This window comes from Prauserella aidingensis, assembly GCF_024171865.1.
GTDB lineage: Bacteria > Actinomycetota > Actinomycetes > Mycobacteriales > Pseudonocardiaceae > Prauserella > Prauserella aidingensis.
On the sequence record NZ_JAMTCN010000019.1, the window covers coordinates 1 to 57,671 of the forward strand.

Annotated in this window: 46 protein-coding genes and 1 pseudogene (1 of these 47 running past the window's edge); 24 read left to right on the top strand and 23 right to left on the bottom strand. The window is 70.8% G+C overall.

Features of this window, described 5'->3' with window-relative positions; translation table 11 throughout:
- A partial coding sequence (locus LY13_RS17875) for a hypothetical protein (RefSeq protein WP_253829691.1) occupies window positions 1-191 on the bottom strand: 191 nt, incomplete at its 3' end.
- A gap of 279 nt (window positions 192-470) precedes the next feature.
- Between LY13_RS17875 and LY13_RS17880 the strand changes: the two genes are divergently transcribed.
- Window positions 471-1,115, top strand: a complete 645-nt coding sequence (locus LY13_RS17880; protein WP_253829693.1) for a M15 family metallopeptidase — start codon at window positions 471-473, stop codon at window positions 1,113-1,115.
- Here LY13_RS17880 and LY13_RS17885 read toward each other — a convergent pair.
- Window positions 1,100-1,531, bottom strand: a complete 432-nt coding sequence (locus LY13_RS17885) for a hypothetical protein (RefSeq protein WP_253829696.1) — start codon at window positions 1,529-1,531, stop codon at window positions 1,100-1,102. The genes LY13_RS17880 and LY13_RS17885 overlap by 16 nt on opposite strands.
- Complete coding sequence (locus LY13_RS17890) at window positions 1,528-2,331, bottom strand: SDR family oxidoreductase (RefSeq protein ID WP_301299289.1); 804 nt, start codon at window positions 2,329-2,331, stop codon at window positions 1,528-1,530. Before LY13_RS17890 ends, LY13_RS17885 begins: the two co-directional genes overlap by 4 nt.
- Before the next feature lie 231 nt (window positions 2,332-2,562).
- Between LY13_RS17890 and LY13_RS17895 the strand changes: the two genes are divergently transcribed.
- On the top strand, window positions 2,563-3,330 hold the full coding sequence (locus LY13_RS17895) for a dioxygenase family protein (RefSeq protein ID WP_253829699.1): 768 nt from the start codon (window positions 2,563-2,565) through the stop codon (window positions 3,328-3,330).
- A gap of 100 nt (window positions 3,331-3,430) precedes the next feature.
- Here the strand turns inward: LY13_RS17895 and LY13_RS17900 are convergent, their stop codons facing one another.
- Together LY13_RS17900 and LY13_RS17905 are read right to left on the bottom strand one after the other, a co-directional pair.
- Entirely contained in the window at window positions 3,431-6,781 is a 3,351-nt protein-coding gene (locus tag LY13_RS17900) for a hypothetical protein (RefSeq protein ID WP_253829700.1), read from the bottom strand.
- Window positions 6,782-6,982: 201 nt separating this feature from the next.
- Window positions 6,983-8,263 carry a hypothetical protein gene (locus LY13_RS17905; protein WP_253829701.1) on the bottom strand — a complete coding sequence of 427 codons (1,281 nt, stop codon included), beginning with the start codon at window positions 8,261-8,263 and terminating at the stop codon, window positions 6,983-6,985.
- Window positions 8,264-8,639: 376 nt separating this feature from the next.
- Here LY13_RS17905 and LY13_RS17910 point away from each other — a divergent pair, with 376 nt between their 5' ends.
- The 4 genes from LY13_RS17910 (at window position 8,640) to LY13_RS17925 (ending at window position 12,479) form a co-directional block, all read left to right on the top strand.
- A complete protein-coding gene (locus LY13_RS17910) occupies window positions 8,640-9,860 on the top strand; it encodes an AI-2E family transporter (protein ID WP_253829809.1) in 1,221 nt (406 codons plus the stop codon).
- Between the two features lie 13 nt (window positions 9,861-9,873).
- Entirely contained in the window at window positions 9,874-11,028 is a 1,155-nt protein-coding gene (gene macS / locus LY13_RS17915) for a MacS family sensor histidine kinase (RefSeq protein ID WP_253829702.1), read from the top strand.
- On the top strand, window positions 11,025-11,678 hold the full coding sequence (locus LY13_RS17920) for a response regulator (protein ID WP_253829703.1): 654 nt from the start codon (window positions 11,025-11,027) through the stop codon (window positions 11,676-11,678). The genes macS and LY13_RS17920 overlap by 4 nt, the downstream gene beginning before the upstream one ends.
- A gap of 168 nt (window positions 11,679-11,846) precedes the next feature.
- Complete coding sequence (locus LY13_RS17925; RefSeq protein ID WP_253829811.1) at window positions 11,847-12,479, top strand: DUF1707 SHOCT-like domain-containing protein; 633 nt, start codon at window positions 11,847-11,849, stop codon at window positions 12,477-12,479.
- 27 nt (window positions 12,480-12,506) lie between these two features.
- On the opposite strand, the gene ptsP is transcribed toward LY13_RS17925, so the two are convergent.
- Together ptsP and LY13_RS17935 are read right to left on the bottom strand one after the other, a co-directional pair.
- The gene (ptsP, locus tag LY13_RS17930; RefSeq protein WP_253829704.1) at window positions 12,507-14,135 is read right to left on the bottom strand and encodes a phosphoenolpyruvate--protein phosphotransferase; all 1,629 of its coding nucleotides are present in this window, start codon (window positions 14,133-14,135) and stop codon (window positions 12,507-12,509) included.
- A 31-nt stretch (window positions 14,136-14,166) separates the two neighbouring features.
- Window positions 14,167-15,126, bottom strand: coding sequence for a ribokinase (locus LY13_RS17935; RefSeq protein WP_253829706.1), 960 nt, complete (start codon window positions 15,124-15,126; stop codon window positions 14,167-14,169).
- 384 nt (window positions 15,127-15,510) lie between these two features.
- Here LY13_RS17935 and LY13_RS17940 point away from each other — a divergent pair, with 384 nt between their 5' ends.
- Window positions 15,511-16,329 carry a TetR/AcrR family transcriptional regulator gene (locus LY13_RS17940; protein ID WP_253829708.1) on the top strand — a complete coding sequence of 273 codons (819 nt, stop codon included), beginning with the start codon at window positions 15,511-15,513 and terminating at the stop codon, window positions 16,327-16,329.
- A 7-nt stretch (window positions 16,330-16,336) separates the two neighbouring features.
- Here the strand turns inward: LY13_RS17940 and leuS are convergent, their stop codons facing one another.
- Window positions 16,337-19,189 carry a leucine--tRNA ligase gene (gene leuS, locus LY13_RS17945; protein ID WP_253829709.1) on the bottom strand — a complete coding sequence of 951 codons (2,853 nt, stop codon included), beginning with the start codon at window positions 19,187-19,189 and terminating at the stop codon, window positions 16,337-16,339.
- A gap of 375 nt (window positions 19,190-19,564) precedes the next feature.
- Here leuS and LY13_RS17950 point away from each other — a divergent pair, with 375 nt between their 5' ends.
- A complete protein-coding gene (locus tag LY13_RS17950) occupies window positions 19,565-19,990 on the top strand; it encodes an SdpI family protein (protein ID WP_253829812.1) in 426 nt (141 codons plus the stop codon).
- 83 nt (window positions 19,991-20,073) lie between these two features.
- Here the strand turns inward: LY13_RS17950 and LY13_RS17955 are convergent, their stop codons facing one another.
- The 4 genes from LY13_RS17955 to LY13_RS17970 all read right to left on the bottom strand — a co-directional run bounded on the left by LY13_RS17955 (window position 20,074) and on the right by LY13_RS17970 (window position 22,949).
- Window positions 20,074-21,297 (bottom strand): MFS transporter, encoded by a 1,224-nt coding sequence (locus LY13_RS17955; RefSeq protein WP_253829711.1) that lies wholly within the window; start codon window positions 21,295-21,297, stop codon window positions 20,074-20,076.
- On the bottom strand, window positions 21,294-21,788 hold the full coding sequence (locus LY13_RS17960) for a MarR family winged helix-turn-helix transcriptional regulator (RefSeq protein ID WP_372493849.1): 495 nt from the start codon (window positions 21,786-21,788) through the stop codon (window positions 21,294-21,296). Before LY13_RS17960 ends, LY13_RS17955 begins: the two co-directional genes overlap by 4 nt.
- A 50-nt stretch (window positions 21,789-21,838) precedes the next feature.
- Window positions 21,839-22,312: a PNPOx family protein gene (locus LY13_RS17965; protein ID WP_253829712.1), complete on the bottom strand. Its 474-nt coding sequence runs from the start codon at window positions 22,310-22,312 to the stop codon at window positions 21,839-21,841.
- 178 nt (window positions 22,313-22,490) lie between these two features.
- Complete coding sequence (locus LY13_RS17970; RefSeq protein ID WP_253829713.1) at window positions 22,491-22,949, bottom strand: DUF6194 family protein; 459 nt, start codon at window positions 22,947-22,949, stop codon at window positions 22,491-22,493.
- A gap of 26 nt (window positions 22,950-22,975) precedes the next feature.
- Between LY13_RS17970 and LY13_RS17975 the strand changes: the two genes are divergently transcribed.
- Window positions 22,976-23,749, top strand: a complete 774-nt coding sequence (locus LY13_RS17975; protein ID WP_253829714.1) for a MerR family transcriptional regulator — start codon at window positions 22,976-22,978, stop codon at window positions 23,747-23,749.
- Between the two features lie 48 nt (window positions 23,750-23,797).
- Here the strand turns inward: LY13_RS17975 and LY13_RS17980 are convergent, their stop codons facing one another.
- Window positions 23,798-24,379 (bottom strand): YqgE/AlgH family protein, encoded by a 582-nt coding sequence (locus LY13_RS17980; RefSeq protein ID WP_183647503.1) that lies wholly within the window; start codon window positions 24,377-24,379, stop codon window positions 23,798-23,800.
- A gap of 341 nt (window positions 24,380-24,720) precedes the next feature.
- On the opposite strand from LY13_RS17980, the gene LY13_RS17985 reads away from it, so the two are divergent.
- Complete coding sequence (locus LY13_RS17985) at window positions 24,721-26,628, top strand: TNT domain-containing protein (RefSeq protein ID WP_253829715.1); 1,908 nt, start codon at window positions 24,721-24,723, stop codon at window positions 26,626-26,628.
- A 116-nt stretch (window positions 26,629-26,744) separates the two neighbouring features.
- Here LY13_RS17985 and LY13_RS17990 read toward each other — a convergent pair whose 3' ends face one another.
- Entirely contained in the window at window positions 26,745-28,184 is a 1,440-nt protein-coding gene (locus LY13_RS17990; protein WP_253829815.1) for a CCA tRNA nucleotidyltransferase, read from the bottom strand.
- A gap of 158 nt (window positions 28,185-28,342) precedes the next feature.
- Between LY13_RS17990 and LY13_RS17995 the strand changes: the two genes are divergently transcribed.
- The 9 genes and pseudogenes from LY13_RS17995 to LY13_RS18035 all read left to right on the top strand — a co-directional run bounded on the left by LY13_RS17995 (window position 28,343) and on the right by LY13_RS18035 (window position 40,309).
- Complete coding sequence (locus LY13_RS17995; RefSeq protein ID WP_253829716.1) at window positions 28,343-28,834, top strand: NUDIX hydrolase; 492 nt, start codon at window positions 28,343-28,345, stop codon at window positions 28,832-28,834.
- Window positions 28,835-28,881: 47 nt separating this feature from the next.
- On the top strand, window positions 28,882-31,080 hold the full coding sequence (locus tag LY13_RS18000) for a DUF6049 family protein (protein WP_253829717.1): 2,199 nt from the start codon (window positions 28,882-28,884) through the stop codon (window positions 31,078-31,080).
- Between the two features lie 1,181 nt (window positions 31,081-32,261).
- On the top strand, window positions 32,262-34,037 hold the full coding sequence (gene murJ / locus LY13_RS18005; RefSeq protein WP_443678910.1) for a murein biosynthesis integral membrane protein MurJ: 1,776 nt from the start codon (window positions 32,262-32,264) through the stop codon (window positions 34,035-34,037).
- Window positions 34,038-34,128: 91 nt separating this feature from the next.
- Window positions 34,129-35,682, top strand: coding sequence for a protein kinase family protein (locus LY13_RS18010; protein ID WP_253829718.1), 1,554 nt, complete (start codon window positions 34,129-34,131; stop codon window positions 35,680-35,682).
- Between the two features lie 126 nt (window positions 35,683-35,808).
- On the top strand, window positions 35,809-36,420 hold the full coding sequence (gene sigM, locus LY13_RS18015; RefSeq protein ID WP_183647489.1) for an RNA polymerase sigma factor SigM: 612 nt from the start codon (window positions 35,809-35,811) through the stop codon (window positions 36,418-36,420).
- Window positions 36,417-37,229 (top strand): RsmA family anti-sigma factor, encoded by an 813-nt coding sequence (locus tag LY13_RS18020; RefSeq protein WP_253829719.1) that lies wholly within the window; start codon window positions 36,417-36,419, stop codon window positions 37,227-37,229. Before sigM ends, LY13_RS18020 begins: the two co-directional genes overlap by 4 nt.
- Window positions 37,230-37,442: 213 nt before the next feature.
- Window positions 37,443-38,444 carry a thioredoxin-disulfide reductase gene (gene trxB, locus LY13_RS18025; protein ID WP_253829720.1) on the top strand — a complete coding sequence of 334 codons (1,002 nt, stop codon included), beginning with the start codon at window positions 37,443-37,445 and terminating at the stop codon, window positions 38,442-38,444.
- Between the two features lie 51 nt (window positions 38,445-38,495).
- Window positions 38,496-38,828: pseudogene (gene trxA / locus LY13_RS18030) on the top strand (thioredoxin); the annotation flags it as partial.
- A 284-nt stretch (window positions 38,829-39,112) separates the two neighbouring features.
- On the top strand, window positions 39,113-40,309 hold the full coding sequence (locus LY13_RS18035) for an N-acetylmuramoyl-L-alanine amidase (RefSeq protein WP_253829722.1): 1,197 nt from the start codon (window positions 39,113-39,115) through the stop codon (window positions 40,307-40,309).
- 277 nt (window positions 40,310-40,586) lie between these two features.
- Here the strand turns inward: LY13_RS18035 and LY13_RS18040 are convergent, their stop codons facing one another.
- A complete protein-coding gene (locus LY13_RS18040) occupies window positions 40,587-41,306 on the bottom strand; it encodes a GNAT family N-acetyltransferase (RefSeq protein ID WP_253829723.1) in 720 nt (239 codons plus the stop codon).
- A 384-nt stretch (window positions 41,307-41,690) separates the two neighbouring features.
- Between LY13_RS18040 and LY13_RS18045 the strand changes: the two genes are divergently transcribed.
- Window positions 41,691-42,923 (top strand): aminotransferase-like domain-containing protein, encoded by a 1,233-nt coding sequence (locus tag LY13_RS18045; RefSeq protein WP_308216365.1) that lies wholly within the window; start codon window positions 41,691-41,693, stop codon window positions 42,921-42,923.
- Between the two features lie 36 nt (window positions 42,924-42,959).
- Window positions 42,960-43,913, top strand: coding sequence for a D-alanine--D-alanine ligase family protein (locus tag LY13_RS18050; protein ID WP_253829725.1), 954 nt, complete (start codon window positions 42,960-42,962; stop codon window positions 43,911-43,913).
- A gap of 139 nt (window positions 43,914-44,052) precedes the next feature.
- Here the strand turns inward: LY13_RS18050 and LY13_RS18055 are convergent, their stop codons facing one another.
- The 8 genes from LY13_RS18055 to rpmH form a co-directional block, all read right to left on the bottom strand.
- Entirely contained in the window at window positions 44,053-45,078 is a 1,026-nt protein-coding gene (locus LY13_RS18055; protein WP_253829726.1) for a ParB/RepB/Spo0J family partition protein, read from the bottom strand.
- Window positions 45,075-45,941: a ParA family protein gene (locus LY13_RS18060; RefSeq protein WP_253829819.1), complete on the bottom strand. Its 867-nt coding sequence runs from the start codon at window positions 45,939-45,941 to the stop codon at window positions 45,075-45,077. Before LY13_RS18060 ends, LY13_RS18055 begins: the two co-directional genes overlap by 4 nt.
- A 115-nt stretch (window positions 45,942-46,056) precedes the next feature.
- Window positions 46,057-46,764 (bottom strand): 16S rRNA (guanine(527)-N(7))-methyltransferase RsmG, encoded by a 708-nt coding sequence (gene rsmG / locus LY13_RS18065; protein ID WP_253829727.1) that lies wholly within the window; start codon window positions 46,762-46,764, stop codon window positions 46,057-46,059.
- A 1,964-nt stretch (window positions 46,765-48,728) separates the two neighbouring features.
- On the bottom strand, window positions 48,729-49,334 hold the full coding sequence (locus tag LY13_RS18070) for a Jag family protein (protein ID WP_253829728.1): 606 nt from the start codon (window positions 49,332-49,334) through the stop codon (window positions 48,729-48,731).
- 62 nt (window positions 49,335-49,396) lie between these two features.
- Window positions 49,397-50,533: a membrane protein insertase YidC gene (yidC, locus tag LY13_RS18075; protein ID WP_253829729.1), complete on the bottom strand. Its 1,137-nt coding sequence runs from the start codon at window positions 50,531-50,533 to the stop codon at window positions 49,397-49,399.
- A gap of 4 nt (window positions 50,534-50,537) precedes the next feature.
- Complete coding sequence (yidD, locus tag LY13_RS18080; protein WP_372493851.1) at window positions 50,538-50,882, bottom strand: membrane protein insertion efficiency factor YidD; 345 nt, start codon at window positions 50,880-50,882, stop codon at window positions 50,538-50,540.
- A complete protein-coding gene (rnpA, locus tag LY13_RS18085) occupies window positions 50,879-51,268 on the bottom strand; it encodes a ribonuclease P protein component (protein ID WP_253829730.1) in 390 nt (129 codons plus the stop codon). Before rnpA ends, yidD begins: the two co-directional genes overlap by 4 nt.
- A 27-nt stretch (window positions 51,269-51,295) precedes the next feature.
- The gene (rpmH, locus tag LY13_RS18090) at window positions 51,296-51,433 is read right to left on the bottom strand and encodes a 50S ribosomal protein L34 (RefSeq protein ID WP_183647447.1); all 138 of its coding nucleotides are present in this window, start codon (window positions 51,431-51,433) and stop codon (window positions 51,296-51,298) included.
- Between the two features lie 582 nt (window positions 51,434-52,015).
- Here rpmH and dnaA point away from each other — a divergent pair.
- The 3 genes from dnaA to gnd all read left to right on the top strand — a co-directional run.
- Window positions 52,016-54,331, top strand: coding sequence for a chromosomal replication initiator protein DnaA (gene dnaA, locus LY13_RS18095; RefSeq protein WP_253829731.1), 2,316 nt, complete (start codon window positions 52,016-52,018; stop codon window positions 54,329-54,331).
- Between the two features lie 1,508 nt (window positions 54,332-55,839).
- A complete protein-coding gene (gene dnaN, locus LY13_RS18100) occupies window positions 55,840-56,973 on the top strand; it encodes a DNA polymerase III subunit beta (protein WP_253829732.1) in 1,134 nt (377 codons plus the stop codon).
- A protein-coding gene (gnd, locus tag LY13_RS18105; protein WP_301299314.1) for a phosphogluconate dehydrogenase (NAD(+)-dependent, decarboxylating) crosses the window boundary here: on the top strand, window positions 56,970-57,671 show its 5' portion. The gene runs 246 nt beyond the window's last position; only the first 702 of its 948 coding nucleotides appear in the window; the start codon lies at window positions 56,970-56,972; its stop codon lies beyond the right edge, outside the window. The genes dnaN and gnd overlap by 4 nt, the downstream gene beginning before the upstream one ends.

A 57,671-nucleotide genomic window follows, 5' to 3' on the forward strand; every position in this document is an offset into this window, starting at 1 on the left:
TCACGGGTCGAGACCCGCAACACCGGCGTCAACTCCTCCGCCACACCCCGGTCATCACCCACCACCGCCGCAATCTCGGCCAACAGCGCCAACTCCTCGGCATCGAGCCGCGCCCGCCGAGCACGCAGCTCCCGCAGGCGCTCGACCTTGACTCCAACGGTCCTCGACGGTGCCGTCGACTGTGTCTCCAACGTCGCCCCCTCAAGTCGCCAATCCGCATAGTATCGAACGCATGGTCGAACTAGCCACCACACGATAGCGTGAACTTGCTCCGGAAGCGCATTGAAAATTCGAACAGGGGACCACCGTGGCGGCCCAGCCCAATGGCCGCCACGTACCATCGCGGCACGGTTCGACCCACACATCGGCGCGGGCGACGCGAAGCGGAAACCTGCCCGCCGCTTTGACACTGGAGCCACGGGTCGCTGTGGTGATGGTGCTCGGGTCGGGCGTCGGGGCATGATCAGGTAATGAGCGACGTCATCCTGATGTCCGACCCCCGGGTCGCGGCGATACCTGTCGACGAATGCGGCGAGCCGCTTGTCGACGTGGGAAGCAACGACGCGATTCTCGTGGACGACCGCAGGCGCGATCCGGCAGGCGAGTTCCGCATGGTTCGCCGCGGCGTACAGGAACGTATCCGCTACGCGGAACGCCTGCTGCCCGACGGAATACGCTTCCTGTTCGTCGAGGGCTACCGCCCGCCCTCGTTACAACGTCGCTACTTCGAGGACTACGCCGCGACTCTCGCCACAGCCCGGTCCGACCTGTCGGGCGATCAGCTCCGAGCCGCAGCCAGCCGTTACGTGTCGCCGCCGGAGATCGCTCCGCACAGCGCGGGCGCGGCGGTCGACCTCACCCTCGCCGATGCCGAAGGACACGAGTTGGACCTCGGCAGCCGCGTGAACGCCAACCCGGAGGAAAGCTCCGGAGCCTGCTACACGGCTGCCTCGAACATCGGCGACGGCTGCCGCGCCCGTCGCGAGGTGCTGGCGACAGCGCTGACCGACGCGGGAATGGTCAACTACGCGACCGAATGGTGGCACTGGTCGTACGGTGACCGCTACTGGGCTCTCATGACCGGAGCCCCGGCTGCCGTCTACGGCTCGGTCTGAGCTCGGGCGCCTGTCTCGTCCGCCAACCGCGGGGTCAGGACCAACAGGACGGTGGGGATGACGACGGCCGTGGCCAGGGCGATCATCAGGCCCGTGCCCTCCACCGGCGTGAGGTGGTGCAACAGCCGGGCGTGGATGACGAGGTGAGCCACCGCGAACACCAGGTAGCTGCCGAGCGCGATCCGGACCAGGAAGCGCGTGGTCACGACGACCGCCGCGACGAGCACCACCGACAGGGCCAGGCTCTGCGCGCCGTAGTCGAGCATCAGGTGCTCGTTGTAGTCCATCCGCATGCCGACCCACGGGATCGCGAAGAACGCCCGCGGGAACAGCAGTGCCCAGCAACCGATGACGAGCTGGGTGGCCAGCAGGAAGACCACCCCGCCGCGCAATACCGCCCTGACGTTCACGCTCACCGCCCCGATCCGGCCGTCTCGACCAGGAAGTCGTCGAAGGTCCGGCGCCCGGCGGCGCCCTCGGGGACGAGGTGCCGCCCGTCGCGGTAACCGCGCAACGTCGCGCCCGGCAAGGCGAGCGGCACCACCGGTCGTCGGCTGCCCGTGGCCCGCAGATAGGTCCGCGCGAGGTCGCCGATGGTGCGGATCTGCGGACCACCGAGGGCGGCCACCCGCCCCGCCGCGGGCCCGGCCACCAGCTCGGCCAGCCGTTCGGCCACGTCACGCACGTCGATCGGCTGAAAGTCGACGCCCGCGGGCACCGCGACGACCGGCAGCCACCGCTGCACCGCGAAGAACTTCGCGACCAGGTCGTGGAACTGCGTGGTGCGCAGGATCGTCCACGGCAGCCCGGAGCGTTCGACGAGCCGTTCGCACTCCTGCTTGGCGCGGTAGTAGGCGAGCGGTATCCGATCACTGCCCGCGATGGACACGTAGACGACGTGCGCACCGCCCGCGCGCCGGGCCGCGTCGAGCAGGTTCCGCGTGACAGGGACGTCGCCGCGCCCGTTGGTCCTCGTGCAGTGGACCACGACGTCCACGCCTGCGACTGCGGCGGCGGGCCCGGCGCCCGTCCGCAGGTCGCCCCGGACGCGCTCGCACCGCACGAGACCGTCCTGCGTCCGCCCACTCCGCGTCCGTCCACTCCGCCGGCCGTCCGCGGACGCGCGGCTCAACACCCGTACGTCGTGACTCTCGGCGAGGCTGTCCACAACGGCCCTGCCCAACGTGCCCGTACCGCCCGTGACCAGGATCGACATCCCCACGACTCCTCCCGCCTCGGATCCGGCCCGACACCGGCGTCGCGCGCTTCCGGCACTCCCCCTGTGGACGTCCCGACCACGCGAAACGTGACAGCCGAGCGGCCGGCGCCGCCCGACCTGCGGTGACGGCCGCCCGGTGCAGAAATCGCTGTCCCGGCGTATGCTTGTCGTTGAAAGTTCAACATCATGCGAAGGGGTGTCGTACACCCAGCGCACGGAGGAGGCGTCATGACCGACCGCATGCCGGTGCTGTACCTGAGCCACGGCGCGCCGCCGCTCGCCGACGACGCGACCTGGACCCGTCAGCTCGCCGACTGGTCGGCCGACCTGCCGACGCCGACATCGATCCTCGTCGTCTCCGCCCACTGGGAAGAGGCGCCCGCCACCATCGGCGCCACGACGACCCAGCCGCTCGTGTACGACTTCTGGGGCTTTCCCGACCGCTACTACGACGTCACCTATCCCGCACCCGGCGCTCCCGGCCTCGCCGCCGACGTACGGAAACTGCTCGGCGGCCACATCCAGGACGACCCCGCGCGCGGCCTCGACCACGGCGCCTACGTGCCGCTCGTCGAGATGTACCCGAGCGCCGACATCCCCGTCCTCCAGGTCTCGCTGCCGACCCTCGAACCGCACGCGCTCTACGACTTCGGCCGCCGCCTCGCACCGCTGCGCGACCGCGGAGTGCTGATCGTCGGCAGCGGCTTCTTCACCCACAACCTCATCGCGATGCGCCAGACCGACGGCTCCGCGGGCGCACCTCCCGCGTGGTCGGTCGAGTTCGACGACTGGGGCTCCGGCGCACTCGCCACCGGCGACGTCGACGCGCTCCTCGACTTCCAGCACAAGGCACCCGCCGCCGACATCGCCCACCCGAGGACCGAACACTTCGCGCCACTGTTCGTCTCCCTCGGCGCGGGCGACGGACTGCAGCCCGACACCGTCATCGACGGCTACTGGCACGGCCTCGCGAAACGCTCCGTGCAGCTCGGCTGAACCGCCCCCGACACAAGCGCGGGCCCCGGAAGCGACAGTGCTTCCGGGGCCCGCGAATCGTTCAGCCGACCTCACGGGGCCGGCAGCGGCGACGTTCGGCTCAGACGAACGCACCCAGGCCGTAGCCGTTGAGCGACACCTGCTCGGCGGCGCCCTTCACCATGTCGGCGTCGACCGGCAGCTCGCCCGCGGTGGGCAGCTCACCGGCGGTCGGCAGCTCGCCCGCGGCCGGCAGGGACGGCGTGGCGGGCACGTCCGCGGCACGCATGTCCGTGCCGTCCAGCGCGACACCGTCGAGGGCCACGCCCTCCAGCGCGCCCGCGAACTCACCCTGCGTCGGGTCGACCGGCAGCTGCGGCACGTCCGCGCCCGGCAGGGACGGCGTGGCCGGAACGTCGGCACGCTGGGCCGGCATCGCGGGCAGCTCCGGGGCGCCTACACCCGACGCCTCCGGCAGCAGACCGCTCACCGGCAGCTCGCCGGCACCGGGCAGGCCGCCCGCACCCGGCAGACCCGGCACCGCGGGCACCGCCGGGGCCGACGGCATGGCGGTCGGCATCGCCGAACGCTGCATCGGCGACGCGGATCCCAGCTCCGACGCCCGGTTGGCCAGCGCGTCGAAGTACGGCGTGTTCGGCAGGCCCGTCGCAGGCAGCTCCGAACCGCTGATCTCCTTACCGATGATCGGGTCGATCGGCGCGTCGGCGACCGTCAGGTCGGTGTCGTTGCTGGCCATGGTGGTCGCCTGGCCGAGCAGCGCGAGCGGCACGTCGTAGACCTGCGCGACCACACCGATCGGACGCTGCATGTCCACACCGGACAGTGCCTGCGGGTCACCGGCCGTGGTGGTGGTGCCGCTGGACTCTCCCACCGTCGTGTTGTCACCGATGGCGTTCGCGACACCGCCCACCGTGGCGGCGTTGCCGAACAGCTGCGCCACCGCGGTCAGCGGCACGTCGATGATCGAGCCGGAGATCGCGCCGCCCATGCCGGACGTCTCCTTGTCGCCACCAGAAGTGACGTCCACGAAGTTCGCGCCGGCACCGTTCGCGACGCCGGTAAGGCTGGCCGCGTTGCCGAAGGCCGACACGATCGGCATCGCGTCGGCGCTGACGATGTTGCCCGCGATCGAACCGCCGTCGCCGACGGTCTCCGAGTCGCCACCCGCCTCGGACACGACGTCGTTCACTCCGGTGCCCGACGCCGTGCCGATCCAGTTCGCGCCGTTGCCGAACACCGACGCCGCGCCACCGGCCGGAACCTCGACCAGATTGCCCGCGATGGTGCCCTGCTCGCCCGACGTCGTGGCGTCGCCACCCGCCATCGAGTCGGTCAGGTTGCCGCTGGTGCCGTGACCGTTGCCGATCCAGCTGCCGCCGATCCCGTGCACCTGCGCCGGCAGCGACACCGGAACGAAGCCGATGTTGCCCGCGACCGTGCCCTTGTCGCCCGCAGCAGTCGCGTCGCCGCCTGCCTCGGTGATCGTGTCGGTCTCGCCCTCGCCGATGCCGTTGCCGATCCAGCTGCCGCCCACACCGAAGACCTGCGCGGGCAGTGCCACCGGAGCCTGAACCAGGTTGGCGTTCGCGAAGCCGTAGTCGTCGATGGTGCTGCCGCCACCGCCGGCCGTGACCTCCTTGGTCTCCTCGCCGTCGCCGACACCCTGGCCGATCCAGCTGCCGCCGATGCCGAAGACCTCGACCGGCGTGGCCAGCGGCACCTGCACCAGGTTGCCCGAACCGGAGGACTCGTTGGCGAGCGTGCCGTTGTAGCCACCCGCGTCGACGAGCTTGTCGGACTCGGCGCTGCCCGAGGCGTTGCCGATCCACGAGCCGCCCACGCCGAACACCTCGGCGGCCGACGCGATCGCCGGCGACGCGGTGTTGGAGGACAGGACGGACTCGTCACCCGGGGTCAGCGTGTCGCCGCCTGCCGTGGCCTCGGTGCTGTTGACGTGGTCGTCGGCGTGCGCGTTGCCGATCCACGTGCCGCCGACACCGAAGACCTCCACCGGCAGTGCCACCGGGGCGTCGGCGATGTTGCCCGAGCCCGCTGCCTCGTTGCCGTTCGTGTTGGAGGCGCCGCCCGCGGTCATCGTCGCGTCGGACGCCGTGCCGGCGGGCTGGCGGTCGCCCGAAGCGCCCGTGGCGGCGTTGCCGATCCACGAACCCGCGACACCCGTGACCGACGCCAGCGACGCGACCTGCGGCTGGGCGATCGTGCCGGATGCGAAGCCGTTCTCGCCCTCCGTCTGGATGAAGCTCTCGATGTCGTGCATGCCCGGCGACGTGTCGTCACCGGCGGCGGCGTCGACCATCGACGAACCGTTGGCGTCGGCGTCACCGCCCCACGTGGCGGCGTTGTTGGCGACCCGAACCGGCAGCGCGACCGGCGCGCCCACCACGTTGCCCGCGATGGAGCCCCCCTCGCCGTTGGTGGCGAGGTAGCCGCCGCTCTCGGCGGAGCTGCTGGGATCGAAGTCGGTCTCCGAGTGGCCGAGGAACCACGCGATGGCGTTGCCCGACACCTGCACCGGGGTGGCGAACTGCGGCGAGACGATGTTGCCCGCGCCTGCGCCGTTGGTGCCGTCGGTGTCGACGTCGCCCGTGGTGGTGGCGTCCTGCGACGCGCTGCCCGTGGCCTTGCCGGAACCGAACAGGCTGCCCGCGTTACCGGAGATCTGCACCGGCAGTGCCCAGTCGAGCGCCACGACGTTGCCCGCAAGACCGCCGGAGGCGCCGTCGGTGCTGACGTCGGAGTTGTGCTCGTAGGACTGCTCGGCGTCCGAGTGCACCTCGGCGTCGCCGAGGATGCCCACCGCGTTGCCCGTGATCTGGATCGGCAGCGCGAGGTTGGCGTCGATCTTGTTGCCCATGAACGGGTCGTCGGTCGGCTCGAGCGACGGCGCCGACGTCTGCCGCGCGTCGGTGCGGCCCGCCTGCTCGGTGAGCTTGTCGGTGACCTGCTCGGCCTGCGGCACGGCCTCGGTGACCTTGTCGGTGACCCGGCCAGCGCCCGCGTCGGTGGCGCTGGTGACCGGCGATTCGGCGGTCGGGGCGGCCTTCTGGGTGTGCGGGCCCGTCTGGGTCAGGGCCTCGCTGCCGCGGTCGGCCGCGGACTCGACGCGGTCGGTGACGGGCGCCGCGGCCTCGCTCGCGCGCTCCGCGACGGGCTGGGCCTTCTCCTCGGCCTTGGAGAGGACCGCGTTGGCCTTGTCCGTGACCGGCTTGGTGCTGATCTCCTTGTCGACGCCCGGCAGGTTGGCCTGCCCCATCGGGGTGCCGACCGCGTTGTCCTCGATCTGAACGGGAACGCTGACGCCTGCGTCGAGCGGACCGGCGGGGGAGTCCGGGTCGACGTTCTCGTCAGCGGAAGCGATGCCGGTACCCAGCATCATCATGCCACCGGTGACCAGCGCGGTCTGCAAGCCACGCTTCGCCCAGGTCTGCATTATGTGGTGTTCTCCTTTTCCTAGGTTCCCTGTTGAGGGGGCATCAGTGCGCTCCGCCGGACGCGCGGGGACATGAGGCGGATGGCGAACACGCCGAACGGCGCGTCGCGGGAAATGCGGGGAAAGGAAAAGCCGGCGCGGAGAAATGCGAATTGCGGAAACGAAAACCGCAGGGGCGCGCCGGCTACCCCGCGGAAGTGATCAGTCGGGCGTCACACCGGGCTGTGAACCCGGCGACATCGACTTGTTCAGCGAGCCGGAGCGCGTCACGGCGCCCACGGCGGCCACGGCGAACGGGTCGGCCGTGGTGACGACCGCACCGGACGGTGCGTCTGCGTGCGCACCACCGGCGATCGTGGAGTGCGACGGCACGGAGGCCGGCACGTACTGCGGGGCGAACTCCGGCAGCGACGGCATCGTCGGTTCGCCGGAGTCCGGGCCGACGGCGGCACCGTCGGTGCCCGCGCCGTCGAAGCCGGTGTCGAGGACACCGGACGTCTCGGTGACGCCGTAGTCCGACGTGGACTTATCGGCGGGCTGCCGCCGGTCGCCGGCCTCACGGGCGTCGGCGTTGTGCGGCGGGGTCTCGGGGGCGTGCGCGTGCACGTCGGGGCCCATCGGCACGTCGTACGGCGACGGCAGGTCGTCGGCGTCGGGCGTCAATCCCGTCCACGGCAGGTCGAAACCGGACCAGGAGGGTGACCCGCCGGACCAGCCGTCGAAACTCGTCACGGCGCGCACCGTGTCGCCGACACGGTGGATCGCCTCACGCGTCGGCTCCGCAACGTGCCGCTGCCAGGCCTGTTCGACGCGCTTCCGGGTGTCGCCGGAGCCGCCGGCCACGACCGACGTGGCGTCGTGTTCGGTGACTCCGTGCTCGTCGGCCTGCTCGTCGGTCCCGTCCGGACGCTCGGCCTCGTTCGGGCACGTCTCCGAGTCGGCCGGGTCCCGGTCGGACGTGTGGAACCGGCCGAGGTCGAAGCGCGTGCCGTGTGCACGGTCGAACAGGCCGCGCACATCCGTCGGACCGTCGGCGGACTCACCGCACGTCTCGGCGCCCGAACCGTGCTCACCGTCCGTCGGCCACTCGGCGGCGGAACCGCCGGACGAGGTTGCACCGTCGGACGACGTCGACTCCTGCACCGTGCCGCCGTGCTGGTCTGCACCACCGGTCGACTGCGACCGACCGGCCTGCCGATCGCCGGCCTGCCAGGCGTCGGACTGCGGGATGTCGAGGTGGGACTCGTCGGATTCGGACGATTCGGCGTTCGAGAATTGCGACGCGGAGCCGGAAGCGACCGGGACGGACGCCGCGGGGTTGTCGGCGCCGACGTCGAGGGGGTTCTCCGTCGCGGAGGCGGACGTCGTGCCGACGGCCCACGCGATCGCGGTGGCGGCCGCCGCGCCTCCCGACACGGCGAGCGCGCGCGACAGCCACCGACGGACGCGCCGAGCGTCCGGTGTCGGGGTCGTCGCTGCCACGCACACTCCTCGTGAATGTCGAACTCGCGCACCTCGCCGTCGAGGACCGCGTAGCAAGTGCCTTGCCGTCTCCGTTCCGCGGACGCCCGATCTCGCGGGCACCGCAAAACGTGGAGAAGAATCGGAATGTGAATTCCGGCGGTTTTCCACCGCGTGCAGACGAGAGTGGCAAACCCACACCCCGAAAATCACGTCCCACGCGGCTTGATGGCACGAAGGTGTGAAAATCACGCGGCGTATCGAGGTGTGACTCGGCGAAGTGCCCACAGCCTGTAGATCGACTCACCGCACACGGCGACGCCGATCTCGATACGGTTACCCCGTGGACGACGAGACGGCCCGGACGACCGGGAGCAGCACCACCGACACCGCGCCGCTGGGCGGCTCCCTCGACGCCGACGTCGCACGTTCGGTACCGAAGGGGTTCCGGGTCACCGCCGCGCTGGCGTGGCGATTCCTCGTGATCGTGGCCGCGCTGTACGTCGTCGGAGAGGTCATCGGCTTCCTCCCCGTCGTCGTGATCCCGCTGTCGGTGGCGCTGCTGCTCGCCGCGCTACTGATCCCGGCTGTGCACCGGCTGACCCGGATCGGCCTGCCGCAACCGGTGGCCGCGGTGATCGTGTTGATCGGCGGACTCGGCGTCGTCGGCGGACTGCTGACGTTCGTCATCATCCAGTTCACCGACGGACTGCCCGCGCTGCAGCAACAGGTGTCGCAGAGCCTCGAGCAGATCGAGGACTGGCTCATCAACGGGCCACTGCACCTGCAGCAGACCCAGATCCAGGACGCCATCAACAACGGCATCCAGTTCATCCAGGAGAACCAGGCCGCGGTCACGTCGAGCGCACTGACCACGGCGGGCACGATCGGCACGTTCCTGACCGGCTTCCTGCTGACGCTCTTCATCCTGATCTTCTTCCTGACCAGCGGAAACCAGATCTGGACGTACCTGACCCGGGGCGTGCCCCGCAACGTGCGCGCGCGGGTCGACCTCGCGGGCAGGCGGGCGTTCACATCACTGATCAACTACGTGCGCGCGACCGCTGCCGTGGCCGTCGTGGACGCCGTGCTCATCGGCATCGGCCTGTGGATCATGGGCGTTCCCCTGGTGGTGCCGCTGTCCACGCTGATCTTCCTGGGCGCGTTCGTCCCGATCATCGGTGCCGTCGTCACCGGCGCCGTGGCCGTGCTCGTCGCACTCGTGACGAACGGCTTCCTCGCCTCCGTCATCGTGCTGGCGATCGTCGTCGGCGTCATGCAGGTGGAGGGCAACGTGCTGCAGCCGCTGATGCTCGGCCGGTCGGTGCAGCTCCATCCGCTGGCGGTCGTCCTGGCGATCACGGTCGGACTCACCGTGGCCGGCATCCCCGGCGCGCTGCTCGCCGTCCCACTGCTGGCGGTGCTGAACGCAGGCATCCAGTCCCTCGTCCACGACGAGGCCCCGGAGAGTGACGGTGATCCCGGCTCGGGAACCGGGAACGGCGACGCCGAGTCCGACCCCGGTGGTACGGACCAGGACGACCCGAACGCCGCCTCCCGCGGCGCGGATTCCGGCACTACGGTGACGACCGGCGAATCAGACAGATCCGAGGAGTAGCCAGGCGGCCCCGATGACGAGCGCGCCCAAACCGAACCTGCTCGACCCGATCACCCCGCTGTGGTGGGGAACGATCGTGTTGCGGTGGATGACTCTCGCGTTCGCTCTGGGTGCCGTCATCGTCCACTTCGACGAGTACCGCAACCTGGCCCTGGCATGGGCCGCGTGGGCGGCGATGCTCGTGTGGTCGGTCGTGACGACGGCGGCGTTCGTGCGCGTGCGCACCCGCTACGCGGGCCTCGTCGTGGCGGACGTGGTGGTGACGTGCGGCATCATGCTGCTCTCGCCGCTGGCGCTCTCGGACTACCAGTTCGCCATCACCGCACCGCTTCTGACGACCGTGTGGGCGTCGGTGGCGCCGCTGACGGCCGGCGCGCGCTTCGGCGCGATCGGCGGTGCGGTCGGCGGGCTGATCGTCGCCGTGTCCACCGGCGTGGCCCGCTGGAAGTTCGACCTCGACGTCGCCCGCGACGGGCTGCTGTTGTTCGCCAGCGGAACGATCATCGGCATGGCCGCGACGACCGCGCGACGGTCCCAGGCCGTCGTCTCCCGCGCGTTGCGCGCCGAGGCCGCCACCGCCGAACGTGAACGCCTCGCGCGCTCCATCCACGACAGCGTGCTCCAGGTGCTCGCGCGGGTGCGCAGGCGTGGCGCGGAGCTCGGTGGTGAGGCCGCGGAACTCGCCAAGCAGGCGGGGGAGCAGGAGATCGCGCTGCGGGCACTCGTGACGACGGAACCGCTGGCCTCCAGCGACGGCGACGCCGACCTGCGCGCCTCACTCGGCGTACTGGCGACCTCGCGCGTGCAGGTCTCGGGGCCGGCCTCCGAGGTACGGCTGCCCGCGGACACCGTCGACGAACTGCTGACCGCCGTGAAGGAAGCCCTGTCCAACGTGGACAAGCACGCGGGCGAGGGCGCGAAGGCGTGGGTGTTGCTCGAGGAGCTCTCCGACGAGATCGTGCTGACCGTCCGGGACGACGGCCCCGGCATCCCCGAGGGCCGGCTCGAAGCGGCCGCCGAGGAAGGACACATCGGCGTCGCCCAGTCCATCAGGGGCCGCCTCGCCGAACTGGGCGGAACGGCCCGGCTCGAAACCGCACCCGGTGCGGGAACGGAGTGGGAAATGCACCTGCCACGACCGGCCGACCGGAGGAGGGACACCCGATGACGGTGTCGGTGATGATCGTCGACGACCACCCGATGTGGCGGGACGGCGTCGCACGGGACCTGGGTGAACACGGCTTCGACGTGCGCGCCACGGCGGCTGATGTCGACTCGGCCGTGCGGGTGGCGACCACGGTCACCCCCGACGTCGTGCTGATGGACCTCAACCTCGGCGAACAGTCGGGGGTGGACGCGATCAGGTCGATCACCGGGCAGTTGGACGGCACGAGAGTGCTCGTGCTGTCGGCCAGCGGGGAGCACGCCGACGTGCTCGAGGCCGTCAAGGCAGGCGCGTCGGGGTACCTCGTCAAGTCCGCGTCCGTGACCGAGCTGGTCGACGCCGTGCGACGCACCGCCGACGGCGACCCGGTGTTCACGGCCGGTCTCGCCGGGATGGTGCTTGGCGAGTACCGGCGCATGGCCGAGACGCCGAGCGGCGGGGACCCGCCCCCGCAGTTGACCCAGCGTGAACAGGACGTGCTGCGGTTCGTGGCCAAGGGCCTGACCGCGCGGCAGATCGCCGACCGGCTCGTCATCTCGCACCGCACCGTGGAGAACCACGTGCAGTCGACGTTGCGGAAGCTTCAGCTGCACAACCGGGTCGAGCTCGCCCGGTACGCCATCGAGCACGGCCTCGACCAGGAGCAGGAGTGATGCTCCGGGAAGTCCGGGCTGTTCTCAGGGGTTTCCCGGATCCGCCGCGGCGGCCACGGTCGTACCGTTTCCGGTGTGACTGAGAACCCCAGCGACGGCACCGGCGACGCGACCGGCGGCGCGGTCGGCGACGGCACCGGCGGCGCGACCGATACCGCGCCCGGTGCGATCGAGCGCGAGCGCCAGCGGAATCTGCGGGTGTCCGACGCCGAACGCGAGCACGTCGTGGAGCTGCTCCAGCGCGCGATCGGGCACGGCATGCTGGACCTCGACGAATTCACCGAGCGCACCGACACGGCGCTCGGGGCGCGCACGCGGGGTGAGCTGAACGCGGTGCTGGTCGACCTGCCGGGGCTGCGGCACGAGGACGCGGTTCCCGCCGGGGCGGCCAGCCCGGGCGCCGACCGGGCGTTCGACACGTGGGCGGACCGGCCGGCAGCGGGCAGGCGCGTCGAGCTCAAGGGCGTCGGCAGCACGCTGGTCCGGCGCGGCCGTTGGCAGGTGCCGCCCGAGATCCTGGTCCGCAACAAGTACGGCGAGACGAAGCTCGACTTCTCGTCGGCGGAGTTCACGAGCGGTGCCGTGCACGTCGAGCTGGACACCAAGTGGGGCTCGGTGAACCTGATCGTGCCCGAGCAGGCGTCCGTCGATCTGAACGGTCTCGACGAGCTGAAGTGGTCCACCCTCACCGACAAGACCGATTCGAGCCGTGCCACGGGCACGCCGCGCATCGTGGTGACGGGCCGCGTCGTCGGCGGTTCGATGACGGTGCGCTACCCGCGCCGCAACTGGTTCGCCTGAGGCTGCCCGGTTCGCCTGCCCGGCCGCCTACTTCGTGGCGGTGCGGGCCGCCTGCGCGTTCGGGGCCGCCAATGCCTGCTGCGCGGCGCGTTCGCACTCGGCCAGCGTCACACCTGCCAGCCGGGCACCGACGGCGCGCACCGACGCGGCGTTCATCGACAGGCTCGTCACGCCGAGTCCGACCAGTACCCGGGCCAGTCCCGGGTCGGCGGCCGCCTCGCCGCACACGCCCGCGGGCTTGCCCGTCGCCTTGGCCGCGTCGCCCACCATGCCGATGAGCCGCAGCAACGCGGGTTGCCACGGGTCGTTGAGCGTCGCCACGGCACCGAGCTGCCGGTCGGCGGCGAACGTGTACTGAGCGAGGTCGTTGGTGCCGACGGACACGAAGTCGACCGCGTCCAGCACCTCACGGGCGCTCAGCGCGGCGGCGGGAACCTCGATCATCACGCCTGCCCGCGCGATGCCGGCCGCGCGAGCCCGCTCGGCGAACCAGGCGGCCTCGTCGGCGGTCGCGACCATCGGAGCCATGACCGCGACGTCGGCGCCCGAGTCGGCGGTCGCCCCGGCGATGGCCTCGAGCTGGCGGTCCAGCACACCCGGCCGGTCGAACGCCACGCGCACGCCACGGACACCGAGCGCCGGGTTGGGCTCCGCCTCGGGTGAGAGGAACGCCAGCGGCTTGTCGGCGCCCGCGTCGAGCGTGCGGACGATGACCGGTTTGCCGCGGAACGGCTCGAGGACCGCGGCGTACGCCGAGCGCTGCCCGTCGACGCCGGGTTCGTCGTCGGCGTCGAGGTAGCAGAACTCGGTACGGAACAGCCCGACGCCTTCCGCACCCGCGTCGGCCGCGGCGCGGGCGTCGGTGGGAGCTCCGACGTTGGCCAGCACCTTCACCGGGTGCCCGTCAGCCGTCTCGCCGGTGCCGTTCCAGTCGGCGGCACCGCCTGCGGTGGCGGTGACGACGGGTGCCGTGGGGTCGGCCGCCTCGACGCTACCCAGGTCGCCGTCGACCACGACGGCCTCGGCGTCGAACGTCAGTGCACCCCGCACCGCGACGATCGCCGGAATGCCGATCGAGCGCGCGAGGATCGCCGTGTGGCTGGTCGGGCCGCCCTCCTCGGTGACGAGCGCGAGCACCTTCGCGGGATCGAGGCCGGCCGTGTCGGCCGGGGCCAGGTCGCGGGCGACGAGCACGCTCGGCGTGGTCAGCTCCGGCACGCCGGGAGGGGCGATGCCGAGGATCTCGGCGATGATGCGGTCACGCACGTCGTGGACGTCGCGGACGCGTTCGGCCATGTAGCCGCCCGCGTTGGACAGCGCCTGGGCGAAATGTCCCGCCGCCTCGTAGACGGCGCGCGCCGCGGGGATGCGCTGTGCGGTGACGAGCTGTTCGGCCTGACTGACCAGCGACGGGTCGGCGGCCATCGCGGCGGTCGTGGTGAGGATCGCCGCCGCGTCGCCTGTCGCCGCTGCGGCCATCGTCTCGAGGCGGGCGGCGACCTTCTCCGCGGCGGGCCCGATCAGCGCGGACTCGGCGTACGGATCGTCCGGCCCCGGCGTGCTCGCCGGCTCCTCGATGGTGTCGGTGACCCGGACGACCGGGCCGCTCGCGCGGCCGGGGCTGACGCCCACACCGGACAACTTCGCCTCGGCCATGTGCCTGATCCTCCCAAGACTGATCGGAAACTCAGCTTAATTCGTCGAGCAGCGGATACGAGGGCTGGGCGCCGCGGCCGGTCACCGACACCGCGGCGACGTCGACGGCCCGGCGCGCCGCGTCGGACACTGTGGCACCCGACGCCAGCCACGTCACGAGCGCGCCGGTGAAGGCGTCGCCCGCACCGGTCGTGTCCACGGCGGTGACCTGCGGCGACGGCACCGTGACCTCGTCGACCCCGCCCGCGTCGCCACGGGCTCCGGGGGCACGGGTGAGCACGGTCGCGCCCTCCGGGCCGCGCGTGATCACGACCGCGTCCGGGCCGAGGTCGAGCAACCGCGCGTCGTCGGTGTCGTTGTCGGATCGCGCCGCGCCGTCGGCAGCGTCGTCGGCGCCGTTGTCCGGGCCGTCCGACGCGCCGGTTTCCAGCAACCAGGCCGCCTCGTGTTCGTTGACCACGAGCACGTCGAGGGCTCGCAACGTCTCGTCGGACAGCTTGGCCGTGGGCGAGAGGTTCAGCACCGTGCGGACGCCCGCGCGCGAGGCCTCGACGATGGCGTGCTCGACGACGTCGAGGGGCACCTCGAGCGAGGCGACGAGCACCGGGGCGCCGGCCGGATCGGCGACGTCGGCGGGGGCGAGCGCGTGGTTCGCGCCGGGGGAGACGAGGATCGAGTTCTCGCCGTCCGGGGTCACCGTGATGTAGGCGGCCCCGGTCGGCCGGTCGACGATCCGCACGCGGTCGGTGCCGACGCCGGAACCGCGCAGTGAGTCGAGCAGCAGCCTGCCGTGTGCGTCGTCGCCGACGGCACCGATCAGCGCGACGTCGGCCCCGAGTCGCGCTGCGGCGACGGCCGTGTTCGCGCCCTTGCCGCCGGGGAGGATCTGCGTGTCGCCACCGAGGACGGTCTCCCCACCTGCGGGACGGCGAGTCGTGGCGACGACCAGGTCGGCGTTCGCGGAGCCGACGACGAGAACAGCTTCGGTCACCCCTACACCTTGCCATGCACCCCGACGCGGCATTTGCAGATGCAGATATGCAGGATCAGATGTGAAAGTTTTTGTAACTGTGGCGGCGATCAGTGCGACAATCAGGCGAGCCGCCCAGCACAGGCGTTCCCACTTTCGGGTGACACAGGGACGTCGGCGTCATGGTTCGAGCCCGCGAGGGCTCTCTCAGTCATGCCGCGCTCGCGCGGTGTGTTGTCCGGCGGGGCCGTTCGCAGCGCCACCGGACGTCGGGTCGCCGGCATCGGTCACGTAGCCCCCCGAGTGATCGGTGCCGGCGGCGCCCCGGCGGCCCACTTCCACCGTCCGATACGCGCCGAGCGGCCGAGCTGCACGCGGCCGCCCCTGCGCACATAGACTTTGCGGATGGACAGGCCGTCGAGCCGGGTGCCACCGTCGGAACCCGCACCACCGTCGAACCCGGTGCCCCACCGTGGCGGACGGGACCAGGCGGGCAGGCGCAGGGCCAGGGAACGCGCCGCCACCGACCGCGACATCCGGCGAACCGCGCGGGCGCTCCTCGTCGAACAGGGCCCCGAGGCGGTGACGCTGCGCGCGATCGCCCGTGACCTCGGCATCACCGCGCCTGCGCTGTACCGCTACTACGCGTCCCGCGACGACCTGCTCGAACACCTCCGCGCGGATGTCGTCACCGACCTCGGCGAGGCGCTGGCCGACGAGATCGCGGGGCACGACGCCGACGGGCCGCGCCGCCTGTTCGCGATCTGCCGGGGGTTCCGGCACTGGGCGCTGACACACGTCAACGAGTTCACGCTCGTCTTCGCCTCGGGCGTGACCGCGACGACGAGCAGCAGCGCCAAGTTGCAACAGCTCACCGAGCCGTTCGGCAGGCTTTTCCTGCTGGCCGCCGGGGACGTGCTGCTCTCCGACGAGGCGGCGCTGCCCAGCGACGACGTGGTGCCCGCGGAACTGCGCGACGACCTCGCCGGCTACCGGGACGCGCTGCTCGCCGTGCTCGCCGAGGCCGGCATCGACGTGCCGCAGGCGCGGCTGACGGTGGGCACGACGTACCTGATGATGCAGTTCTGGGCACGCCTGTACGGCCACGTCACACTCGAGGTGTTCGGCAACTATCCGATCCCGCTGGCCAAACCCGAAGCGCTGTTCGACGCCCTGCTCGGTGATCTCGCCAGGGAGATCGGCCTCGACGTCCCCGCCGCCTGACCCGCCCTCAGACGACGACGTTGACGAGCTTGCCCGGCACGACGATGACCTTCTTCGGCTCGCCGCCGTCCAGCGCCGCGACGATCTTCTCGTCGGCGAGCGCGGCCTCCTGCACGGCATCCTTGCCCGCGTCGGACGCCACCGTCATCCGCGAACGCACCTTGCCGTTCACCTGGATCGGGTACTCGACCGTCTCGTCGACCAGGTACTTCTCGTCCGGGACGGGGAACGGGCCGTGCACCAGCGTGTCCGGGTGTCCCAGCCGGTGCCACAGCTCCTCGGCGATGTGCGGGCACATCGGCGCCAGCATCAGCACCATGGGCTCGGCCAGCGCGCGCGGCGTCGCCTCGGCGGAGCCGTACGTCTTCGTGACGTGGTTGTTCAGCTCGATCAGCTTCGCGCCGGCCGTGTTGAACCGCAGCTCCGCGTAGTCCTCACGCACGCTCGCGATGGTCTTGTGCAGCAGCTTCAGGTCCGACTCGGACAGCTCGTCATCGGACACGCGCAGCTCACCGGTGGTCTCGTCCACGATCAGCCGCCACAACCGCTGCAGGAAGCGGTGCGCACCGACGACGTCCTTGGTCGCCCACGGCTTCGAATCCGCCAGCGGACCCATGGACATCTCGTAGAACCGGAAGGTGTCGGCGCCGAAGGTGTCGGCCATCTCGTCGGGAGCGACCGAGTTCTTCAGGCTCTTGCCCATCTTCCCGTACTCCTGGGTGACCTCTTCACCGTTGTAGAAGTACTTCCCGTCGGCTTCGGTCACCTCCTCGGCGGGCACGTACACGCCGCGGGAGTCGGTGTAGGCGTAGGCCTGGATGTAGCCCTGGTTGAACAGCTTCCGGTACGGCTCGGCCGACGACAGGAAACCCAGGTCGTGCAGCACCTTGTGCCAGAACCGCGAGTACAGCAGGTGCAGCACCGCGTGTTCGACACCGCCGACGTACAGGTCCAGGCCGCCCGGGTCTTTCACGCCGTGCTCGGCGGCTCGCGGGCCCATCCAGTACTGCTCGTTCTCCGGGTCGACGAACTGTTCCTCGTTCGTCGGGTCGATGTAGCGCAGCTGGTACCAGCACGAACCGGCCCACTGCGGCATCACGTTCGTGTCGCGCCGGTACGTCTTCGGCCCGTCGCCCAGGTCCAGCGTCACCTCAACCCAGTCGGTCGCCTTCGCCAGCGGCGGCTCCGGCTCGGACTCGGCGTCGTCCGGGTCGAACGTCTTCGGCGAGTACTCGTCGACGTCCGGCAGCACGACCGGCAGCTGGTCCTCGGGCAGCGGGATCGGCGTGCCGTCCTCGTCGTACACGATGGGGAACGGCTCACCCCAGTACCGCTGCCGCGCGAACAGCCAGTCGCGCAGCTTGTACTGCACGGTGCCCTCGCCGTGGCCCTTCTCCTCCAGCCAGCCGATGATGGCCTTCTTGGCGTCGTCGACGCCCAGGCCGTTCAGGCTGATGTCCTCGTTGGTGGAGTTGATGGCCGTGCCGTCACCGGTGTAGGCCTCGTCGGCCGGGTGACCGTCGGGCGCCTCGATCGTCTGCAGGACGGGCAGGTCGAACTTCGTCGCGAACTCGAAGTCGCGCTCGTCGTGCGCGGGCACCGCCATGACGGCACCCGTGCCGTAACCCATCAGCACGTAGTCGGCGATGAACACCGGGATGGGGTCACCGTTGGCCGGGTTCGTCGCGAACGAGCCGGTGAAGACACCGGTCTTCTCCCGCGTCTCCTGCCGGTCCAGGTCGGACTTGCGCGCGGTCTCCTTGCGGTACGCCTCGACGGCCTCGGCCGGCGTCGCGGCTCCGCCCGTCCACGCGTCCTTCGCGCCCTCCGGCCAGGCGTCGGCCGTCAGCTTGTCGACCAGCGGATGCTCCGGCGCCAGGACCATGTACGTCGAGCCGAACAGCGTGTCCGGGCGGGTGGTGAACACCTCGATCGTCTCGTCGCCCACGGGGAAGCGGACGTTCGCACCGCGCGACCGGCCGATCCAGTTGCGCTGCATCGACTTGACCTTCTCGGGCCAGTCCAGCAGCTCCAGGTCGTCGACCAGGCGGTCGGCGTACGCGGTGATACGCATCATCCACTGCCGCAGCGGCTTGCGGAAGACGGGGAAGTTGCCGCGCTCGGTCAGTCCCTCTGCGGTGACCTCCTCGTTCGCGACGACCGTGCCCAGACCCGGCGCCCAGTTGACGGGCGCCTCGGAGATGTACACCAGGCGGTACTCGTCGATGACCTTCCGCTGCTCGGCGGCCGACAGGTCCGACCAGGCCCTGCCGTCGGGAGTCTCGCGCTCACCGGCGGCGAACTGCTTCTCCAGCTCCGCGATGGGGCGCGCCTTGTTCTCGCGGTCGTCGTAGTACGAGTTGAAGATCTGCAGGAAGATCCACTGCGTCCACTTGTAGAACTCGATGTCCGTGGTGGCGATGCGGCGACGCTCGTCGTGACCGAAGCCCAGCCTGCGGATCTGGTCCAGGTAGCGCTCGATGTTGTGCTCGGTGGTCGTGCGCGGGTGCGTGCCGGTCTGCACCGCGTACTGCTCCGCGGGCAGGCCGAAGGCGTCGAAGCCCATCGTGTGCAGCACGTTCCGGCCGATCATGCGGTTGTACCGGGCGAACACGTCGGTACCGATGAAGCCCAACGGGTGGCCGACGTGCAATCCCGAGCCCGAGGGGTACGGGAACATGTCCTGCACGAACAACTTGTCGGACGGCATGGGCGCGGACTCGGCCGAGAGCGGTCCCGCCGGGTTGGGCGCGTGGTAGGTGCCGTGGTCGGACCAGTAGTCCTGCCAGCGCCGCTCGATCTGCCCGGCCAGCGCCGCGTTGTACCGCTGCGCCGGGGTCGTGTCGCTGCCGTCTGTCATCTCGCCGGAACCCTTCCGCACTCGTGGCCTGCCACCTGAGGCATGTGGTTGAACGCCCTGAAAAGCAATCGACCCCTCAGCCTGGAGGCATGAGGGGTTCGCCGCGCCGACCGCTGGTCGCGGGTCAGCGCGGCCGGCCAAGGAGCAGGCTCGCCGAATTCACGTCTCCATGGTAACTCCCGGCGTCACCCGGTTTACGTAGGCGTGCTGGTCCGGGGCGCGCGCCGGGCCCGTGGTGACGCCGTGTGCCGCAGGCGTGACGCCACGCGCCGGCGTTCGGTGGAGCGTTTCCCCGGGGCATGACGCTGCGCACAGCCGGTTCGGGTGTCGACAAGGAGACCGGCGCGGCTGCGTATTCTCGGGTTCGTGATCGTCGTGATCGTCGCCTCGTTGATTCCCGCAGTCCTCGGCCTCCTCGTCGGCTGGGGCGGTGTCCTCGGCCTGCGCGAGAAGCTGCCTCGTGACCGCGGGGCGGGCGTGCGCACGCGGGCAACGCTGCGCAGCGACGAGGCGTTCCGCGTGGCGAACCGGGTCGCCGGGCTGCCGACCGTCGTGGCGGGCGCCGTCGGTGTGCTGGCGGGCGTGGCCGGGTTCGTGATGCCGACCGTCTGGGGGACGGTGATCGCCGCCGTGATCGGCCTCGTCGGCATGTTCGCGCTGGTCGCGGGCGGTGGTGCGCTCGGGAATCGGGCGGCGCAGGCCGTCCCCGAACCGGCGCCCGAGCCCACCGGCTGCGGTGGCTGCGCGTGCGGCGGAGGCGGCTGCGGCGCCCTTGCAGCCGCGCAACCCGACGAGGCGTAGAAGGCCGTTTCGATGCCCCCAAGGGCACCTTGGTCGCGTTGAGTGCCACCAAGGTGCCCTTGGGGGCTTTCAGTACTGCAACGTCACGGGCGTTCGAAGGTTCGCAGCGGGCGGTCGGCGAACGTCACCACGCACAGGCCCACCACGCAGAGCAGACCGCCCGACACCGCCGCGATCGGCGCCGACGTCATTCCCGCGACACCGCCCGCACGGAAATTGCCCACGTCGGGTCCCGCCGCGCCGAGGACGAACTCCACACTGCTCACCCGGCCACGATGCGAATCCGGCGTCGCCAGTTGCGTCGTCGCTCCGCGGGACACCACGGCGACGACGTCGCACGCACCCGCGACCGCCAGACAACCAAGCGCGGCCCACAACGGCTCCGCCAGTCCGAACCCCACCAGCGCCACGCCCCAGCCCAGCGAGCCGGCGAGCTGCACCGCCCCGAGCCGCCGCGCCCGCGTGAACACGCCCGACCCCAGTCCGGCGAGCAGCCCGCCCACGGCGATCGCCGACAGGAACCAGCCGATCAGCCGCGGGTCGCCGTCGAACCGTTCCGCCGCGATCGCCGGGAACAGCGCCACCGGCATGGCCAGCACCGTCGCCAGTACATCCGTCAGGAACGATCCGCCGAGCACCGGGTCGCTGACGACGAATCGCAGGCCCGCACCGATGGACCGCAGGCCGGGACGCTCACCTCCCTCGGGGCGAATCGCGGGCAGCCCGCCGATCCCGAAGGCGGCGACCAGCAGGAACGCGGCGTCGAGCGCGTACGCACCGGCGGGTCCCCACGCCGCCGTGGCCACCCCGCCGAGCGCAGGCCCCACGAGCAGCGCCACCTGAAAGCTCAGACTCGACAGCGCCAGCCCTGCGCTGAGCTGCCCGGACGGCAGAAGCTTGACGGCGAGAGTCCGCCGGGCGGGTGCCCCGAGGCCGGCCAGCGCGCCCTGCAGCCCCACCAGCACCAGGATCAACGCGAACGACCGCAGCTCCGCAAACGCTTGCGCAGCCAGGAGTGCCGCTGCTGCCGTCTGGCCGATCGTGGTGAGGAGCACGAGCCGTCGCCGGTCGACGGCGTCCGCCAGCGAGCCACCGACGAGCCCGCACACCACCATGCCGACGGCCTGCGCCAACCCGACCGCGCCGACCGCGAACGAGCTGCCGGTCAGCGCCCACGCCTGCGCGAGCACCGCCACGACGGCGACCTGCTGCCCCAACGTCGACGCCGATGTGCTGATCCACAGCCTGCGGAACTCCGCATTGGTCCGCAGCGGCCGCACGTCGACCAGCGCACCGAGCAGGCTCACGGCGCGTCCGGCAACCTGCCCGCGATGCGATCCCGGAAGGAACGGCGTTCGAGCGCGGCGGCCATGTCCTCGACGACCCGCGTGAAGGAGTACGGCAGTTCGGCGTCGAGCTCGGCGACCGCCTCCTCGGTGGCGCGCCACTCGGCCTCGAGGAACGGCACCAGCTCACGGCCGGCGTCGGTGAGTTCGACGACGCGGGTGCGGGCGTCGTCACCGGGGCGCGTGGTGACGAGGCCGTCGCCGCGGAGCGAGGCGACCGTCTGACTCATCGCCGAATGCGTGACCTCGGTCGATTCGGCGAGCCTGCGGATGGTCATCGGCCCGCGTCTGCCGAGGCGGATCAGCGGCATGGTGTGCCGCGGCCGGACATCGACGCCACGTTCGGCGTAGAGCCGCGCGATCTCGGCGTCCATGGCGTCCTGGAGCCGTCGGAGCGGACGCCAGAATCCGACGTCGGTCGGATCGCCGTGGTCAGGGCTTTCGTCGGTCACCGTGCAACTGTAACAGCACTTACATAAGCGCTGTTACAGACACGGCCGAGTCACGTCTCCGCGACGGTGCGCACCCGCAGAAACTCGTCGAGCGCGAAGACCTTCGCCACGAGACGTTGGCCACGCGGCAGCAGCTCCTCGACCTCGTCGTACGACACGACGACGGGATCGGTGACCTCGTGCCGCTCGCCGTCGAACTCCACCGTGGCTCCGCCCGCGGCGAGAATGTTGCGGGCCCAGTCGACCCGCGCGGTGTACGGCAGCCCGATGAGGAAGCCGCCGGCGATGGGAAGCGGCGTCACCGGCGTGGCGTACTCGCGGCCGCTCGTGCGCCCGCGGTGATGCACCACACCGTTTCCCTGGCCCGCTGTTCCGGCGGTCGGCAGGACGGCAGGTGTCATGACGTGTTTGCTGAACTGCCGCACCCTGTCCTGCAGGATCGGCGATTTGCGGCGCATTCCGACAACGAACGCACCGAACGCGGCGGCGAGGACTGCGAGAACGAGAAGCAACAGACGGCGCATCCCCCGACCGTAGGAGGTTTCTCCCCGCAGCGCAGCGCATCGAAGGCCCTTGCCGCGAGCAGCACCGGTCCCCGGCGATCAGGCCGCGTCGATCGGGCCGCGTCGATCGGACCCCGGCGCCCGGGCCGCGTCGTCGATCGGGCCGTGCCCGGCCAGGCCCGTCGTCGCGATGAGACGGTCAGGTCCGGTTCGCGCGCGCCATGGCGCGGTCGTGGGCGTCACGCAGCAGGTCCGCGACGAGCGCGCCGGTGCGCTCACCCGGGCTCACGACGGCCACCAGACCCGCGCGTGCGTACACAGGGTGCGGCAACACCGTGTCGGCCGCGGCGAGGTCGACGCCTGCGAAGTCCACAGTCGAGGCGTCCTGCCCGACCAACGTGGCGAACCGCTCGCGCGTGACGTGGATGTTGATCCGCCATCGGCCGTCGGCGTCGAGTCGCGACTCCTCGTCGCCGGGGTAGTTCTTCGTGACGATCGTGGCGTAGGGCTGGATGCGCTGCGGAACCCGTCCGTCGGGTGCGTAGTAGACGAAGTGGTCGCCCCACGCGACCTCCGGGTACTCGCCACCCGCCTCCGGGGAGAGCACGAGCGAACCGGGAAAGGTGCGGACGCGGCCGAGAATGTCGTCGATGGTCATGCCTCAAGTCTGTTATTGAAGTGCTTATGGAGGGTTCCACGCCCGGCGACCGCCCGCTGACCACGGCGGCACTCGCCGGAGCCTCGGGCTACAGCCCACAGCAGGTTCGCGACCTCGAACGACTCGGCGTCATCCCACCCGCGGCCCGCGCCCCGAACAACTACCGCCGCTTCGACAACCGGCACGTCGTCGCGCTGCGCGCCTACCGCGGACTCGCCACCGCGATCGGCCCCGTGGTGGCGCGCCGCACCCTGCGCGAGCTGCGCAGCCTGCCGCTCGACGAGGCCGCCGCCGTCGTCAGCGCACTCCACGTCGACCTCGCCCGGCTGCGCACCCAGGCGCTCGACGCCGTCGCCGCACTCCGCGCGATCAGCACCGAGTCCGATCCGGCGGAGACGGCCGCCGACGCGATGTCCATCGGCCGGCTGGCGGAGGCACTCGGGCTGCGCACGTCGACGTTGCGGTTCTGGGAGCGCGAGGGACTGGTCCTGCCGGAGCGGGTGACGTCGTACGGCGCACGGCGGTATCCGCAACACGCCATCCGCGAGGCACGCATCACCGTCGCGTTGCGCGCCGCGGGGTACGGCATCCCCGCGGTGCGGCGCACGCTCGACACCGTTCGCGCGCTCGGCCACGTCGACGGCCCCGTCGAGGCGCTGCAGGGCAGGCTCGCCGACATCGCCCGGCGCACGGTCGCCCTCGTCGCGGCCGGTGCCGACGTCGCGGCGCTGATCGGCGAGCTCGAACAGGGAGGACAGGCAGGCGGGCAGGTCCCCCGAAACGGCAACACGATCCCCTGAAACCGCAACACGGTCTCCGGAAACCGCAACACGCGCGGAGGCGGGTGTTCAGTTGAGTTGGAGGTCGCCCGGGTGGGTGGCGAGCAGGGCGGTCGGCAGTCCCTGCCTGCGGAGGACGTGTGCCCACAGGTCGCGGTGGGGCGTGGCCAGGACGTCCCCCGGCAGCGCGGGCACGATCAGCCAGTCGCCGCGGTTGATCTCCGCGGCGAGCTGTCCCGCGTCCCAGCCCGCATAGCCGGCGAACACGCGCATGCCGCGCACCTTGGCGACGAGCTCGTCGGGATCGGCGTCGAGGTCGACGAGCGCCACGGGGCCGCGGACGGCGATGAGGCCCTCGAGTTCGGAGGCGTCCTCGCCCGTACGCAATGCGGCCAGGCACAGTGCCGTCTTTTTCTCAACCGGGCCGCCGACGAACACCGACTCCGGCTCGACGACGTGCGAGCCCCAACCGGGCAGGACCTCGCCGACCGGCACCTCGCTCGGCCGGTTCAGTACGACCCCGAGCGTTCCCTCGTCACGATGATCGATGACGAACACCACCGTCCGCCGGAAGTTCTCGTCGAACATCGTGGGGGCGGCGACCAGCAGTGTTCCCGGTTCCACCTCGGAGTCCGCTTGCACGCCCGCCATGATCCCACCCACGTGGGTGGACGAAGGGAACGGAGGGGATGTTTGCGGTATCGCCAACGTCCCTCTGGACCTCACGTGCAACTTGCTGTAAGTGAGCGGATCCCACCTCGCCGTCACCGGTAACCCGTTAAGGTGAGGCGGGCCGGGCCGGGGGCCGACCGTTCGGGACGACGCTGGGGGCGTGTCCCGCGCCGGGTGCGACCTGGTCGAACGCGGCCGGGACGCCGGAGGTTCCCGCGCCGCGACACCGGCGGGCGAGCTCGGCGAATGTGGTTACAGTAAAGCCCGCGCGAACCGCGGACGGGGTCCGAGCGAAGGCCGAGGCGAGGGGGAGAGGACGCGTGCGACACCGAGTCGAAGTGGCGGAGCGCCCGGATGCGTTGTACGCGCTGTGGAACGGTCGCATGTTCCGCGCGCAGCGTTCGACGGCGGATTCCAGCGTGCTGTTGACGCCGTTGCCCGGCGAGGACGCACCCGAGGAGTTCGACACCGAGGCCCACGGCACCCGCGGCAAGGTCGTGCCCGCCGAGGAGGCGCCCGCGACGTTCGCGCTGCACACCTACTGTCTCCACGACGACGAGCCGTACCTGGTCGAACCGTCGTCCGACGACGGTGAACTCGTCCTGCGGTGGACCGGCACCGACGAGCAGCGCGCCCGCGACCTCGGGCTCACCGACCTCACCACGCGCGTGAAAGACCCGGACACGATCACCGCGCTGTGGCAGGAGCGGCACGACTTCGCCGCCGCCCACGCCCCACGGAGCGAACCGGGCACGGGCGACGTGCAGGCGCTGCTCAAGGCGATCGGGCGCACGCTGCTGGGCTTCCTCCCGTCCGGCTGGCAGCGAGTGGCCGCACAGTTCCGCCAGGTGGGCGACTACTCGGAACTCGAGGTGAAGGCCGACGCCGGTGAGGACACGGCGGTCTCGCTGTCCGCCCCGCCGCAGCTGGGTCAGCTGCTGTCGCAGCTGCGGTCGGCGATGTACACCCCCGAGGACGGCACCTGGTTCCAAGGCACCTACGCGCTCGACCTTGAGCGCAACTTCGACTTCGACTTCGACACGGCGAACGAACCGCAGTGGCAACTGCCGCCCGCGGGCAGGCGCACGGCGCGCACCTACGACGCCGAACTGGAGTACTTCCCGCGCAAGGAGCCGCCGCCGTGGCTGGCGCGCAAGGCGGGCAGGCCGCTCGACGTCGAGTTCCGGCACGCGCGGGTCCTCGACGGCGGTGGCGGCGAGGGCGAGCAGCCGATCGTCAACCGGCCACCGCTCCCGCAGGAGGAGATCCCGCGCGTGCTCGGATACCTGTTCCGCGCCCCGGTGGTGCTGGCCAGACAGGGCGGGCTGCGCGACGTGTTCGCTCCGCAGCCGACCCACGACGTGCCCGACGCGTTCCACACGGACGGCACCTGGGTCTGGCCCGCCGCAGTGCCGCACTACCTGCGCAAGTACGGCGTCCCGCCGGAACCGGAACTGCTCGACGCGATCCGGGCGCAGCAGTACACCGTGCCGTACGCGAGCCGCTCGGTACGCGCCACGGCCGAGGCCGACCTGCTGGGCAAGCCCCGCCCGCTCCGCGCTCCGGAGGACGTCGCCGCGCCGAGCACGCTGACGAAGGTGCAGCGCGGTGAGGAGCCGCGGCGGCTGCGCGCGTCCGGGGTGCTGTCGGCGCTGCGGCTGCGGTTGGCCGAGTACGGCATCGGCGAGTCGGCGTACCGGATCGGGGAGACCGCCGACGACGCGTGGTGCCTGCACCGCACGGGCGACGGCTGGGAGGTCGCGCGGTACGCGGACGGGGAGCCGGTCGAACCGCGCCACTTCGCACGGGTGCACGAGGCCGCGGAGGCGTTGCTGGGGTCGTTGCTGCTGTTGCCGGGACGCATGGCAGGCGGCACGTCGGCCGAACAGGAACACCCGACGGACTGGCCGGTGCAGCCGCTGCGCGGTGAACCACCCTTGCCGTTCTTCCGCAACAAGCGCATGGTCACCCTGCCCGTGGGGACGCGCCTGCGACGGTTCGGAAACGAACAGGGCAACCTGCTGCACCCCGACCGGACGCCGTTTCCGGAGACGTCGCTGCCGATCGAACGTGAGGGCGACCTGCGGACGTTCGTCGTCAAGCGCCCGCTGCACGTGCTGACGGGCGTGACGGCGCCGTGGGGGCCGCTGCCCGGCGGGGCGGTCGCCTACCTGACGCCGCGTCCGGTCGGCGCCCACGTCGAATCCGGTGCCCTGGAGCGCGCGTAACCGTCACGAACGGCCCGTTCGCCGACAGCCCGTACGCGTGATTTCGTGCCGCCACGGCGCCCCACGAGCAGCATGGGGTGGACGGGTGGCGGGGTTGACGCGGCAGCCGGTCGCGGCTAGCCCGCCGGGTCGATTCCCTGCTCGGCGGCCCAGTGGCGGAGCTCGGCGACGGCCTCGTCGTGGTCGAGCGGGCCACGGTCGAGGCGAACCTCCTTGAGGTGCTTCCACGCCTGGCCGACGATCGGCCCCGGCTCCACCCCGAGGATGCGGATGATCTCGTTGCCGTCGAGGTCGGGGCGGACCCGCTTGAGGTCCTCCTCCTCGGCGATCCGCGCGATACGGGCCTCGAGGTCGTCGTAGGTGCGCTGCAACTGGGCGGCCTTGCGCCGGTTCCGCGTCGTGCAGTCGGCGCGCACCAGCTTGTGGAGGCGCGTCAGCAGGTGGTCCGCGTCGTTGACGTAGCGACGCACGGCCGAATCGGTCCACTCGCCGTTGCCGTAGCCGTGGAACCGCAGGTGCAGGTACACGAGCTGCGACACGTCCTGCACGATCTCCTTGGAGTACCGCAACGCACGCAAACGTTTGCGGGCCATCTTGGCACCGACGACCTCGTGGTGGTGGAAGCTCACCCCGCCGCCGGGTTCGAACCTCCGCGTGTCCGGCTTGCCGACGTCGTGCAGCAACGCCGCCAACCGCAGCACCAGATCCGGTTCGGACGTCGGTTCGTGCGAGCTCTCCAGGTCGATCGCCTGCTCGAGCACCGTCAGCGAATGCTGGTAGACGTCCTTGTGCTGGTGGTGCTCGTCCATCGCCAGGCGCATGCCGGGCACCTCGGGCAGCACGACGTCGGCGAGCCCGGTGTCGACCATCAGCTCGAGGCCCCGCCGCGGCGCCGTGCCGAGCAGCAGCTTCGACAGCTCGGCCTGCACCCGCTCGGCCGTGATCCGTTCCAGCTCGCCGGCCATGTCGTGCATCGCGGCGACGACCCGGTCGGCGGGCGTGAAGTCCAGTTGCGCCACGAACCGGGCCGCGCGCAGCATCCGCAGCGGGTCGTCGGCGAACGACTCCTCCGGCGTGGCGGGCGTGTCCAGCATGCCGGAGGCGAGCGCCGCCATGCCGCCGTGCGGGTCGACGAACGTCTTCGTCGACAGCTCGATCGCCATCGCGTTGGCGGTGAAGTCCCGGCGCACCAGGTCACCCTCGATCGTGTCGCCGAACGACACCTCGGGGTTGCGGCTCACCCGGTCGTAGACGTCCGCGCGGAAGGTGGTGATCTCCAGCTGCACGCCGCCCTTGGCCGCGCCGACCGTGCCGAACTCGATGCCCGTGTCCCACACGGCCTCGGCCCAGCCGGACACCAGTTGCTGGATCGCCTCCGGGCGCGCGTCGGTGGTGAAGTCGAGGTCGGACGACAGCCTGCCCAGCAGGGCGTCGCGGACGCTCCCCCCGACCAGGTACAGCCGGTGGCCCGCGTCGGCGAACCGCGCGGCCAGCTCGTCGGCGACGGGGGAGACCCGCAGCAACTCGGCGACCGCGTTGCGCTGAGCCTCCTTCATCGCCCGGAGCTGGGATTCGGTGGTGTTCACGGCGGCCTGGTTCACGCCTGCGCGACCTCCGCGACGTCGGCGCCCCACGCGGGCACGCGCGGGATCGGGTTCAACACGGACACAGCAAGCCAGCCTACCGGCGGCGGCATGTGATCTAGCATCGCAGCATGCCTGGATCGGCCGGTCGCTCCGGTGATGCCACACCACGGCGCCGGCCGCGGCGCCGTCGCGGGCGGCGCATGACGACTGTCGACGAGACCTCCGCCGGTGGTCTCGTGGTCGATCGCGCCCGCACGCACGCCGCGCTCATCGGCAGGCTGAACCGGCACGGCAGGCTGCTGTGGTCCCTGCCGAAGGGGCACATCGAGGACGGTGAGACCGTCGAGGACACGGCCGTGCGCGAGGTTCGGGAGGAAACCGGCATCCTGGCACGTGTGGTCCGTCCGCTGGGCTCGATCGACTACTGGTTCGTGGCCGAGCGCAGGCGGATTCACAAGACGGTGCATCATTTCCTCCTCGAGGCACACGGCGGCGAGCTGTCCGACGACGACGTGGAGGTCACCGAAGTGGCCTGGGTCCCGCTCGACGAACTGGATTCACGGCTCGCCTACACCGATGAGCGCAAGCTCGTGCGCAAGGCACGCGAGTTGTTCGGCTAGCGGACACGCGCACGGGCAGGCACGACCAGGCACGGAGGCGGCGAGCAGTGAAGAGGTTCAGCGCGTTCGCGCTGGCGTTGGCCTTCCTCCTCACCCAGGGGCTGCCCGTTCCACCGGCCACCGCGGCCGCCACGACGTCGGCGGTCGCCGCCGATCGGGCCGCTCACCTGCGGCCCGGCCTGGGCGGGCCGCAGCCCGCCCAGCGGCTCAGCGGCCCCGACCTGCTCAGCCTCGACATCGGCAGTTTCTCGCCGCGCGTGCTCACGGCGGGCGAGGCCGACCGCACGCGCGTACAGGTCACCGGAACGGTCACCAACACCGGAGACCGCGACATCTCCGAGGTGGTGGCGCGCCTGCAGGTCGGCCAGGCGGTGCCGACGACGAACGCGTTCCAGCGGGCCGTCACCGAGCCGCCGCCCGCCGACGCGGGCACGACCGCCTGGGTCACGCTCGCCGACACGCTCTCGCCCGGCGAGTCGGCCCCGGTGCGCTTCGACGTCCCCGCGGCCGACCTGCCGCTGGGCACTCCCGGCGTCTACCCCCTGCTGGTCAACGTCAACGGCACGCCCGAGTACGGCGGGCCCGCACGGCTGGCGTCGATGAACCTGCTGCTGCCGGTGATCGACCCGCCGAGCGAGGCCGCACCCGCGCAAACCACGCTGCTGTGGCCCCTCACGGCGGCCCGGCCGCGCGTGGTGTCACAGCCCCACGACGGTTCGATCGTCCTCGCCGACGACGGCCTGGCCACGGCACTCGCCCCCGGCGGCAGGCTCGACGCCCTGGTCGAGTCCGCACTGGCCAAGCAGGAGAATGCGGCGCTGTTCGGGTCGATGTGCTTCGCGATCGACCCGGAACTGCTGGGCACCGTCGAGGCCATGGCCGACGGATATCGGGTCCGCACCACCGACGGCCACGTCGAGGGCCAGGGATCGCAGGACGCACGCAACTGGCTCGACAAGCTCCGGTCACTCGTCGCCTCGCACTGCGTCGTCCAGCTGCCCTACGCCGACGCCGACCTGGAGACGCTCACCGAGGTCGATTCGGAGACCGACCTGATGCGGATGGCCGTCAGCGGCGGGGCGTCGATTCTGCGCCGGACCGGGGTGCAGCCTCGGCCCGGCGTCGTGTGGCCCGCGGGGGCGCTCGACCAGGACGCCATGTCGGCGGCCGCCGAGGCCGGCGCGCGGACGTTCCTGGTCCCGCCGACCGCGTCGGCGGGAGCCGACACCATCGGCCGCGTCTCGACCGCGGGTCAGGCGCGGACACTCACGTACGATCCGCTCGTGTCGGCTGCGCTGACCGGGCGCAAGGCCCGCGGGAACCGGCTGACCGCCGTGAACGACACCGAGGTCGCCACCCAGAACGGCATCGCGGCGCTGGCGCTGCGCGGTGGGCTCGGCGAACAGACCGGCGGACCCGTGGTGATCGCGCCCCCACGGCGGATCGACGCGACGACCGGCGAGCTGACCGCGTTCCTCGACGCCTACGCGCAGCTGCAGGGCGCGAACATGCTCACGCCGACACCGCTCGACGAGGTGCTGTCGGCCCCACCGCAGGACGCCGTGCCGGCACGGGAGCCCGGTGACGGCTCCGCCTCGGCCGCACTCGACGCCGAGCTCCTCGATTCGCTGTCGAGGACCGAGTCGACGACCGCCGACCTCAGCCGCGCGATGCGCGTCGATCCCACCCGGCAGGTGCCGCCCGCCGAGCTGCTGCAGCCGCTGCACAACGCCGTCATCCGCGCGACGTCCGCGGCCTGGGCGACCCGGCCCGCCTCGGCGACCGCGGCCGCCCGAAGCGCCGAGGACCAGCTCACCGACCTGACGGGACACGTCACGGTCGCGACGCTCGCCCAGCCGGTGCTGCGCGGGTCCGAGTCCGCCCCGCTGCCCGTGAGCGTCACCAACGACCTGCCGGTGCAGATCCGCGTACGCCTGCAACTCGAGAACATCGCGGGGCTGCGGCCTGCGCACATCCCGGTGCAGACGCTGTCGGCCGACAGCACGTTCAGCCCGCAGGTCCCCGCCGAGACGCTCCGGTCGGGGCGGTTCAAGATCACGGTGTCGCTCAGCACGCCCGGCGGCACCACGCTCGGCGAGCCGGCCGAGCTGGAACTCAGCTCCACGGAACTTTCGACCGTGACCCTCGTCATCACGATCGTCGCCGGCGTGGCGCTGGTGCTGCTGTCCGGCAGGCGGATCGTCCGCCGGATCAGGCACCGCGACGAGGGCGACGCGTCGTCCTGACTCGTACCGGCCGGGCGAAGCCGACGCATCCGAAGTCGTTCCCGACCTGAGTTTTACCGGCGAGCGCATTACCCTGAACCGAGCTTGACGCCGAGTTGATGGGGCACGCGTTGGACAGACAGCCGGGCCGGCCACCCGAACCCGGGGGCAGGCCGGGAGGACCGGCGAGGCCAGGGGGGCCTGCGACATCCGAGGGGGATGACGCAATGCAGTGGCCGGGTGACTCCGCGTGGCCGGACGAGGCCGCACGGCCGGACGACCCCGGCCGGTCGGACGACTCGGGCGATCTCGACCGGCAGGGCCGCCGCGAACGTCCGAACGGCGCCCCGCGCGAACCACGGCGGCCGCAGGCGGACCCGGCGCGTCCCGCGCCACCGTCCCGTCCCGCACCGCCGCCGGGGCCGGCGCCACAGCCACCAGCCGGACCCGACGATCCGCAACGGAACGGTCGCCGTGCCCCCGAGGCCGGCGACCGGCGTATGCCGCCACCCGACGGCGAACGTCGTCCCCGGCACGGCGCTCCGCCACCCCCGCAGGGTGCACAGCCACCGGCGGGGCCGCCGCCGGGTCCGCCCCCGGGCAGGCCGCCCGCCGACCCGGGCCAGGAGCCACCACGGCGTCGGCGACCCGCCGACCCGCCGGGTCACGGCGCTCCACCCGCGGGCCCGCCCGGCCCCCCGCCGTCACCCGGCCCACAGGCGCCCGGACCCGGTCCGCAACCGCCGGGACCTCACACGCAGGGGAGGCAGGCGCCTCCTCCTCCGGACCGCACCCGCCGTGACCGGCCGGTACCGCCTCCTCCGGAGAGCCGGCCGCCCCAGGAGCGCCCGGCGCCCGAGCCGCCCGCCGACCGGCCGCCCCACGCGTCCCCGGGGACACCGGCCGGTGGATGGCCGCCACCAGACGAACAGCTCCCGCCCGACCCGCGCGGGAAACCACCACGCCGGGGCAGGCCTCCCGAGGCCGCGCGGCGCGGTCCGGTGCGCCCGTGGCAAGGCGGACCGCCCCCCGACGGTCAGGCCGACGCGGGCGTTCCCGGCGAGCCCGCGCGCCCACCGCACGACGCGCCGTCGCACGAGCCCACCCGGCCCGTGGCACCCGTGGACCGGCCGGCCCCGCGCGGACCACAGGGGCGCCCGACACCCCCGCCACCACCGCGCGAGCCCGACGCGACGGTCTACATCCCGCCGCGCTCGGCGCGCTGGCCGGGGATAGATCCGGACGTGCAGGGCCCGTACGACGAGCTCGCGACGCAGATGATGCCGCGGATCCTCGACGGTCCCCGGCACACCGACATCGGCGAACGAATCCCGCCCGTCGGCGTCGACGAGCGCGCCGAACCGGAGGCCGAGCCGAAACCCGCGGCGAAGAAGCAGTCGCTGGCCAAGGCCACGGGCCGCATGGCGATCGCGACCATGACCAGCCGCATCACGGGGTTCCTGTGGAAGGTGCTGCTGGCGTGGGTGGCCACGCTCGGCGTGCTGTACGACTCGTTCACGGTCGCCAACACGATGCCGCTGATCATCAACGAGCTGCTGCTCGGCGGTGTGCTGACCAGCGTCGTCGTGCCGTTGCTCGTGCGGTCGCAGGACGACCCGGACGGCGGCGAGTCGTACACCCAGCGGCTGATCACGATGGCGATCACGATCCTCGGCATCGGCACGATCGTCTCGACCGCCGCCGCGCCGTGGCTGACGTCGCTGCTGATGGACGACTCGGGCGCGGCGAACCCCCAGCTGGCGACGTGGTTCGCGTACCTGCTGCTGCCGGGCCTGCTGTTCTACGGCCTGTTCGCGGTGCTGTCGGCGGTGCTCAACGCCAAGCAGATCTTCGGCCCCGCCCAGTGGGCCCCGGTGATCAACAACATGGTCATCATCGTCACGATCATCGCGTTCGCGCTGGTCCCCGGCGATCCGACGATCGTGCCGACGAGCATGAGCGACCCGCAGGTGCTCGTGCTGGGCCTCGGCGTGCTGTCGGCCATGACCGCACAGGCTCTGTTCCTCGTGCCCGCCCTGCGCGCCTCGGGGTTCCGGTTCAAGTGGAACTTCGGCCTCGACGAGCGGCTGAAGGAGTTCGGCGGGCTCGCGGCGTGGATCCTCGGGTACGTCGTCGTCAGCCAGATCGGCATGGTCATCAACACCCGCGTGCTCACCGCGGGCGCGGCGGGCGGCGCGTCGATCTACTCGAACGCGTGGCTCCTGTTCCAGCTGCCGTACGGCGTCATCGGCGTGTCATTGCTGACCGCGCTGATGCCGAAGATGAGCAGGGCCGCGGCCGACGGCGACCACCGCAGGCTGGTCGGCGACCTGTCCTACGGCTCCCGGCTGACGACGCTGATGCTGCTGCCGGTCTCCGCGGTCATGGCCGTGGCGGGCACGTCGATCGGTGTCGCCCTGTTCGCACTGGGCAAGGGCTCGGTCGAGGACGCGCAACGCCTGGGGCAAGCGCTTGCGGTCTCGGCGTTCGGGCTACTGCCGTACGCGCTCGTCATGCTGCAGATGCGCGTGTTCTACGCGATGAAGGACTCGCGCACGCCGACGCTGATCATGGTCGTGATGACGGCGGTGAAGATCCCGCTGCTGTACCTCGCGCAGGCGCTGCTGTCGCCCACCCACGTCGTGCTCGGCGTGATGATGGTCAACTCGCTGGTGTTCGTCGTCGGCGCCGTGCTCGGGCAGGTCTGGCTGTGGGTGAAGCTGGGCAACCTGCGCAGCAAGCGGGTCGTCGGTGTCATCCTGTTCACCGTCGTGGCGAGCGTGCTCGGTGCGGCCGCCGCTGCCGCCGCGGGAATGCTGGTCCCGGACTTCTTCGGGGCGATCGGCGGCGCCTGGGTGACCCTGATCCTGCAGGGCATCGTCGGATTGGGTGTCTCGTTCGGAGTGCTGATGGCACTCAAGGTGGACGAGCTCACGCCGGTGACCAGGAGGGTCACCCGGTTGCTCAAACGCGGCTAGAGGCGGAAGACACCGCCCTTGCACTGCGTGTTCACGTACCCTCTCCTAGAGACAGCAGGGAGCGACAACCGAACCTAGGGGGTCAGGCCGGATGGGCACGAGAGCGCAGCGTGGTGCGCTGGCGCCCGGCGGAGTCGTCGGTGACGGCCGCTACCGCCTGCTCGCGCAGTTCGGCATCGACGAACGCGCGGGCGCGCATCTGTGGCGGGCACGCGACGGGCAGCTCCGCCGCGACGTCGCACTGACCATGCTCGTCGGCGACCCGGCCGACCCCGAGGCCGCCCTGCTCGGCAGGCGCACGCTGGAACGCGCCGCGCACGCCGCGACGTTCGAGCACCCCGGCGTGGCCCGCGTACTCGACGTCCTGTCCCTCGGCAGCGGCATCTCCTCGTCCGAGGGACTGCTGGGCATCGTCGTGGCCGAGTGGACGAAGGGCACCGACCTGATCGACCTCGTCGCCGAGCGCCCCGTCGAACCGGGCGCGGCGGCGCGCATGGTGCGTGCCCTGGCCGAGTCGGTCGACCAGGCGCACCAGTCCGGCCTCGTACTCGGTATCGACCACCCGCAGCGGCTCCGGCTCACCCCGGACGGCAGGCTGCGGCTGGCCTTCCCCGGCCCGCTGCCCGACGCCACCCTCCGCGACGACGTCAAGGCGCTCGGCTCGGTGCTGTACCTGCTGCTCACCGGCCGCTGGGCACTGCCGGGGGGTCCGCCCGCGCTGCCGCCCGCGCCGAAGTCGCCGACCGGCAGGATCGTGCCCGCCAAGTCGCTCCAGCCCCGCGTGCCGCAGGAACTGTCGGCGCTGTCGGTGCGCACCATCGAGGACGGCGACCACGGCGGCATCCGCACCAGTGCGGCGATCCTGCGGGCACTCGACCAGGCGGCGGAAGCCGCCGAGCGCGCCAAGCAACCCGCCGAACCGGCCGAGCCCGACGGCAGCGTGTGGACGACGAAGAAGCCGTCGAAGGACAAGGCCCGCAGGCGCAAGCTCGCCCTCGGCGTCACCGCGCTCGTGTGCGCAGCCGTCGCCGTGCTCGCCTGGCTCGGCATGATGGCCATCAACTTCTTCCAGGACGACGGCGACACCTCGGGCCCGCCCGTGAACCTCGCCGACCCGACCGCCGAACAGCAGGCCGGGCAGAACGGTGGCCAGAACGGCGGGAACGACGGCAACGGCGGAAACGACGGCAGGCAGGGGCGAACCGGGCAGCCGGTGTCACCGTCGGAGATCACCGTCTACAACCCCGAGGGCGAGGGCGACAGCCCCGAGGACGCGCCGAAGGCCACCGACGGCGATCCCGCCACCGTGTGGCGCACCGACCTGTACAAGCAGCAGCTGCCCGCCCTGAAGCGCGGTGTCGGACTGCTCGCGACGTTCGACCAGCCCATCGACCTGTCGAAGGTGCGGGTCGTGGCCGACAGTCCGGGCACCGAGGTCCAGATCCGCACGGCCGATTCGCCGGACGCCGCCCTCGACGACACGCAGGTCGTCGGCCAGGGCAAGCTCGACGACGTGAACACAATGATCTCGCTCGACCGGCCTGTCGAGAGCACGTACGTGGTCGTGTGGGTCAAGACGCTTTCCGGTCAGGAACCCGAGTTCACCTCGGAGTTCGGCGAGGTGAAGTTCCTGCCGTCGGCGTGACGACCGAGCACCGGCCGTCGCCGAGCCCGCGGCGGCGACCCGCGCATTCCGGACGCAGGCGATCTCACCCGGACGATCCGAGCAGGGCGTGCTCACGCTCCGGCGCTCCTTAGTAATCTCTTCCGGGTGACAGCGCCCACCGCCGAGCCGACGGATGCGGATCTGATCAAGGCGCACGCCGCCGGCGATCCGCATGCGTTCAACGAGCTCGTACGCAGACACCGAGACCGCATGTGGGCCGTCGCCTTGCGCACGGTCCGCGACCCCGAGGAGGCCGCCGACGCCCTGCAGGACGCGTTCATCTCGGCTTTTCGCGCGGCATCGAACTTCCGCGCGGAGTCGCAGGTCACGACGTGGCTGCACCGGATCGTCGTGAACGCCTGCCTCGACCGGATCCGCAGGCGGCAGGCCAAGCCGACCGTGCCGCTCCCCGAGGAGGGTCACCAGGAACCGGCCGTCCCGCGCGACTCGATGGCCGAGCGCGAGACGTCCCTGGTGATCAAAGAGGCGCTCGACCAGCTGCCGGAGGACCAGCGCGCCCCGATCGTGCTCGTCGACGTCGAGGGGTACTCGGTGTCCGAGACCGCGGAGATGCTCGGCATCGCTGACGGGACGGTTAAGAGCAGGTGTGCGCGAGGTCGCTCCAAACTGGCGAAACTTCTCGGTCATCTGCGGAACCCGACCGAGGAAGGCGGCGTCCCAACTTACGAAAGCAAACACGGGGAGGGACGACGATGACGGACGAGTTCAGGGGGAATGGCGGGGCCGCCGACGGTTCCGCGTTGTCTGTCGACGTGCTCGCCGACCTGCACGCCGGTGCGCTGAGCGAGAGCGAGGCGGCCGAGCTGTGGCCTCGCGTCGACGCCGACCCGGAGGCGCGAGCCGTCATCGAGGCGCTGGAGGCGGCCCAGGCGGACCTGGGTTCCCTGCGGGACGAGCCGGTCGAGCCGATGCCCGCCGACGTGGCGGCGCGGATCGACGCGGCGATCGCCGACGAACAGCGCACCCGTGAGCAGCAGGCCGCAGGTACCAACGTCGTCAGCCTCGACCGGGCTCGCAGCAGGCGGAAGAAGCAGGGCATAGCGGCCGGCTTCGTCGCGGTGGCGGCGGCCGTGGTGGCCGCGGTCGCGATCGTCGTGCCGAACCTCGGCGGAGGCGACGAGACGCCGGGCGTCGCGCAGCCGGCACCGTCGGAGCAGTCGGAGCAGGCGGGCGACGGCGACGCGGGTGCACCGTCGGACGGCTCCGGACCGCTGGCGCTGTCGAAGGACAACGGCGAGCTGGCCTCGGCGGCGATGAACAGCATCGCGGGGGTGCGTGACTACGGCCCTCTCGAGACCAAGAGCCGCCTCGACGCCTGTGTCCAGGCGGCGGGCGCCGACCCGAGCAAGGACCCGGCCGGGGTGCGGCCGGTCACGATCGACGGGCAGGAAGCCGTCCTGGCGCTCTACACGACGGGCAAGACCGCCCAGTTCCGCATGGTCGCGGTGAGCCCGGACTGCACGTCGGCGCCGGTGCTCGACCGGGTCGTCGGCGCGGGCGGCTGAGCAGGGGCGGCCGAACGAGGCCCGACACGAATCCGGTGGAAGGCCGGCGGCGATCCGACACGGACGCCGCCGGCCTTTCGCTGCGGTGTCCACATCTCGGGAGCGGAGCTGACGAAAGGCCCGTCACATCCGGGCGTGGCCCGCGGCGGGAACAGACGCCCCTACGATGCTGTTGGACCCGGTGTCAGGCGTTATCGAAGCGGAGGAAACCCAGTGGCTGCAGAGGACGTACGGAACCTGATCATCGTCGGGTCGGGTCCCGCGGGGTACACCGCGGCCGTGTACGCGGCGCGCGCACAGCTCGAGCCGCTGGTGTTCGAGGGATCCCAGTTCGGCGGTGCCCTCATGACGACGACCGAGGTGGAGAACTACCCCGGCTTCCGGTCCGGCATCCAGGGCCCGGACCTGATGGAGGAGATGCGCGAGCAGGCCAAGACGTTCGGCGCGGACCTGCGCGCCGAGGACGTCGAGCAGCTCGAGCTGACCGGCGACGTCAAGTACGTCACCGCGAACGGCAAGCGCTACGCCGCCCGCGCGGTCGTCCTCGCGACCGGTGCCGCGCCGCGGTACCTCGGCGTGCCCGGTGAGCAGGAACTGCTCGGCCGCGGCGTGTCGTCGTGCGCGACCTGCGACGGCTTCTTCTTCCGCGAGCACGACATCGCCGTGGTCGGCGGCGGTGACTCGGCGATGGAGGAGGCGACGTTCCTGACGAAGTTCGCCAAGACCGTCACGATCGTCCACCGCCGCGAGGAGTTCCGCGCCTCGAAGATCATGCTCGAGCGTGCCCAGCAGAACCCCAAGATCCGCTGGGAGCTGAACTCGCAGGTCACCGAGGTGCTCGGCGACGGCACCGTGAGCGGCCTGAAGGTCGAGGACACGGTGACGGGCGAGGAGTCCACGCTGGATGTGACGGGCTTCTTCGTCGCGATCGGCCACGACCCGCGCAACGAACTGTTCCGCGACCAGATCGAGGTCGACGAGTCGGGCTACGTGCTCACCCAGGGCCGCAGCTCGTACACGAACGTCGACGGCGTCTTCGCCGCCGGTGACCTGGTGGACCAGACCTACCAGCAGGCCGTCACGGCGGCGGGCAGCGGCTGCACCGCGGCGATCGATGCCGAGCGCTGGCTCGCCGAACACGCCCACGTGGCCGAGGCCGCGGAGACGTCCGAGATGGTCGGCGGCGGCTACGCGACCGCCGGCGCCGCCGACTGACCGAATTTCCGGTTTTCCGCCCGCGACGACCGGGCCCGTACGAGGAAAGAAAGAGGCACCATGACCGACACAGTCAAGGTCACCGACTCCAGCTTCAGCGACGACGTGCTCGCCAACGACAAGCCCGTGCTCGTCGACTTCTGGGCCACCTGGTGCGGCCCGTGCAAGATGGTCGCCCCGGTGCTGGAGGAGATCGCGGCCGAGCACAAGGACAAGATCCAGATCGCCAAGCTGGACATCGACGAGAACCCGAACACCGCCCGTGACTACCAGGTCATGTCGATCCCGACGCTGATCCTGTTCCAGGACGGCAAGCCGGTGAAGCAAATCACGGGAGCCAAGCCGAAGGCGGCCCTGCTGGACGACCTGTCGGACGTCCTCTGACACAGGCGCCCGCGAGCGCATCCGCAGGCGAAAGCCCGGGACCGGACCATCCGTGTCCCGGGCTTTCGCATTGTCGGCCGCGATCTGCGTCACGCAGCCGCCGTCGAGCCGTCCCGTAGGTGAAGCGGCCGTCGAGGCGGGCCTGGCGCGCCCGTCACGTGGACGCAAGGCACAATGGTCAGGCGCAGGGCCCCGCGCCCTGTATTGGTTTGCACAGCATCAAAACACCGGATCGGGTGACGATTCGCCCGCTGGTCCGATGCCCAAGGTAGAGCGAGGAGTGCATGCGGGTACTCCGCCGCGGCGACAGCGGACCGGACGTCGCCGACATCAGGTCCATGCTGGTCAGCCTGGACCTGCTTCCAGGCACCAACGGCGCGCACGGTGTCAACGGCGCAGGTGGCAACGGTCACCCCCACGGCGCACCGGACGACTCGGACGCCGTCTTCGACGATCGGACGGAACACGCCGTCCGCGCGTTCCAGCAGCGCCGGGGTCTGATCACCGACGGCGTGGTCGGCCCCGCGACCTATCGCGCGCTGCGCGGCTCCTGCTACCACTTGGGCAGCCGCCCACTGGCCTTCCTCATCTCGTCGCCGGTACACGGCGACGACGTCTTCTCGCTGCAGGAACGCCTCACCGAGCTCGGTTACAACGCGGGCAGGCCGGACGGCCACTTCGGCGCGCAGACCGAGCGCGGGCTGAAGAACTTCCAGCGCGACTACGGCCTGACCATCGACGGCATCTGCGGCCCGTCCACCGTCCGCGCTCTCCGGCAGCTCTCGCCGCGCGCCCGTGGCGGCCGCCCGGTGTTCCTGCGTGAGCAGGAGCAGGTGCGTCAGGCGGGCCCGCGGCTGCGCGGCAAGCGCATCGTCATCGACCCCGGTCATGGCGGGGACGATCCGGGCGTCGACGTCGGCGGGGTCGCCGAACGGGACATCGCCTGGGACCTGGCCCGTCGCCTCGAGGGTCGGATGAAGGCCACCGGCATGGAGGCGCTGATCTCCCGCGGGCCCGCGCAGAGCCCGTCGGAGACCGAGCGGGCGCAGTTCGCCAACGAAGCGGGCGCCGACCTGTTCCTGTCCCTGCACAGCGACGGCAACTCGTCGCCACAGGCCCAGGGGGTCGCGAGCTTCCATTTCGGCACGGGCAACGGCACCACGTCGACCGTGGGTGAACTGCTCGCCGGCTACATCCAGCGCGAACTGGCCGCCCGCACCGGCCTGCTCGACTGCCGCACGCACCCCAAGACGTGGGACATCTTCACCCGCACGCGCTGCCCCGCGGTGCGTGTCGAGATCGGCTACCTGACGAACAGTCAGGACCGGATGAGGCTGTCCGATCCGGCGTTCCGCGACGTGGTCGCCGAGGGCCTGCTCATCTCCGTCAAGCGGCTCTACCTGCTCGGTGAGGGCGACCAGCCCACCGGCACGTTCACGTTCGCCGACGTCCTCGCCCACGAACTCGCCAAGGCCGAGTAGTAGTCGCGCCGCTCCGGCGCGGAGTGACACGTGTTCACCGGCGCCCCGCCGGGCCTTGGCGAGTGGCCACGCATCGTGTCGGAACATCGACGCAGCGCAGCCGACGGTGGAGCGGATGTGCACAAGCCACCGCAAATCTGTGGATAACCGTGTGAGTTGTACACAGAACTGTGGATAACTTCGGGCTGTGGACGGTTCCGTGCACCGGCTGCCGATCACACCGACACGGCCGGCCGCGCCACCGATACGAGAGCTCGGGGACCGGGCCTGCGGCCGTTCAGGCGCGTGAGCTGGACGACGTCGCCGTGGTCATCGTGACCTCACCGAGCAGCTTCTCCAGCGCCGCTTCGACGTCTTCCTTCCACGTGATCGACGACCGCAGTTCCAGCCGCAACCGGGGCCAGCGGGGATGCGGCCGCACGGTCTTGAACCCCACGCTCTGCAGGAACGCCGCAGGCACCACACACGAATGGCCGTCGTCGTCTCCACCGGCGGACGCGGCACCACCGGCGTCCGCGGCCGCTTCGGCACCCGCGGACGCACCGGTGTCGCTCTCGGCCTCCGGCTCCTCGGGACCGGCGTCGCCGAACGCCTCGATGGCCTTCACGCCCCGCCGGGTGAGGTCCTGGGCGACGGCCTGCACCAACATCCGGCCCAGTCCACCGCCACGGAACTCCGGCAGGATGTGGAACGCCGTCAACAGCACCGCGTCCGGGCTGGGAGGGGACGTCGGGAACGCGTCGGATCGGGGGACCGCACTCGGCGGCGCGTACAGCACGAATCCGACGGGCAGCTTCCCGCTGTAGACGATCCGTCCGCAGGAACCCCACTCGAGCAGCACGCCGGAGACCCAGGCCTCCTTCTCGACCTCGGTCTCGCCGAACTCCTCGGCCTGCTGCTTCAGATGCGGGGCGAGCTCCCAGTACACGCAACGCCGGCACTGGCGCGGCAGCTGTTCGAGGTTGTCCAGCGTGACGCCCACGATGCGACGTGACACCAGACCTCCCGGGCTGACGCGGCCGCGCGGCCGCGTGAAACCGCAGCCACCGGCACCGGCGGACGCCGCCCGCACGCCGGACGCGCGCAGGGCGAGTAACACCGGCAAGCATATGCCGATGTGACGAGCACGCCAACGGCGGGAGGTGCCCTACCACCTGTGGTTACACTCGAACAACTACCCGTAGGTGAAGCACGCAGGTAGAGCCCAGCCGCCGAACGCTTTCCCACGAAAAGCAGACGGAAGTATGCCATGAGCGAACCCCAGGTCCCGGATTCGCAGAGCGCGGAGCCGAATCTCCCCGAGACCAAGCCCGGCGCCGAGCCGGGGAGCCGTACGAACCTCGACCCCCACGTCGAGCGCTACGCCGCCCGCACCGCGGGCATGACGGCATCCGAGATCCGAGCGCTGTTCGCCGTGGCGAGCCGCCCCGAGGTCGTCTCACTGGCGGGCGGTATGCCGAACCTCGCCGCGCTGCCGCTCGAGTCGCTGTCGCAGCAGATGAGCGAGCTCATCGCGCAGGACGGGCTCACGGCCCTCCAGTACGGCTCGGCGCACGGCGTCCCGGCGCTGCGTGAGCAGATCTGCGAAGTCATGGCCATGGAGGGCATCACCGGCCACCCGGACGACGTCGTCGTGACGGTCGGCTCGCAGATGGCGCTGGACATGGTCACGCGGCTGTTCTGCGACCCGGGTGACGTCGTGATCGCCGAGGGCCCGTCGTACGTCGGCGCGCTCGGCTCGTTCGCCGCCTACCAGGCGGAGGTCGTGCACGTCGCTATGGACGACGACGGGCTCGTGCCCGAGAACCTGCGCGCCGCGCTCGCCGAGTGCGAGAAGGCGGGCAAACGGGTCAAGTTCCTCTACACGATCCCCAACTTCCACAACCCCGCGGGCGTGACGCTCGCCGTGGAACGCAGGGCCGAGATCCTGGAGATCTGCAGGCAGTACGACGTCCTCGTCATCGAGGACAACCCGTACGGTCTGCTCGCCTTCGACGGGCAGACCTACCCGGCGTTGCGGTCCATGGACCCGGACAACGTCGTGTACCTCGGGTCGTTCTCGAAGACGTTCGCCTCGGGGCTGCGTGTCGGCTGGGTGCTCGCACCCCACGCCGTGCGCGAGAAGCTCGTGCTGGCGTCGGAGTCGGCGACGCTGTGCCCGCCGACGCTGAACCAGCTCGTCGTGTCGAAGTACCTCGCGACGCACGACTGGAAGGGCCAGATCAAGACGTTCCGCGAGAACTACCGCGAACGCCGCGACGCGATGATCGGCGCCCTCGAGCAGTACATGCCCGAAGGCTGCAGCTGGACCCACCCCGAGGGCGGGTTCTACGTGTGGCTGACCGTTCCCGAAGGCGTCGACGCGAAGGCGATGCTGGCCCGCGCCGTCACCGCACGCGTCGCCTACGCCTCGGGGACGGGCTTCTACTCGGACGGCCTGGGCAGCAGGCAGATGCGACTGTCCTATTGCTACCCGACGCCCGAACGGATCCGCGAAGGCGTACGCCGCCTCGCGGGCGTTCTCGAGTCCGAAATGGACTTGATGCGGACGTTCGGTAGCGTCACCACCCGTGCCGTCTCCGGGCCGCAGACGCCCGGGCCGGACACGGCCTGATCGACGTTTTCCCTTCAGCCCCAAGGAGTTTCACGGGTGGCCGAACGTACTGTCGCCGTCCTCGCGGGCGGCCTCTCCCACGAACGGGACGTCTCGCTGCGGTCCGGCCGGAGGTTGTCGGTCGCGCTGCGCGATGCCGGACTCACGGTGCAGGAATGGGACACCGATGCGAGCCTCATCGGCAGACTGCGTGAGCAGCGCCCCGACGCGGCCGTCGTCGCACTGCACGGCGGCGAGGGCGAGAACGGGTCCGTGCAGACCGTCCTCGAAATGTTCGGCGTTCCGTTCGTCGGGACGCACTCGCAGGGATGCCGGCGCGCGTGGGACAAACCGATCGCGAAGGCGCTCGTGTCCGGAGCCGGCTTCGCCACGCCCGACTGGTTCGTCCTGCCCCACAGCACGTTCCGCGAGCTCGGCGCGCAGTCGGTGCTCGACGCGATGGTCGAACGGCTCGGCCTGCCACTGATCCTCAAGCCGGACCAGGGCGGATCCGCGCTCGGCGCCCAGGTGGTCCGCGACGCCGCCGAGCTGCCCACCGCAATGGTCGGTTGCTTCGCCTACGGCGACACGGTCCTCGCCGAACGGTTCGTCGACGGCACCGAGGTCGCCGTCACGGTCGTCGAAGGTGCGGACGGGCCCCAGGCACTGCCCGCGGTCGAGATCGTGGCGGAGAACGGCGTCTACGACTACACCTCGAGGTACACGGCCGGGCTGACCGACTTCTTCACACCCGCTCGGCTCGATGCCGACGTCGAGAAGGCGGTGGGGGAGTTGGCGATCGGCGCGCACCGGACGCTCGGGCTGCGGGACATCTCCCGCACCGATGCGATCGTCGCCGCCGACGGCACGGTCCACTTCCTCGAGGTGAACTCGTCGCCGGGCCTCACCGAGACGTCGACCGTTCCGATGGCGCTCGAGGCGGCAGGCACCTCACTGGGGAAGGTGTTCGACGAGCTCATCGACCGGGCCGCCGCCCGCGGCACGGCCTGACGTTCCCCCGATACACGAAAAACGGCGCCCGGAGCAGGTTCGCTCCGGGCGCCGTTTTTCGTGTTCACGACCGGTGGGCGGGCACCACGCCGAGTAATCGTCACCGTGACGTAATGACCCGGGGTGATGGGACCTTGGATCAGGTGTCCGATTTGCCCTTGTTCGGGTCCATCAGCCCGACGATGCGTTCCAGGTCGTCCACCGACCCGAACTCGACGACGATGCGACCCTTCCGACGGCCGAGGTCGACCTTGACCTTCGTGTCGAAGCTGTCCGACAACCGCGTCGCGAGCTCCTGGAGACCCGGCGCCTCCATCGGCTTCCGCGCCTGCTTCTTCTCCTTCTTCTGCGGGCCGTTCTTGTAGAGGGTCACTGCCTCCTCGGTCGCGCGGACCGACAGTCCCTCCGAAACGATGCGGCCCGCCAACTCCTCCTGCGCGTCGGCGTCCTCGAGCGACAACAGCGCCCGCGCGTGCCCGGCCGACAGCACACCCGCCGCCACCCTCCGCTGCACGGGGAGGGGGAGACGCAGCAGCCGGATCGTGTTGGTGATGACCGGCCTGCTCCGGCCGATCCGCGAGGCGAGCTCGTCGTGCGTCACGTCGAACTCGTCGAGCAGCTGCTGATACGCGGCCGCCTCTTCGAGCGGGTTCAGCTGCACCCGGTGGATGTTCTCGAGCAGAGCGTCCCGCAGCATCGCGTCGTCGGTCGTCTGCCGCACGATCGCCGGGATGTACTCGAGTCCGGCCCGCTGGGACGCCCGCAGCCTGCGCTCGCCCATGACGAGTTCGAACTTGCCCTCGGGGAGGGTGCGCACCACGATCGGCTGCATGAGGCCGAACTCGCGGATGGAGTGCTCCAGCTCGGCGAGCGCCTCCTCGTCGAAGACCTGGCGAGGCTGCTTCGGGTTCCGTTCGATCGACTCGACCGGAACCTCGCGATAGACCGCACCGGCGACCTGGCCGCCCACCGCGGGTGCGTCGTCGATGGCGCCGTTCGCGGCGAACCATCCACTGTCGTCACCCGCAGGCGGTTTGACGTCGGCCATCTCGGGGACCGGCACATGGGATTCGGCCTCGGGATCGATCTCGTGATCGTCCTCGGCCGGTCCCGTCGGGATCAGCGCTGCCAGTCCGCGGCCGAGGCCGCCTCTGCGTTCGGTCATTCCTGCTTCCCCTCCACACCGCGTTCGGCGACTTCGCGAGCGGCGTCCAGATAACTCATGGCGCCACGTGACCCGGGGTCGAACGCCAGCACCGTCTGGCCGTACCCGGGAGCCTCCGAGACCTTCACACTGCGCGGGATGATCGTCTTGAGGACGACCTCACCGAAGTGGTTCTTGACCTCCTGCGTGACCTGGTCGGCCAGCTTCGTGCGGCCGTCGTACATGGTGAGCAGGATGGTCGACACCGACAGCGTGCGGTTCAGGTGCTTCTGCACCAGCTCGATGTTGCTGAGGAGCTGCCCCAACCCTTCGAGGGCGTAGTACTCGCACTGGATCGGGATCAGCACCTCGTGCGCGGCGACGAGGGCGTTCACCGTGAGCAGTCCGAGCGACGGCGGACAGTCGATGAAGACGTAGTCGACGTCGAGCTGAGCCAGTGCCTCGTCCGTCAGCGCCTCCTTCAACCTCGACTCGCGCGACTGCATGGACACGAGCTCGATCTCCGCGCCCGCGAGGTCGATCGTCGCCGGCACGCAGAGCAGGTTGTCGCTCTGGGAGCTCACCTGCGCGGCGTCGACGAGTGACACCTCGCCGATGAGGAGTTCGTACACCGAGGGAGTGCCGGAGCGGTGGTCCACGTCGATCGCGGTGCTCGCGTTCCCCTGCGGGTCGAGGTCGATGACAAGCGTCTTGACGCCGTGCAGCGCGAGGGCGGCGGCCAGATTCACCGTGCTCGTCGTCTTGCCGACGCCGCCCTTCTGGTTGGCGACCGTGAGAACCCTGCGCTTGGACGGCCTCGGCATGAAGCCCTCGTCGGGGTGGAGCACCTTCGCCGCCCGGAGTGCCTCCTCGGCGATGGGCATCGATCCGCCGGTCTTGGACTGTTCAGCTGGCGTGGTCACCGAGTCTCTCCCTTCATCGGCGCGTACCCAACGCCGCCGTGTTTCACGTGGAACATGCCTTGCTCGGAACTGCTCGTCATGCGCTCCGCTGACCCTTCTTCTTCGACCGCTTCCGCTGCGATCCCGGCCGCCCCCGCGCGACCCGCTCGATCACGACGACCGTCGTCGGAGTGTCGAGAATGCCGGCGCCGCACTCCGCGATGCGCGGCTCGCCGCCACCGGACTTCGCCACATCGGCGCGGTCCCGCTCGATCTCCTCTGCGGCGCTGGCACCTTTGAGAGCGAGTAGCGTTCCGGACTCACGGACCAACGGGAGGCACCAGCCGGCAAGGCGGGCGAGGGGTGCGACCGCGCGAGCCGTGACGACATCGGCGGGATCGAGCTGTGCGCGCACGGCCTTCTCCTCCGCGCGTCCGCGAACCACGGTGACGCCGTCGAGGTCCAGTTCATCCACGACCTCCTCGAGCCATTCGACCCGACGAGCCATCGGTTCGAGGAGAACGATATCGAGATCGGGGCGGCTGATCGCCAACGGTACTCCGGGAAGACCCGCTCCGGACCCCACATCCACGACATTCGTTTCACGTGGAACCTCGTCACCGAGGACCGCCGAGTTGAGCACGTGGCGGTCCCACAGCCGGTCGAGCTCTCGCGGCCCGATCAGGCCCCGCGTCACGCCCTCTTCTCGCAACATCGCCACGAACCGTTCGGCCCGATCAACGTGCTCACCGAACACCGCGATCGCCGCTGTCGGGGTTGTGGACTCCAGCCTGTCAGGGGCCACCACTCAACTCCTCACTACATTCGCGGGCGCCGCGTTTCACGTGAAACGGCCCGCATCTGATTGTCCACGAACCCGCGCGCAACGAGTGTCGACAGTCCGAAGGTGTGGAGAACTCCACGCGCGGTTTCACGTGGAACATCGACAACCGGTGCACGGCCATCCGTCGCCACCCTCTCGGGCTTTCGCATGCCGTCGGTGAGCGAAGAAGGTCGCCGGATGCCGGCGTCGATCATAGGAGCTGCACGACACCTCGTCCGCCGCAGGCAGATTCTTCCGGGAACGCCGCGGGGGAGGCGGCGGCCGAAACCGTTGCCCGGAGGTGGATGCACCGTCCGGGTGCCGAGCCACGGGAGGCCGGGCGGCCGCACCGGCGCCTCGAGGATCCGGGAGCCGGAGCGTCGGGTATCGGGCGCCGGGTATCGGGGCGGCCGAGTGTCGCGATGTCCGACCCGCGTCGCCGAGACCGCTCCACCGTGCCACGCCGACAGCCGTGCCGCCGGATCGCCGTGCCGCCGGCCGCCCGATCGCCGGCCATCGGATCGCGGCGTGCCGCGCCTTGGCGTCGCCGGGCTTGGTGTCGCCGGGCGTTCGCGTCGCCGGGCGTTCGCGTCGCCGGGCGTTCGCGTCGCCGGGCGTTCGCATAGTCAGGCTTTCGCGTAGTCAGGCGCTCGCGTCGGAGGCTTGCGGGAGCTCCGGATGCATGCGCGCCTCAGTCCGCGCCGACGTTCCGGCAACCGGGCCCCGCACCTGTGGGGTGTTGCCACCAGAGCGCGGGGAGTGGCCGGAGGTCGGCCACCAGAGCCCGAGACCGCGATGTGACGAGTACACCGGGGCGCCGAGGACCAGGCAGCCCGACGTACCGCAACGCCGGCTCTCCCCACCACCCGGCTCTCCCCACCACCCGGCTCACCCCACCACCCGGCTCACCCCACCACCCGGCTCACCCCGCAGCCCGGCTCACCCCGCAGCCCGGATCACCCCACAGCCGACGCGCCGCGACGCCGGGCCACATCGGCTCACCATGGCCCGCGTCATCACACGTCGCCGGATCCCCGCCGTATCGCACGGGGTCGCGTCGTTGGCTCGTCGCTTCCGCCCGACCCACCGACGCGACCGGTTTCACGTGAAACGCGGGCGGGCGCGGGCGATCTCGCCCGCGCCCGCCCGCGTGCTGATGTCCGCGTTCCCAACACCGGATGCCATCGGGCCCACCGCCGCACGTCGTCGCACCCACAGTCGCCCGACGGGTCGGTCAGAACAACCCGCCCCACACTTGCCAGCCGGCAGAGGTTGCCCGTCCGAAGCCACCACGCGGACCGATGTCGTCGACACGGCGGGAGTGGGTCGCGTCGCCGTCTCGCGCCTCGACGTCCCCATCGCGACCACGCCCGGACCTCATGCGCCGGACGCCGCCCGCGGGAGGTGGCCCATCCGTGCCTCCGACGTCGCGCACTCGCTTCGCGACCCACCGAGTGGACCGTGCGTTCCGGAGCCGGTCGACCGGCGATTCCACCCGTCCGCATCCGGGCCCGCGATCGCGCCCGCCGCACCCGGACCCGAGAGCCACCCGTGTGTGAACGCGACCCGTGACCGAAAACCGGCTACACGCGAGCACCGCCGACGCGCCGACACGATTCGTCCGCTCGACCGCCCCGAGCGACACGGCGTGGCCCGGCCCATCGAGCACCGGCCCAGGTCGGTCCCGCTACCGGAACAGCAGGCCGTCCCGGTAGCGCCCGGCCCAGCATCGGCCGTCATGTCCCCGTCGCCGACGGCACGCTCAGCAGGCGACGTCCTGCCACGCCACGCCCCGCCACACAGTGCGTCACCGGACGCCACACCCGCGGTTCCACGTGAAACGACGGCGGAGCACACGGAACGCCGGCAGGGGAGCGGCCGCAGGTGAACACAGAAAAGCGGCCCGTCGGATTCCGACGGGCCGCTTCCGCTGACGGTGCGTCGAACTACTCGGGCACGACCACCACGCGACGCTTGGGCTCCTCTCCCTCGCTCTCGCTCGTCACGCCGTCGACTTCGGCGACGGCGTCGTGGACGACCTTGCGCTCGAAGGGGCTCATCGGCTGGAGCTTCTCCTTCTCACCGGACTTCGCGACGTTCTCGGCGGCGGTCCGGCCTATCCGGCGCAGTTCCTCCCGGCGACCCGCGCGCCAGCCCGCGACGTCGAGCATCAGCCTGCTCCGTGACCCGGTTTCCTGCTGAACGGCCAGCCGCGTCAGCTCCTGCAGAGCCTCGAGCACGGTGCCGCGCGGACCGACGAGGTTCTCCAGATCGTCGCCGCCGTCGATGCTGACGATCGCCCGACCCGCCTCGACGTCCAGGTCGATGTCGCCGTCGTAGTCGAGCAGGTCGAGCAGCCGTTCGAGGTAGTCGCCCGCGATGTCGCCTTCGCGGACGAGGATGTCGTCGGCCGACGACTCCGACTCGCCGCCCGCCGTGTCGTCCGCACCCGTGTCGGCCGACTCGGTCACTTCGCCGGCCTCGGCGGCCCCGGCCTCAGCGGCCGCGGCCTTCTCTTCTTCCGTGCCGATCACCTCTGCGGTCTCGGACATGTCGCTTCTCCTCTCGAGCCCCTCAGGCGAGGTCTGATTGCGGAAGGCGGTCGCCGCGCGCGTCAGCGGCGCTTGCCGCCCTTGGACTTCTTGCCCTGACCGGACGGCCGCTGCTTGTTGCCGCCGTTCTTGGCCCAGGCGCCACCCTTGGTGCTACTTCCGCCCTTGGCGCTGCCGCTCTTCTGCGAACCGCCGCCTGCGTTACCCGCGGACGACTTCGCGGAGACCTTCCCCGATTCGGAGCCGGACTCGGAGCCGGCGGCGGAGCCGGATTCCGCACCCGAGTCCGCGTCGGCCGAGCCCGCCCCGGCCTTCGATGCCTGCTTCTTCTGCGGGTCCGGCTTCTGACCCGGCTGCGGCTTCTTCGGCTTCTGGCCCGGCTTCGGCGCGAGGTTGTCGCGCTTCTCCTTCTCCTCGAGCTTCTTCTGCTCCTCTTCACGGTCGATGCGGCCGTAGACGAAGCGCTGCTGGCCGAGGGTCCAGCCGTTGTTCGCGAGCCAGTAGATGAGCAGGCCGATTGGGAAGAACGCACCGAAGATCAGGACACCGAACGGGAAGATGTACAGCGTCAGCTTGTTCATCATGGCCGTCTGCTGCGAGGCCGACGCCGGGTTCTGGCGGGCGACCGAGTGACGGGCCGTGAGGTGCGTGGCGATCGCGGCGATGATCATCAGCGGGATCGCGAGCGGAGCGACCTCCCAGTGCCACTCGCTCGACTGGCCCGCGAAGCCGAAGTGGTTGATGGCGTCACCGATGTTGATGCCGAACAGCTTCGCGTTGACGTACGAGTCGACTTCAGCGGCGTCGAAGAAGTAGTTGCTCGGCCTTCCCTCCTGGAAGTTCCGGAGCACCCAGTTCAGACCGATGAACACGGGAATCTGCAGCAGCATCGGCAGGCAGCTGCCGAGCGGGTTCACCCCGTGCTCCTGCTGCAGCTTGCGCATCTCCGTCGCTTGCTTCTGCCGGTCGTTGGCGTACTTCTTCTGCAGCTTCTTCACCTCGGGGGCGAAGTCCTGCATCTTCTTCATCGACCGGACCTGCTTGACGAACGGCTTGAAGAGGATGCCGCGCACCGTGAAGGTCAGGAAGACAATGCCGAGAATCCAGGAGATGGCGTTGTCCGGCCCGAAGACGACGCCGAACACCTTGTGCCAGCACCACAAGATGAACGACACAGGGTAGTAGATAAAGTCGAGCACTGAGCTACTCCTCGGTAGATATACCAGGGGGTTGACGCCGGAGGCTGAACGTCTCGGGCACGGGGTCCCGTCCCGGTTCGGTCCACGGACCGCACCGCAGCAGTCTGCGAACGGCGAGATAGCTGCCCCTCGCCGCGCCGTGCGTCGTCAGCGACTCGGCCGCGTATGCGCTGCAGCTCGGGTAGAACCGGCACATCGGGGGCAGGAAGGGGGAGATCGCCTTGCGATAGAAACGGATCGGGAGCAGCAGAATCCACGCAACCGGGGTCGGTCGCGGAGCCGCATGTGTCGTCTCGTCGTGGTCGCCTGCACAATCCGGGTGCTCGGCGACCGGCTGCTGCTCACTCACACCGTTCGTCCATTGCTGTCGCGGGGTGCCTCCGGTGCAGCGCTCGTGGCACCGGCAAGCTTCAACCGCCGCAACGCCGCGTCGAGGTCCGAGCCCAACTCCGCACTGCTCGCCTTCGCGGCCGGCGGAAGCGCTCGTACGACCAACGCGCAACCGTCCGGCAGGGTTCCGAGGCGGTCCGCGACGAGGTGGCGCAGGCGCCGGCTGACCCGGTGCCGCACCACGGAATTGCCCACGGCCTTGCTCACCACGAACCCTGCCTTCTTCCGCTCGCCGGAGTCGACGAGCGCGTGCAGCACAAGGCGGCGGCGCCCGGCTCGGACGCCGCCGCGCATGACGGCACGGAATTCCTCACTGCGCCGCAGGCGAGCGTCGGCGGGAAGCACGCGCGCTCGGACCCGGCCGCAGCGAGGTCAGGCGGACAGCTTCTGACGGCCCTTGCGACGGCGAGCGGCCACGATGGCGCGGCCCGCCCGCGTACGCATCCGCAGCCGGAATCCGTGGGTCCGCGCGCGTCGACGGTTGTTCGGCTGGAAGGTGCGCTTGCTCACGGCGTCATTCTCCTGGTCTGGCGACGTAACAGGTCTGGGGTCGCCACCGTCCTCGTGTTCGCCACGGGAACCGGCGCGATAGTCTCCCGTGGGAGACCTCGTCGGCCGGACGGCCGTGACGCCGTGGAGTCGGCGGCAGACCTTTCAAGGGTACGCACCCCGCCGCCCACCCCTGACACCGCCCCCTGCCGCAGGCTCGCTGCTCACGCAGGCGGTTCGAATGGCGACACGCCGTCGACCATGGGATCCTTGCCCGAATGAACCGCTTGTGGCACAGACCAGCGCTTGTTAGCGTCCCTCTTCTCGATCCGCGAAGATGAGGGGAACGCGCCGCGCCGCCGGTAGGTGGGAGACTGGGCGAGCGACACACGGACCCACGGGTAGGAGGGCTCGTGGGGCAGCCGTACATTAATGCACAGCCTGTGGACAACTTGGGGATGCTTCCTGCGCTGATCACGCCGGAAGTGCCGCTCGACCTGCACCGCTGCCGTCTCGGACCGGCGTCGGCGAGCACGTGCTCCCGAACGTCGACAGGGTTGAACGCGCAAGGCCACGAGGTCGAGGGGAGGGGAGCAGAGCAGGGTGTCTGACCAACAGCTGAACCTGGGATCCGTGTGGGAACAGGTCGTCAAGGAGCTGTCCGACGGCACGCTTTCCCCCCAGCAGCGCGCCTGGATGCGGGTGACTCGCCCCATCGGCCTGCTCGACGGCACCGCACTGCTCGCCGCGCCGAGTGACTTCGCCAAGGAAGCGATCGAGCGCGCGCTGCGGGAGCCGATCACAGCCGCCCTCTCCCGCAGGTTGGGCCGCGACGTCTCGCTCGCCGTGAAGGTCGACTCCGCCGAGAGCGCGCCCGCCCCGAACGGTCCGACGTCCCCGCCCCAGTACTCGTCGGCGGGGCAGCAGTCCCCGACGACCCAGCAGCCCGGGGCCGAGTACCCCGCGACCCAGTACCCGCCGACGGGACGGATGGAAGGCACGCTCGCCTCGTCCGGCGCCGACAACGGTGCGCCGACGTCGCAGGCGGCCGCCGATTCCGCGCCGTCGACCACCCCGTCACCGCAGGCCCCGTCACCGCAGACTCCGTCGGCCGGCGGGCCGTCGGCCTCGCCACGCGTCCCGCCGACCTCTGCCGCGGAGGAGACGATGGTCATGCCGACCATCCCGCCGATCCGCGACGACACCCCACCGCCACCCGGCGTCCCGTCGAGCGGTTCGGCCGACGCCGCGTCGAGTTCGGCCGGCTCGGGCACGACCGAGCAGTCGTCGTCCCACCACGCCACGCCTTCGCACTCCGCGCAGTCACAGGGGCGCAGGCCGACGCCGTATCCGCAGCACTCCACCGCACCGCGGCACTCCGCTCCTCGACAGCCCGCGCCCCAGCAGCCCGGGGCGCAGCAGCAGCCGGGGCCCCAGTCCGGGCAGCAGCAGCCGCGCGCCGGTGGGCAGAACGGCGGCGCGCCGCACCCGGCCGGGCAACACCAGTCGGGTCCCGGCAGGCAGTCGCCCCCCGACGCCGGCGCGCAGTCCGGCAGGCAGCACACCCGCGGGCAGGCCGGTGCGGGTGACGCCTCGTCCGGATCGGGTTCTCGCGCGGCAGGTGCGGCCGCCGACACGTCGGAACGCGCGGACGGGCGCTCACCGTCGCCCGGAGCACAGAACTCCGGGGGTCCGGCGCAGTCCGGAGGCAGGTCGGCCACGCAGTCGGCGGGCCAGTCCCGGCTCGAGGCGTTGGCCGACTCGGACGAAGAGGTCGACGAGGAAGGTGAGGCGTTGGCCGCGGCCAACGAGATCTGGCCGTCCTTCACCGGCCAGCCGACCGCGGGCCAGCCGTACACCGCGCCCGCCCAGCCGCAGACGTCGAAGACCAAGCTGAACGAGAAGTACACGTTCGACACCTTCGTCATCGGTGCGTCCAACCGGTTCGCGCACGCGGCCGCGGTCGCCGTCGCCGAGGCGCCGTCCCGCGCGTACAACCCGTTGTTCATCTGGGGTGAGTCCGGGCTCGGCAAGACGCACCTGTTGCACGCCGTCGGGCACTACGCCCAGCGGCTCTTCCCCGGCATGCGCGTGCGGTACGTGTCGACCGAGGAGTTCACGAACGACTTCATCAACTCGCTGCGCGACGACCGCAAGGTCGCGTTCCAGCGCCGCTACCGCGACATCGACATCCTGCTCGTCGACGACATCCAGTTCCTCGAAGGCAAGGAAGGAACCCAGGAGGAGTTCTTCCACACCTTCAACACGCTGCACAACGCGAACAAGCAGATCGTCGTCTCGTCCGACCGGCCGCCGAAGCGCCTCGAAACGCTGGAGGACCGGCTGCGAACGCGGTTCGAGTGGGGCCTGATCACCGATATCCAGCCGCCCGAGCTCGAGACGCGGATCGCGATCCTCCGCAAGAAGGCGGCGCAGGACCGGCTCGACGTTCCCGGTGACGTCCTCGAGTTCATCGCCGCCCGCATCGAGGCGAACATCCGTGAGCTCGAGGGCGCGCTCATCCGTGTGACCGCGTTCGCGTCGCTGAACCAGCAGCCGGTGGACGTCGGGCTGGCGGAGATCGTCCTCCGTGACCTGATTCCGGATTCGCAGGCACCGGAGATCAGCGCCCCCACGATCATGGGTGTGACGGCGGAGTTCTTCGACGTGACGGTCGACGACCTGTGCGGACCCGGCAAGACGAAGGCACTCGCTACGGCACGCCAGATCGCGATGTACCTGTGCCGCGAGCTGACCGACATGTCACTGCCCCGCATCGGGCAGACGTTCGGCGGCCGCGACCACACGACCGTCATGCACGCGGACAAGAAGATCCGCAAGGAGATGGCCGAGCGGCGCCGGATCTACGACCAGGTGCAGGAACTCACCTCCCGCATCAAGCAGCGCGCCCGCCAATAGCCCCAAGCCGTGTTGCGTTTCCCGGGGACCGTGTTGCGCTCTCAAGGGATCGTGTTGCGTTTCCCGGGGACCGTGTTGCGCTTTCCGGGGCGGGTGTTGCGCCTTCAGGGCACCGCCACCGTCCCTGACAACGCGCGGACACGAACGGTCCCCGCGCGTGTTCTGCGCCCGCCCGTCGCCCGACCGCCGGCCCCAACCGCCGCGCTGACGCGCTTCTTCCCGCGTGATCTGCACCCGGTACGCGCGGATCAGACCACCGGGCGCGGCACCGAAGCGGCCTGTGAACCCGCGTACCAGAACCGCGTACCGAGGTCGCGTCCCGGCCCCACTGCACCCACGCGGACTGCGCGCACAGCTACGCGGTCGCACCGGCCAGGCTCGCCCAAGGGGGAGGCCGGACCAGCCCCGGCAGAGGACCCGCACGCGGCCGGTCGGACACCCGATCGCGTGGCAGTGCACCACGATGCCGCCTCCACTCGGCCGCTCGAGCAGCCCCGAGCCGCCCCGTGCCGGCCTCGAACGGCGCCGCGCCGACCGAGAACGGCGTCCGTAACCGCCCTCGCTCAGCCGTCGAACCGCCTTCGGACGAGCCGAGAACACCCGCGGATCGCGTCTCGTCAGCCTTCGAACCGGTTCCCGACGCCGTCGTGACGCCCTCTCCGGCCGGTCCGTCCACTGTGAACAGGCGGCCTTCGTCGGTTTCCGCGTCACAACGCGAAAACCGCTCACTCCCGATCTTCGACCCGGTTGTCCACCGGAGGTCCACAGCATCCACAGGGTTGTCCGCACCCTGTCCGCAGGATGTCCACCGACGCCCTGACCGGAACGCTGCACCTCAGGCGGCCCCCTGCCACCGCAGCTGTGCACGAATGAGCTGGGAAAACATCCCCACTGTGTGGAAATCCTTGTGTGCCAAGAAATCCGTCACCCCTGCGGGCGATCTGTCTCACGTCCGCCGCTCACAGGCCTTGGGCACAACCGTCCCCACAACTGGGGACAACCATGGGGACAACTACCGGCCGCCTGAGGACGGTTCACACCACCCACATCGACCCCCGAACGGTCCACCGGTTGCCGCCCCCTGTCCTCCACACGCCGCCACGCCTGCCGACCTGGGCGAACGAGCCCCGTCCACACAACTCACAACGCTTACTACTACGGCTGGACAAAAGATCTCTCTTAGAAGAACAGAAGAAAAAGAGAAGGCCGTGGAAGATGGGGACGAACCCGCCGGCGGGCCCGTGGCCCGATATGACCCGCAGCGGTCCCAGGCTCTACCGTGGAGACCCACACATCCGGTCCGCTCGAGCAGCGGGTCTCCATGTCGGTCGGTTCCGGCCCGTCCCCGGGTCCGGAGCGCAGATGCATCGACATGTCGACACGCTGTACGTTGGCGGACCCGCTACAGCCACGGTCCGGGCTCACCTCGAACCACGAGGGGATCCGGCAGGTGGTCGTTTGTCGTCTTTCGAGCTACGGCGGCTCGGGCCGTCGAAAGGATGGGCGCCATGAAGATCCGCGTCGAGCGTGATGGCCTCGCTGACGCCGTCGCCTGGGTGGCACGCAGCCTCCCGTCCCGGCCTCCGGTTCCGGTGCTGGGCGGAGTGCTGCTGGACGCCGGTGGTGACGGTGGTTCGGATGCGCTGACGGTGTCCGGTTTCGACTACGAGGTGTCCGCGACGGTCGGCGTCCCCGCGACGATCGCCGACGGTGGGCGCACCCTGGTGTCCGGCCGGCTGCTCGCCGACATCACCAAGGCGCTGCCCGCCCAGCCGGTGGAGATCGCCGTCGACGGGGCGCGCGCCTCGATCACCTGCGGCAGCGCCCGGTTCTCCCTGCCGACGATGCCGGTCGAGGACTACCCGCAGCTGCCCGCCCAGCCGGACCTGGCGGGCGAGGTCGCGGGTGAGGCGTTCGCGCAGGCGGTGGCGCAGGTCGCCGTCGCCGCGGGCAAGGACGACACGCTCCCGATGCTCACCGGTATGCGCGTCGAGATCTCCGGCGAGAACCTCACGCTCGTCGCCACGGACCGGTTCCGGTTGGCCATGAAGGAGTTCAACTGGTCGCCCGCGCAGGAGCTGGGTGACGCCTCCGTGCTGGTCCCGGCCCGTACGCTCGCCGATGCCGCGAAATCGCTCGGCACGAGCGGGTCGACGGTGCAGGTCGGTCTCGCCAGCGGTGACGGTCTGCTCGGCCTGACCGGGTCCGGGAAGTACACGACGACCCGCCTGCTCGACGCCGAGTTCCCGCCCTACCGCCAGCTGCTGCCGAGCGAGCACAGTTGCCGCGCCGTCATCGACGTGTCGACGTTGGCCGAGGCCATCAAGCGGGTGTCGCTCGTGGCCGAGCGGGGTACGCAGGTACGGCTGGAGTTCGGTGACGGCTCGCTGCGGCTGTCGGCGGGTGGCGACGACGAGGGAAGCGCCGAGGAGGAACTGCCCGTCGATTTCGAGGGCGAGCCGGTGGCGATCGCGTTCAACCCGGGCTACCTCGCCGACGGGCTCGCCGCGTTGCACGCGGACCGTGCGGAGCTGACGTTCACCACGCCCAACCGGCCCGCGCTGATCAAGCCGGCCGACGAGAACGGCGACGTGGTGCCCGGCTACCTGTACCTGCTCATGCCTGTGCGGCTGCCCGGCTGAATCCACCCGGCAGTCACAGCAAGCACACGCGACAACCAAGGGAAAGCATTTCGATGGTGCAGCTCGGACTGGTCGGCCTCGGGAAGATGGGCTTCAACATGCGCGAGCGGCTGCGCGCCGCCGGGCACGAGGTGGTCGGGTTCGACCGCAACCCCGAGGTCAGTGACGTCTCGTCGCTCGCGGACCTGGTCAAGGCGCTCGACGCGCCGCGCATCGTGTGGGTGATGGTGCCCGCGGGCGAGCCGACCAAGGCGACGGTCGCGGAGCTGGGGGACCTGATGGCGAGCGGCGATCTCGTCATCGACGGCGGCAACTCGCGGTTCACCGAGGACAGTCACAACGCGGCGGTGCTCGCCGAACAGGGCGTGAAGTACGTCGACGTCGGCGTGTCCGGTGGCGTGTGGGGCAAGGACAACGGCTACGGCCTCATGGCGGGCGGTGACGAGTCGGACATCGAGCGTGCGATGCCGGTCTTCGACGCGCTGCGCCCGGAGGGTCCGCGGGACGAGGGCTTCGCCCACGCGGGAGGTGTCGGTGCCGGTCACTACGCGAAGATGGTGCACAACGGCATCGAGTACGGCCTGATGCAGGCGTACGCGGAGGGCTTCGAACTGCTCGAGGCCTCCGACGTCGTCGACAACGTGCCCGGCGTGATCAAGGCTTGGCAGCGCGGCACGGTCGTCCGGTCGTGGTTGCTG

Bases quoted from the DNA above. Each gene is read 5' to 3' on its own strand.
- LY13_RS17940 (WP_253829708.1), top strand. From the start codon at position 15,511: ATGGACAGGCCGTCGAGCCGGGTGCCACCGTCGGAACCCGCACCACCG.
- LY13_RS17990 (WP_253829815.1), bottom strand. From the start codon at position 28,184: ATGAAGGAGGCTCAGCGCAACGCGGTCGCCGAGTTGCTGCGGGTCTCC.
- LY13_RS18035 (WP_253829722.1), top strand. From the start codon at position 39,113: ATGCGGGTACTCCGCCGCGGCGACAGCGGACCGGACGTCGCCGACATC.
- LY13_RS17975 (WP_253829714.1), top strand. From the start codon at position 22,976: ATGGAGGGTTCCACGCCCGGCGACCGCCCGCTGACCACGGCGGCACTC.
- ptsP (WP_253829704.1), bottom strand. From the start codon at position 14,135: ATGGCCGAGGCGAAGTTGTCCGGTGTGGGCGTCAGCCCCGGCCGCGCG.
- LY13_RS17970 (WP_253829713.1), bottom strand. From the start codon at position 22,949: ATGACCATCGACGACATTCTCGGCCGCGTCCGCACCTTTCCCGGTTCG.
- dnaN (WP_253829732.1), top strand. From the start codon at position 55,840: ATGAAGATCCGCGTCGAGCGTGATGGCCTCGCTGACGCCGTCGCCTGG.
- LY13_RS18060 (WP_253829819.1), bottom strand. From the start codon at position 45,941: ATGCCCATCGCCGAGGAGGCACTCCGGGCGGCGAAGGTGCTCCACCCC.
- LY13_RS17895 (WP_253829699.1), top strand. From the start codon at position 2,563: ATGACCGACCGCATGCCGGTGCTGTACCTGAGCCACGGCGCGCCGCCG.
- macS (WP_253829702.1), top strand. From the start codon at position 9,874: ATGACGAGCGCGCCCAAACCGAACCTGCTCGACCCGATCACCCCGCTG.
- LY13_RS18070 (WP_253829728.1), bottom strand. From the start codon at position 49,334: ATGTCCGAGACCGCAGAGGTGATCGGCACGGAAGAAGAGAAGGCCGCG.
- leuS (WP_253829709.1), bottom strand. From the start codon at position 19,189: ATGACAGACGGCAGCGACACGACCCCGGCGCAGCGGTACAACGCGGCG.
- LY13_RS18045 (WP_308216365.1), top strand. From the start codon at position 41,691: ATGACGGCATCCGAGATCCGAGCGCTGTTCGCCGTGGCGAGCCGCCCC.
- LY13_RS17890 (WP_301299289.1), bottom strand. From the start codon at position 2,331: ATGTCGATCCTGGTCACGGGCGGTACGGGCACGTTGGGCAGGGCCGTT.
- LY13_RS17900 (WP_253829700.1), bottom strand. From the start codon at position 6,781: ATGCAGACCTGGGCGAAGCGTGGCTTGCAGACCGCGCTGGTCACCGGT.
- LY13_RS17980 (WP_183647503.1), bottom strand. From the start codon at position 24,379: ATGGCGGGCGTGCAAGCGGACTCCGAGGTGGAACCGGGAACACTGCTG.
- LY13_RS17965 (WP_253829712.1), bottom strand. From the start codon at position 22,312: ATGCGCCGTCTGTTGCTTCTCGTTCTCGCAGTCCTCGCCGCCGCGTTC.
- LY13_RS17920 (WP_253829703.1), top strand. From the start codon at position 11,025: ATGACGGTGTCGGTGATGATCGTCGACGACCACCCGATGTGGCGGGAC.
- LY13_RS18020 (WP_253829719.1), top strand. From the start codon at position 36,417: ATGACGGACGAGTTCAGGGGGAATGGCGGGGCCGCCGACGGTTCCGCG.
- LY13_RS17880 (WP_253829693.1), top strand. From the start codon at position 471: ATGAGCGACGTCATCCTGATGTCCGACCCCCGGGTCGCGGCGATACCT.
- LY13_RS17995 (WP_253829716.1), top strand. From the start codon at position 28,343: ATGCCTGGATCGGCCGGTCGCTCCGGTGATGCCACACCACGGCGCCGG.
- LY13_RS18010 (WP_253829718.1), top strand. From the start codon at position 34,129: ATGGGCACGAGAGCGCAGCGTGGTGCGCTGGCGCCCGGCGGAGTCGTC.
- LY13_RS18055 (WP_253829726.1), bottom strand. From the start codon at position 45,078: ATGACCGAACGCAGAGGCGGCCTCGGCCGCGGACTGGCAGCGCTGATC.